This is a genomic window from Bacillus sp. ISL-78, from assembly GCF_018613455.1.
GTDB classification, from domain to species: Bacteria; Bacillota; Bacilli; order Bacillales; family DSM-1321; genus Peribacillus; species Peribacillus frigoritolerans.
The window spans coordinates 288,357-345,595 of record NZ_JAGGQC010000003.1 but is presented as its reverse complement, the minus strand read 5'-3'; the positions used below and the strand labels follow the sequence as shown (position 1 = coordinate 345,595).

At 40.4% G+C, this 57,239-nt stretch carries 62 protein-coding genes (2 of these 62 cut by a window edge); 40 read left to right on the top strand and 22 right to left on the bottom strand.

From position 1 onward, the window contains the following. The 4 genes in view from J7I96_RS04160 to J7I96_RS04145 are tightly spaced (at most 16 nt apart) and all read right to left on the bottom strand, a layout consistent with a single transcriptional unit that may run on beyond the window. Positions 1–560 carry the 5' portion of a YheC/YheD family endospore coat-associated protein gene (locus J7I96_RS04160; RefSeq protein ID WP_214925517.1) on the bottom strand. The gene continues 637 nt to the left of window position 1, outside the view, so the window shows 560 of its 1,197 coding nt (coding positions 1–560); it begins with the start codon at positions 558–560; its stop codon lies off the left edge, out of view. Next, the gene (locus J7I96_RS28585) at positions 557–1,924 is read right to left on the bottom strand and encodes a YheC/YheD family endospore coat-associated protein (protein WP_214769513.1); all 1,368 of its coding nucleotides are present in this window, start codon (positions 1,922–1,924) and stop codon (positions 557–559) included. Before J7I96_RS28585 ends, J7I96_RS04160 begins: the two co-directional genes overlap by 4 nt. A 3-nt stretch (positions 1,925–1,927) precedes the next feature. Then, positions 1,928–2,995 (bottom strand): YheC/YheD family endospore coat-associated protein, encoded by a 1,068-nt coding sequence (locus J7I96_RS04150; RefSeq protein WP_214769509.1) that lies wholly within the window; start codon positions 2,993–2,995, stop codon positions 1,928–1,930. 16 nt (positions 2,996–3,011) lie between these two features. Then, on the bottom strand, positions 3,012–4,025 hold the full coding sequence (locus J7I96_RS04145; RefSeq protein WP_214925519.1) for a YheC/YheD family endospore coat-associated protein: 1,014 nt from the start codon (positions 4,023–4,025) through the stop codon (positions 3,012–3,014). A gap of 37 nt (positions 4,026–4,062) precedes the next feature. Between J7I96_RS04145 and J7I96_RS04140 the strand changes: the two genes are divergently transcribed. The 6 genes from J7I96_RS04140 to J7I96_RS04115 all read left to right on the top strand — a co-directional run bounded on the left by J7I96_RS04140 (position 4,063) and on the right by J7I96_RS04115 (position 7,452). After that, positions 4,063–4,269, top strand: a complete 207-nt coding sequence (locus J7I96_RS04140) for a hypothetical protein (protein WP_214769502.1) — start codon at positions 4,063–4,065, stop codon at positions 4,267–4,269. 373 nt (positions 4,270–4,642) lie between these two features. Next, the gene (locus tag J7I96_RS04135; RefSeq protein ID WP_214769499.1) at positions 4,643–4,834 is read left to right on the top strand and encodes a DUF445 domain-containing protein; all 192 of its coding nucleotides are present in this window, start codon (positions 4,643–4,645) and stop codon (positions 4,832–4,834) included. Positions 4,835–5,121: 287 nt separating this feature from the next. Further along, a complete protein-coding gene (locus tag J7I96_RS04130) occupies positions 5,122–5,568 on the top strand; it encodes a hypothetical protein (RefSeq protein WP_214769496.1) in 447 nt (148 codons plus the stop codon). A 147-nt stretch (positions 5,569–5,715) separates the two neighbouring features. Continuing rightward, a complete protein-coding gene (locus tag J7I96_RS04125) occupies positions 5,716–6,072 on the top strand; it encodes a YlbF/YmcA family competence regulator (protein WP_034314741.1) in 357 nt (118 codons plus the stop codon). A 147-nt stretch (positions 6,073–6,219) separates the two neighbouring features. Then, positions 6,220–7,086: a Cof-type HAD-IIB family hydrolase gene (locus J7I96_RS04120; protein ID WP_214769495.1), complete on the top strand. Its 867-nt coding sequence runs from the start codon at positions 6,220–6,222 to the stop codon at positions 7,084–7,086. Between the two features lie 117 nt (positions 7,087–7,203). Next, entirely contained in the window at positions 7,204–7,452 is a 249-nt protein-coding gene (locus tag J7I96_RS04115; RefSeq protein ID WP_048687464.1) for a transcriptional regulator SplA domain-containing protein, read from the top strand. Positions 7,453–7,698: 246 nt separating this feature from the next. Here the strand turns inward: J7I96_RS04115 and J7I96_RS04110 are convergent, their stop codons facing one another. Further along, positions 7,699–8,148 (bottom strand): DinB family protein, encoded by a 450-nt coding sequence (locus tag J7I96_RS04110; protein WP_214769493.1) that lies wholly within the window; start codon positions 8,146–8,148, stop codon positions 7,699–7,701. A gap of 304 nt (positions 8,149–8,452) precedes the next feature. On the opposite strand from J7I96_RS04110, the gene J7I96_RS04105 reads away from it, so the two are divergent. Beyond that, the gene (locus tag J7I96_RS04105) at positions 8,453–8,848 is read left to right on the top strand and encodes a hypothetical protein (protein WP_214769491.1); all 396 of its coding nucleotides are present in this window, start codon (positions 8,453–8,455) and stop codon (positions 8,846–8,848) included. A gap of 297 nt (positions 8,849–9,145) precedes the next feature. Here J7I96_RS04105 and J7I96_RS04100 read toward each other — a convergent pair whose 3' ends face one another. Next, the gene (locus tag J7I96_RS04100; RefSeq protein ID WP_214769489.1) at positions 9,146–10,021 is read right to left on the bottom strand and encodes a dimethylarginine dimethylaminohydrolase family protein; all 876 of its coding nucleotides are present in this window, start codon (positions 10,019–10,021) and stop codon (positions 9,146–9,148) included. Positions 10,022–10,557: 536 nt separating this feature from the next. Here J7I96_RS04100 and J7I96_RS04095 point away from each other — a divergent pair. Further along, positions 10,558–12,174 carry a long-chain fatty acid--CoA ligase gene (locus tag J7I96_RS04095; protein WP_214769487.1) on the top strand — a complete coding sequence of 539 codons (1,617 nt, stop codon included), beginning with the start codon at positions 10,558–10,560 and terminating at the stop codon, positions 12,172–12,174. 94 nt (positions 12,175–12,268) lie between these two features. Further along, positions 12,269–13,066, top strand: coding sequence for an enoyl-CoA hydratase (locus J7I96_RS04090; protein ID WP_214769485.1), 798 nt, complete (start codon positions 12,269–12,271; stop codon positions 13,064–13,066). A 351-nt stretch (positions 13,067–13,417) separates the two neighbouring features. Here J7I96_RS04090 and J7I96_RS04085 read toward each other — a convergent pair whose 3' ends face one another. Then, entirely contained in the window at positions 13,418–13,606 is a 189-nt protein-coding gene (locus J7I96_RS04085; RefSeq protein ID WP_048677954.1) for a YhzD family protein, read from the bottom strand. A 310-nt stretch (positions 13,607–13,916) separates the two neighbouring features. Here J7I96_RS04085 and cysK point away from each other — a divergent pair, with 310 nt between their 5' ends. From cysK to J7I96_RS04045, 8 genes are all read left to right on the top strand, one after another. After that, a complete protein-coding gene (gene cysK, locus J7I96_RS04080) occupies positions 13,917–14,840 on the top strand; it encodes a cysteine synthase A (protein WP_214769481.1) in 924 nt (307 codons plus the stop codon). Between the two features lie 177 nt (positions 14,841–15,017). Then, positions 15,018–16,220 carry a metallophosphoesterase family protein gene (locus J7I96_RS04075; protein ID WP_311315253.1) on the top strand — a complete coding sequence of 401 codons (1,203 nt, stop codon included), beginning with the start codon at positions 15,018–15,020 and terminating at the stop codon, positions 16,218–16,220. 21 nt (positions 16,221–16,241) lie between these two features. Further along, positions 16,242–19,262 (top strand): ATP-binding protein, encoded by a 3,021-nt coding sequence (locus J7I96_RS04070; RefSeq protein ID WP_214769476.1) that lies wholly within the window; start codon positions 16,242–16,244, stop codon positions 19,260–19,262. A gap of 35 nt (positions 19,263–19,297) precedes the next feature. After that, positions 19,298–19,711, top strand: a complete 414-nt coding sequence (locus J7I96_RS04065; RefSeq protein ID WP_214925522.1) for a hypothetical protein — start codon at positions 19,298–19,300, stop codon at positions 19,709–19,711. A gap of 311 nt (positions 19,712–20,022) precedes the next feature. Then, entirely contained in the window at positions 20,023–20,847 is an 825-nt protein-coding gene (locus J7I96_RS04060) for an ABC transporter ATP-binding protein (RefSeq protein WP_214769469.1), read from the top strand. Then, positions 20,840–21,538 (top strand): (2Fe-2S)-binding protein, encoded by a 699-nt coding sequence (locus J7I96_RS04055; protein WP_214769465.1) that lies wholly within the window; start codon positions 20,840–20,842, stop codon positions 21,536–21,538. The genes J7I96_RS04060 and J7I96_RS04055 overlap by 8 nt, the downstream gene beginning before the upstream one ends. A 178-nt stretch (positions 21,539–21,716) precedes the next feature. Next, entirely contained in the window at positions 21,717–22,655 is a 939-nt protein-coding gene (yhaM, locus tag J7I96_RS04050; RefSeq protein WP_048677961.1) for a 3'-5' exoribonuclease YhaM, read from the top strand. Between the two features lie 99 nt (positions 22,656–22,754). After that, positions 22,755–22,937 carry a sporulation YhaL family protein gene (locus tag J7I96_RS04045; RefSeq protein ID WP_373567449.1) on the top strand — a complete coding sequence of 61 codons (183 nt, stop codon included), beginning with the start codon at positions 22,755–22,757 and terminating at the stop codon, positions 22,935–22,937. Positions 22,938–22,990: 53 nt separating this feature from the next. Here the strand turns inward: J7I96_RS04045 and J7I96_RS04040 are convergent, their stop codons facing one another. Beyond that, positions 22,991–23,857 (bottom strand): peptidylprolyl isomerase, encoded by an 867-nt coding sequence (locus J7I96_RS04040; protein ID WP_214769447.1) that lies wholly within the window; start codon positions 23,855–23,857, stop codon positions 22,991–22,993. Positions 23,858–24,057: 200 nt separating this feature from the next. Between J7I96_RS04040 and J7I96_RS04035 the strand changes: the two genes are divergently transcribed. Together J7I96_RS04035 and J7I96_RS04030 are read left to right on the top strand one after the other, a co-directional pair. After that, a complete protein-coding gene (locus J7I96_RS04035; protein WP_141242671.1) occupies positions 24,058–24,141 on the top strand; it encodes a YjcZ family sporulation protein in 84 nt (27 codons plus the stop codon). A gap of 186 nt (positions 24,142–24,327) precedes the next feature. Then, positions 24,328–24,411: a YjcZ family sporulation protein gene (locus J7I96_RS04030; protein ID WP_076367288.1), complete on the top strand. Its 84-nt coding sequence runs from the start codon at positions 24,328–24,330 to the stop codon at positions 24,409–24,411. Positions 24,412–24,522: 111 nt separating this feature from the next. On the opposite strand, the gene J7I96_RS27870 is transcribed toward J7I96_RS04030, so the two are convergent. Both J7I96_RS27870 and J7I96_RS28740 read right to left on the bottom strand, forming a co-directional pair. After that, positions 24,523–24,732 carry a hypothetical protein gene (locus J7I96_RS27870; RefSeq protein WP_311315254.1) on the bottom strand — a complete coding sequence of 70 codons (210 nt, stop codon included), beginning with the start codon at positions 24,730–24,732 and terminating at the stop codon, positions 24,523–24,525. Positions 24,733–24,813: 81 nt separating this feature from the next. Next, positions 24,814–25,200 (bottom strand): DUF3267 domain-containing protein, encoded by a 387-nt coding sequence (locus tag J7I96_RS28740; protein WP_396020061.1) that lies wholly within the window; start codon positions 25,198–25,200, stop codon positions 24,814–24,816. A 384-nt stretch (positions 25,201–25,584) separates the two neighbouring features. Here J7I96_RS28740 and J7I96_RS04020 point away from each other — a divergent pair, with 384 nt between their 5' ends. Then, positions 25,585–25,911: a DUF1878 family protein gene (locus J7I96_RS04020; protein WP_214769441.1), complete on the top strand. Its 327-nt coding sequence runs from the start codon at positions 25,585–25,587 to the stop codon at positions 25,909–25,911. Between the two features lie 2 nt (positions 25,912–25,913). Here J7I96_RS04020 and J7I96_RS04015 read toward each other — a convergent pair whose 3' ends face one another. After that, positions 25,914–26,492 carry an HTH-type transcriptional regulator Hpr gene (locus tag J7I96_RS04015; protein WP_034314691.1) on the bottom strand — a complete coding sequence of 193 codons (579 nt, stop codon included), beginning with the start codon at positions 26,490–26,492 and terminating at the stop codon, positions 25,914–25,916. A gap of 191 nt (positions 26,493–26,683) precedes the next feature. After that, positions 26,684–27,046 carry a YtxH domain-containing protein gene (locus tag J7I96_RS04010; protein WP_214769438.1) on the bottom strand — a complete coding sequence of 121 codons (363 nt, stop codon included), beginning with the start codon at positions 27,044–27,046 and terminating at the stop codon, positions 26,684–26,686. 286 nt (positions 27,047–27,332) lie between these two features. Here J7I96_RS04010 and yhzF point away from each other — a divergent pair, with 286 nt between their 5' ends. Continuing rightward, complete coding sequence (gene yhzF, locus J7I96_RS28960) at positions 27,333–27,536, top strand: membrane protein YhzF (protein ID WP_483861560.1); 204 nt, start codon at positions 27,333–27,335, stop codon at positions 27,534–27,536. Between the two features lie 98 nt (positions 27,537–27,634). On the opposite strand, the gene J7I96_RS04005 is transcribed toward yhzF, so the two are convergent. The 3 genes from J7I96_RS04005 to J7I96_RS03995 form a co-directional block, all read right to left on the bottom strand. Continuing rightward, on the bottom strand, positions 27,635–28,153 hold the full coding sequence (locus J7I96_RS04005; RefSeq protein WP_034314684.1) for a tryptophan transporter: 519 nt from the start codon (positions 28,151–28,153) through the stop codon (positions 27,635–27,637). Between the two features lie 126 nt (positions 28,154–28,279). Further along, a complete protein-coding gene (gene serC / locus J7I96_RS04000) occupies positions 28,280–29,383 on the bottom strand; it encodes a 3-phosphoserine/phosphohydroxythreonine transaminase (protein ID WP_214769435.1) in 1,104 nt (367 codons plus the stop codon). Positions 29,384–29,599: 216 nt separating this feature from the next. Beyond that, entirely contained in the window at positions 29,600–30,022 is a 423-nt protein-coding gene (locus J7I96_RS03995) for an HIT family protein (RefSeq protein WP_057275801.1), read from the bottom strand. Positions 30,023–30,604: 582 nt separating this feature from the next. Between J7I96_RS03995 and J7I96_RS03990 the strand changes: the two genes are divergently transcribed. The 3 genes from J7I96_RS03990 (at position 30,605) to J7I96_RS03980 (ending at position 33,359) form a co-directional block, all read left to right on the top strand. Continuing rightward, entirely contained in the window at positions 30,605–31,348 is a 744-nt protein-coding gene (locus J7I96_RS03990) for an ABC transporter ATP-binding protein (RefSeq protein ID WP_214769430.1), read from the top strand. Further along, the gene (locus tag J7I96_RS03985) at positions 31,341–32,549 is read left to right on the top strand and encodes an ABC transporter permease (protein WP_214769428.1); all 1,209 of its coding nucleotides are present in this window, start codon (positions 31,341–31,343) and stop codon (positions 32,547–32,549) included. The genes J7I96_RS03990 and J7I96_RS03985 overlap by 8 nt, the downstream gene beginning before the upstream one ends. A 105-nt stretch (positions 32,550–32,654) precedes the next feature. Continuing rightward, a complete protein-coding gene (locus J7I96_RS03980; protein WP_214770143.1) occupies positions 32,655–33,359 on the top strand; it encodes an EcsC family protein in 705 nt (234 codons plus the stop codon). A gap of 29 nt (positions 33,360–33,388) precedes the next feature. Here J7I96_RS03980 and J7I96_RS03975 read toward each other — a convergent pair whose 3' ends face one another. Further along, on the bottom strand, positions 33,389–34,600 hold the full coding sequence (locus J7I96_RS03975; protein WP_214769426.1) for a M20 family metallopeptidase: 1,212 nt from the start codon (positions 34,598–34,600) through the stop codon (positions 33,389–33,391). 512 nt (positions 34,601–35,112) lie between these two features. Between J7I96_RS03975 and J7I96_RS03970 the strand changes: the two genes are divergently transcribed. After that, positions 35,113–35,310 carry a phosphatase PAP2 family protein gene (locus tag J7I96_RS03970; protein WP_214769424.1) on the top strand — a complete coding sequence of 66 codons (198 nt, stop codon included), beginning with the start codon at positions 35,113–35,115 and terminating at the stop codon, positions 35,308–35,310. 160 nt (positions 35,311–35,470) lie between these two features. On the opposite strand, the gene J7I96_RS03965 is transcribed toward J7I96_RS03970, so the two are convergent. Next, positions 35,471–35,986, bottom strand: a complete 516-nt coding sequence (locus J7I96_RS03965; protein WP_214769407.1) for an antibiotic biosynthesis monooxygenase family protein — start codon at positions 35,984–35,986, stop codon at positions 35,471–35,473. 252 nt (positions 35,987–36,238) lie between these two features. Here J7I96_RS03965 and hemE point away from each other — a divergent pair, with 252 nt between their 5' ends. The 3 genes from hemE (at position 36,239) to J7I96_RS03950 (ending at position 39,143) form a co-directional block, all read left to right on the top strand. Then, positions 36,239–37,282: a uroporphyrinogen decarboxylase gene (gene hemE / locus J7I96_RS03960; RefSeq protein WP_214769404.1), complete on the top strand. Its 1,044-nt coding sequence runs from the start codon at positions 36,239–36,241 to the stop codon at positions 37,280–37,282. Between the two features lie 78 nt (positions 37,283–37,360). Next, entirely contained in the window at positions 37,361–38,296 is a 936-nt protein-coding gene (hemH, locus tag J7I96_RS03955; RefSeq protein ID WP_214925525.1) for a ferrochelatase, read from the top strand. A gap of 271 nt (positions 38,297–38,567) precedes the next feature. Continuing rightward, entirely contained in the window at positions 38,568–39,143 is a 576-nt protein-coding gene (locus J7I96_RS03950; RefSeq protein ID WP_214769385.1) for a TetR/AcrR family transcriptional regulator, read from the top strand. Between the two features lie 141 nt (positions 39,144–39,284). On the opposite strand, the gene yhfH is transcribed toward J7I96_RS03950, so the two are convergent. Next, positions 39,285–39,413: a protein YhfH gene (gene yhfH, locus J7I96_RS03945; protein WP_214769382.1), complete on the bottom strand. Its 129-nt coding sequence runs from the start codon at positions 39,411–39,413 to the stop codon at positions 39,285–39,287. A gap of 174 nt (positions 39,414–39,587) precedes the next feature. Between yhfH and J7I96_RS03940 the strand changes: the two genes are divergently transcribed. The 7 genes from J7I96_RS03940 to J7I96_RS03910 all read left to right on the top strand — a co-directional run bounded on the left by J7I96_RS03940 (position 39,588) and on the right by J7I96_RS03910 (position 47,212). Beyond that, a complete protein-coding gene (locus tag J7I96_RS03940; RefSeq protein ID WP_214769368.1) occupies positions 39,588–40,322 on the top strand; it encodes an MBL fold metallo-hydrolase in 735 nt (244 codons plus the stop codon). A 41-nt stretch (positions 40,323–40,363) separates the two neighbouring features. After that, entirely contained in the window at positions 40,364–41,353 is a 990-nt protein-coding gene (gene lplA, locus J7I96_RS03935) for a lipoate--protein ligase (protein WP_214769365.1), read from the top strand. Positions 41,354–41,531: 178 nt separating this feature from the next. After that, a complete protein-coding gene (locus J7I96_RS03930; protein WP_214769357.1) occupies positions 41,532–43,076 on the top strand; it encodes a fatty acid--CoA ligase family protein in 1,545 nt (514 codons plus the stop codon). Positions 43,077–43,252: 176 nt separating this feature from the next. After that, positions 43,253–43,780 carry an HD domain-containing protein gene (locus J7I96_RS03925; protein ID WP_034314654.1) on the top strand — a complete coding sequence of 176 codons (528 nt, stop codon included), beginning with the start codon at positions 43,253–43,255 and terminating at the stop codon, positions 43,778–43,780. Between the two features lie 185 nt (positions 43,781–43,965). Next, positions 43,966–44,655: a LuxR C-terminal-related transcriptional regulator gene (locus J7I96_RS03920; protein WP_214769355.1), complete on the top strand. Its 690-nt coding sequence runs from the start codon at positions 43,966–43,968 to the stop codon at positions 44,653–44,655. A 339-nt stretch (positions 44,656–44,994) separates the two neighbouring features. Beyond that, on the top strand, positions 44,995–46,260 hold the full coding sequence (locus J7I96_RS03915; protein WP_214769352.1) for a M48 family metallopeptidase: 1,266 nt from the start codon (positions 44,995–44,997) through the stop codon (positions 46,258–46,260). 142 nt (positions 46,261–46,402) lie between these two features. Further along, the gene (locus J7I96_RS03910; RefSeq protein WP_048677994.1) at positions 46,403–47,212 is read left to right on the top strand and encodes a YitT family protein; all 810 of its coding nucleotides are present in this window, start codon (positions 46,403–46,405) and stop codon (positions 47,210–47,212) included. A gap of 54 nt (positions 47,213–47,266) precedes the next feature. Here the strand turns inward: J7I96_RS03910 and J7I96_RS03905 are convergent, their stop codons facing one another. Then, entirely contained in the window at positions 47,267–47,503 is a 237-nt protein-coding gene (locus J7I96_RS03905) for an IDEAL domain-containing protein (protein WP_214769350.1), read from the bottom strand. A 315-nt stretch (positions 47,504–47,818) separates the two neighbouring features. Here J7I96_RS03905 and J7I96_RS03900 point away from each other — a divergent pair, with 315 nt between their 5' ends. Further along, positions 47,819–48,382 (top strand): competence protein ComK, encoded by a 564-nt coding sequence (locus tag J7I96_RS03900; protein WP_214769348.1) that lies wholly within the window; start codon positions 47,819–47,821, stop codon positions 48,380–48,382. 89 nt (positions 48,383–48,471) lie between these two features. On the opposite strand, the gene J7I96_RS03895 is transcribed toward J7I96_RS03900, so the two are convergent. The 3 genes from J7I96_RS03895 to J7I96_RS03885 form a co-directional block, all read right to left on the bottom strand. Beyond that, entirely contained in the window at positions 48,472–48,690 is a 219-nt protein-coding gene (locus tag J7I96_RS03895; protein ID WP_053534096.1) for a DUF3006 domain-containing protein, read from the bottom strand. Then, positions 48,691–49,530, bottom strand: coding sequence for a ComEC/Rec2 family competence protein (locus tag J7I96_RS03890; RefSeq protein ID WP_214925528.1), 840 nt, complete (start codon positions 49,528–49,530; stop codon positions 48,691–48,693). A gap of 1,586 nt (positions 49,531–51,116) precedes the next feature. Continuing rightward, on the bottom strand, positions 51,117–51,485 hold the full coding sequence (locus J7I96_RS03885) for a YhjD family protein (RefSeq protein WP_214769344.1): 369 nt from the start codon (positions 51,483–51,485) through the stop codon (positions 51,117–51,119). A gap of 288 nt (positions 51,486–51,773) precedes the next feature. Between J7I96_RS03885 and J7I96_RS03880 the strand changes: the two genes are divergently transcribed. The 4 genes from J7I96_RS03880 to addA all read left to right on the top strand — a co-directional run. After that, complete coding sequence (locus J7I96_RS03880) at positions 51,774–52,388, top strand: TVP38/TMEM64 family protein (RefSeq protein WP_214769342.1); 615 nt, start codon at positions 51,774–51,776, stop codon at positions 52,386–52,388. Positions 52,389–52,421: 33 nt separating this feature from the next. After that, positions 52,422–52,985 (top strand): signal peptidase I, encoded by a 564-nt coding sequence (gene lepB / locus J7I96_RS03875; protein ID WP_214769339.1) that lies wholly within the window; start codon positions 52,422–52,424, stop codon positions 52,983–52,985. A 188-nt stretch (positions 52,986–53,173) separates the two neighbouring features. Beyond that, positions 53,174–56,671, top strand: coding sequence for a helicase-exonuclease AddAB subunit AddB (addB, locus tag J7I96_RS03870; RefSeq protein ID WP_214769336.1), 3,498 nt, complete (start codon positions 53,174–53,176; stop codon positions 56,669–56,671). Beyond that, positions 56,664–57,239, top strand: the start of a protein-coding gene (addA, locus tag J7I96_RS03865; protein ID WP_214925531.1) for a helicase-exonuclease AddAB subunit AddA. Its footprint extends 3,159 nt past the window's final position; 576 of the gene's 3,735 nt are visible here — the first part of the coding sequence; it begins with the start codon at positions 56,664–56,666; its stop codon lies beyond the right edge, outside the window. Before addB ends, addA begins: the two co-directional genes overlap by 8 nt.

Genomic DNA, 57,239 nt, shown 5'->3' with positions numbered 1-57,239 from the left:
CGTAAGACCATGGTGGGCGGAAGGTGATTGGTGAGGGATCCATCTTCAGTTAATGCTTCGAACATCACATATTTATCTATAAAACAGGGGTTGAATAGAGTCATTCGGTAATCTTTAAAATGTCTGATAAGATGTTGGAATTCCTCTGACGCCTCATAGCTCCTCCAGGGGATACGGTTATAGACGATGTCAGGGAAGGGCACTTTACATTCAATCCACTTGTTTGAAATGGAGGAAAAAAGATACCCTTTCATCGACTCGGAATGAAGGGCATTTCCTGTGAATACATACGCCAATATTCCATGTTTCAATAAATATAATGATAAGTCCCGAAAAAGGGTCAGGTTTCCACCCAAACCTGATTCCTTTTTGGGATTGGAAACAGTTAAAATTCCGATGGTAAGCATCCGGTTACCCGGAAATATTGTGATTGGAATTAGAGGTTGATTCGAATGGTCCTTTTTATAGCTGATTTCTTCTTCGGCAGAGCCGGCGAAAAGTTCCGCATTCTCATGAGTGTGGTACCAATTTTCAGTGAGGATATCATAAAAAATGTTCATTGCGGCACTCTGATTGATTTCGTGATCGTCTGTTCCGTAAGATAAATGGCATAATCAAGGCTTAGCTTTCGGGTCAGCAATTCGAAATCCTTGAGTTTTGGATGGGAGAAGATGGAACGTCCAGGCTTGGAATTGGCTTCAAACATCCAAACCTGCCCTTTTTTATCCAATCCAAAATCAAATCCTATTTCTGCGATGATGCCGTCCAAGTTTTTTTCTATACTGTCACTTAAAATCAGTGCGGCTTCCGATAGCTTTCGTTCGACTTCTGTCGCCTCATCGTCATCTCCAAACAGTTCGGCAACCGTTTTGATGACACCCCCGCTTTTAATATGGGTCGTGACACTGCCGGCGCCGGCGATTTTTGCGGCAATCGCGGTCACCTGCCATTTTCCATTACTGTCCTTGTTCGTATGGACCCGGAAATCCACTGGACGTTTTTCAGATCGAATTAAAGGGATGCCCTGCTGCACGATCAGATTCTCGAGCGGGCGGTCGTGAAAAATATGTTTAACGATGGATTCCAATGTCGAAAACCGTTGCAGTTTATTTTCTTTTGCTTCGTTTGTATAGCGGCAATAGTAAACATTTTCATGCTTATCATAAAGAATTTGGTGAATCCCTAGACCAAGGCTGCCGTGAATGGGCTTTATATAAACTTGCCGGTAATGGGAAAGAAGGGTTTCCACAACGGATATGGATTGAAATGGATACGTTTCCGGCAAATAAGGCAGTGCCCGCTCATCTGCGCATAACCTTTCATTTACATCCCATTTATTGAAAAATCCGGGGTTATACCATGGTATGGTATATATTTTTTTGAATTTCTGCTTCACTTCTTTGGGTCCATCACGGTTTTCCGTCAACCGATTTGGTAGCCGGTCATAGATGACATTAGGAAAAGGAAATTCATAAATGTTCCAGTCATCTTTATCAAATACATAGCCCCTGATTGTCTCCTCATCCCAATTGATTACATTCTCTCCAAAAACAAAGGGAATACAGCCTGTGGTCTTGCTAAGCGAAAGGAGCTTTGCGAAAAATTCAGATCTCTCCCCTAAAGGTTTGTTTGAAAGACCCGTGAAGCCTGAGGAAAAGATTCCGACAAGCGGTCCGATATGGATGTTCTTGCCGTATATGAATAAATGAAGGGGGATATCGGCATGATCGAATAATAGAGATTCAGCAAGACTTTCCGATAGCACGATTGTTTGATTGACGGCCGGGTTTTGTTTGACGATGGCAGGACATGAATGTCGTCCGAAATAAATTAATTCAATCTCTGCCAAATCTCCAAGCTCTGAAGGGTAGTAGAGAACATTGCCAGGGATAGTGGCAATTTCGGCAGGATAAGTCTTTCTCACTTCCTATTCACCTGCTTTCTGAAGCTGTTCTGCTAAATACTGGCTATACTTAAACGGTGCACGATGAATATCTTTCATGGTCTCCGGCTGTAGTGCCTGAATGATTTTCCTACCTGGCTTCGAGTTAATGTCCATTATCCATATTTGGCCTTTTTTATCGATGCCTAGATCAATTCCCAACTCAAATAATCTTTCAAAGACAGCTTCGGTTTCAACGGGCAAGGTGCGAAGGATATGCTGAATCTTTTGTTCGACAGCAATCGAAATCGTTTCCGGGTTTCTTTTGTTGAAGGTATCCAATGAAATGGCTTCCCCGCCTGTGGCAAGATTTGAAGTAATTCCGTCTTTTTGTCCCGTACGAATTCCGCGGCCCCGTTCCATCCATTGATTCTTATCGTTTTTTTGAAGTAAAATCCGTAAATCGAACGGCTCATTATTTTGGGTGCAAAGTTCCAAATATGGCTGGCAAAGATAACGGTATCGATTTAATAAATGCTGCAGCCATTTGTTAAGCTGAGATTTGGAGGAGAATGGGCGGTCATATTTGGTGCCCTTTTTCGTCATGGAAACCAAAGTCCCGTCTTCAGTTTTTGAAAGGAGGTAGATTCCTGTACCGCCTGCACCGAATTCAGGTTTGATGATGATTTTATCCAGGCGTTCCAAATGTCCTATAATATCTTCAGGCGTCGTCACTTGTACGGTTTCTGGAAAAAATGCCTGTAGGTGTGGATGTTTTTTTAGGATTTGGTACACTTCCCACTTGCCAGGAAGGCCCAGTCCTAAGAAATTCGAGTTATCTTTTAACCACTCGATTTTGTGTCGTGTTTCCGTTGACTCACGAACTAAACCGTGAAAACAGCGATCATATACAAAATCAGGTAAATCAAAAGATGTGGCGATCCAAGTTTCGTTCCCGGAATCAAAACGCTCGCCCCTCACTTTTTTCAGGTCCATATCAATATTTTCCGGTGAAAATTTGCAAACTTTCATATTAAATGATTTAGCGGTTTTGGCTATTTCGGTGAAGTAGTTGTTTTCATTATCCGACGTGGCCATTAATCCTATTAACACGTGCTAGCAACTCCTTTTATGGATGGTTTTCGCGGTTAAGGGCAAGCATGAAATCTATGATTGATTTTACTGATGGACGAAAGGTTTCATAGTTGCCTTGAAATTTTTTCGAAGGTTTTGAATTCACTTCGATGATCCATGGATGGGTATCGGTATCCAGTGCTAAATCGATCCCTAGCTCACCGAATGAATCGTCAAGGTTCTCGACTAAGGCCTGTGCAGTGTTTTTAGCCAGGCGTACGAGCTTTTGATATATTCGGCTGGCGTCCTGAAGTTCAAATGCTTCTTTTAGAAAATCCGGCCCATTTTTCATCAATCCGCCTTGTGCAAGATTGGAAACAATAGTACCAGGATCCCCAATCCGGGCAACCATTGATGTAACTTTCCATTCAAGCTGTTCGTTCCGGTGAAGTAGTATGCGAAAATCAACTTTTCTCTGATCGGTTTCGAATAGGGAAATCCCTTTTTGAAGAATGAAGGATCGTTTTCTGGAAAATCTTTTTAAGGTTTCAAACAATTTTTCATCCGTATCAGCAAATTGTATATTCTGGAGATGTCCGGATTGCTCGATTTTCCATTTTCCAGCTACTTGCGTTAATCTGCAAATATTCCTGCCTTGGCTGCCTGATGTGGGTTTAAAGTAGATTACCGAATGCTTTTCTATAAATGTCAAGAAAGGTTCCATTTCGTTAAACAGCATCGTCTCTGGCAAATTTGGCAATAGCTCATTTTCTAAGATTAGCAGTTCATGTACATCATGTTTGGATAGGAACCTTCCGTTGAACATTGGAATTGACCGTTCCTCCAGTTCAGTTTTAAACACCTTGAAAGAAGGCGATTGCTCAAGTTTGCGCGAATGTATCCGGTTATAAAATACATCAGGGATGGGGAGAGGCAAGGCTTTCCAGCCACCTTGCCCTGGCAGGTAGCCTTCCACAACCCCATCTTGAAGAGACTGCAGTTTTACTAAATAGAAGGGGATGCCCTGCTGATTACAATATGATTTCATTTCCTGATAAAATTTTTCCATTTCGCCAAATGTCCCGTCTTGCAAGGGAGTCTGGTTCATGAGTGAAGCGAAGAATGGGCCTATTTTTATTGACCTTTCTTCCGCATGGTATGAGACGGAAATTGGATCGGAAAAAGCGGGTAAGGATAAAATTTGGTTCATATCATATGAAAGTTTCATTGTAGGCTGGGATGACGGGAATGGCTGGACAAGTACCGGGACGGAACGGCATCCAGCCATTATCGTTACGGGTTCTCCAAATTGAAGGTCCCATTCCTCAAATAACTTTTCTTCGATAAACAATAGCGCCTTCTTTCTAGTCTCTGCGGGATTTACCGTAATGTAAACTTTCTGTTGGTTAAGGTTCATAATAATTCCCCGTTTGCACTAAGTTTAATATCCTTTAATAATTAAATGATGGGCAAATGTGGATAACACATTCTATGATTTTTTAATTAGAAGGTGTCATCAAGCCTTTATTTCAAGCAATAAAAGGAGAAATTTCATGGGTGAGTTTTGGTAAAAATACTGTTTATGGTTGTCGTTGGTGCTGTAATAGGCGGCTTCACTAATTTATTGGCTATCAGAATGCTATTCAGACCGTATAAGCCAATCCATATTTTGGGGAGCAGCTGCCGTTGACACCAGGGGTGATTCCAAAGCGGCAGGATGAGCTAGCCGAACAATTAGGCAAATTGGTGGTCGATCATATCACACCAGAGAGCATTCACAGTAAAGTCATCAATGATGCCTCTATACAGAATATGAAAATTTTCGTCCAGGCAGAAGTAAAGAAAGCATTGTCCACACAAAAAAGTACTGCTCAATAGCTTGATCAAATGGGGATGAAGAATTCTTCATTTACGCTAGAACAGCGATTACAAACATTCATTCTTGGTAAATATGAAACATGGTCGGGAGAGAGCAGGAGCAAGAGCTTGAAAGATATCGTCCCTCCGCCACCTTCAGCAAAAAGCCCTCGACTCGATTCCTGATTTGTCACGTTTCATCGTGAAAATGGGAAAAGAATACTACGACAGCGGAAGGAAAACTTCGTCTTTAAGACATGTAGGATGATTTTTTCAAGGAACGGGGCAAGCTGATAAATTTAATTCAGATGTTCATTGGAAACGAAAAGTTAATTGATAAGATTCAGCCGGAAATCATTAAATTTTTTGAACAATCGAGAACGATTGATATATTGTCAGTGATGTTGGTGAAAGAGTGGGGAAGTCTCGAGAAATGGGATATAGAGAATATCGAGGGAATGATCGGGAGAGAAACGATAAAACAATGGATTACCGAAAAAACGGCTGAAATGCTGCCTGTCGCTTCGATCCTGAATAAACCGGTTCGAGAATTGACTGCCAATTTCTCGGACATCATCGTGGACAAGGGAGTTCCGATTTTTGTGGAAAAAGGTGCCGAGTACGTAAACAATCATTTCCAGCCGCTATTCCAAAACTGCATTTGGACGATATCGTGGAAGAACAGGTTTCAACCTTTTCGGTGTCCTGACTTGAGGAAATGGTCGTTTCCATCACTTAGAAGGAATTGTCGATGAATCACATACCTTGGGGCCATGCTTGGTGGAATCATCGGTTTATTTCAAGGTTTCGTAACTGTTTTAATAGGATGACGTGTAATTCTCAATCGGATTTGTTATAGTGAAAAGGTGTAGGAATACAATGATTACCGGGAGGGGAAATAAATGAGTAACGTATATGATGCAGCGTATGAAATGGAAAAGGCGATTAGGGCAAGTAATGAATATGCCGATTTGCAACGCTTATATGATCTTGTGAATTCTGATGAAGCAACAAAAGGAATGTTTGAAAACTTCCGTAATCTGCAGATGTCATTGCAGCAAAAGCAAATGATGGGACAGGAGATTGCACCGGAAGAGGTTGAGCAAGCACAAAAGACGGTACAGCTTGTCCAACAAAACCCAACCATTTCACAATTGATGGAAGCTGAACAACGGATGAGCATGGTCATCGCAGACCTCAATAAAATTATCATGAAGCCGCTTGAAGATTTATATGGCTTGCCTGAACAACAGCAATAAGCAGTTGGAGACTCCCTTCTATAATGGTTGGGGGTTTTTTTGTTCCCTGAAAGCACAAGTGCAAGGGGTGTGAACCACTATTTGTTCTATTCTCGAAATTTTAGTCATAAATTTTGAAAGAGGATACTACAGATGGGGGAGATCAGCATGGTATATCGACTACTTGCGGTCAATATCGACGGGACATTGCTCCAGTCGAATGGCCGTTTAAATAAATCGACTAAAGAAGCAATAGATTATGTTCACCAAAAAGGTGTCCATGTTGCACTTGTGACGTCAAGAAACTATCACTCAGCAAAAAAAGTGGCCAAAGCCCTAAAAATAAATCCGATGATCGTTGCTCAGCAAGGAGCCTTTGTCGGAGCTTCCATGGAGAAGCCGATAATGGTAAAAAGAATATCAGAAGAACTGACTGCAGAGCTTGTGCAAATGCTTGAAAAGACCACGTGCCAAATATTGCTCATTCATGAAAAATACTCGCTGGGCAATCGGGTGAACCTCCCGGAGAATTTGCTTGGTAAATCGGTTATGTATTTGAATGACCAAAATATTTATGCTCAAAATTATGTGGATGATATCAGTGAAGAGCTTATTGACCAGCCGATGGCCCCGACAAAGATGGACATTATATTTCCAGAAAAAAATGCTCGAAATGATATGTTGAAATTGATAAAGGAAATGTTCCCTGAGGTAGATGCACTCTTACACCCAGGACATAAACTGACCATCGTTCCGAAGGGTGTATCTAAATGGAGCGGTGTATTGTATTTAGCTGACCATTTAGAGGTGAAAAGAACGGAAATCGTCTCGATTGGCGATGGATTGGATGATATGGAGATGATTGCCGGTTCTGGTCTGGGAGTTGCCATGGGCAATGCGGATGAGGAAGTACGGAAAGTGGCAAAATGGGTGACGCGCTCCAATGATCAAGATGGTGTTGCCTATATGCTTAGGGAATTTTTCCGGAAACAGCATCCGATCGAATTTTTACAAAAAATGAATATGCTTAAGTGAATGGCGGGGCTCCTTCATATAGAAGGGGCCCCATTCGGATAATGCCGCTCTTTATAAATAATTATAAGCTTCTTTCCATAAACTAAAGGAAAATCAGTAATGGAAAGGAAGAATTCTATGGGTGTAATCAATGCAAAAGAAGTGCAGGTCGGTGACGAGGTGTTTGTGATTTATAATAATCCCCATGTCCCTACCGTTTCGAATATCAGGGCAGCGGAAATTGTTCCGCACCCCAAAGATCCCAATGCAGTTGCCTTGTTCCTGAACGATACATTTCATACGATCGAGGATGATGATGCTTTGTTCACTTCGGAAGCCTCAGCAGAAAAAGCATACAGTGATTATATGGATAACCAAATGACGTAAAGAGACGTTCACTTCGAATGAACTGATGGAGGCCCTCGCTAAAAAGAGCGGGGGCTCTTATTGATTATATTTACGAGTAAAAGCATAAAATTCACGAGTATTTGCACTAAACTCACGAGTAAAAGCTTAAAACTCACGAGTATTTGCTCCAAACGTACGTGCAAACGCCAAAACTGTAATTTTTCGTCCTAATGAAAAAAACTGCCACTCCCATTTCAAGAAAAACAGGGTGACAGTTTCTTAATCTCAGTTGTTGGATTGTATGAATAGTTTCATTGCGTGAATTTGGCCTATATGATTGGTTTCGTGCAAGACCACAAAATTAATGAATTCTCCCACTGTTTCCATTCCGTTAAAAGGCTGTGCCGTTTTTTCTGTCAATCGTTCTTCCGGAATTTCAAGCAGTCGATCAAGTTGTTCATGCAACTGTTGCTTTAATACTTCAACGGAAGGTACATCTCCGGTCCAGTTGGCTGGTTTTGAACCGTATCCGAATAGCTGGCTGTAACTCTCTGGCAAATTACTATTGGAGTTCAATAAAAACTTTTCCGCTGCAGTAAGGACATGTCCAATGTGCCAATGGATTGTATTATTAAAACCTTTAGGCTGCACATCCATGAACTCTGGATTGATTCCTTCAATTTCTTTCAAAAGATTGCTGCGCATGGCTGTCAGTTGATTTTTAACATAATTCATTTTATATTCCCCTTTCAATCTTGTATTACTTATCGCTACTCATGAAAATTATAGCAAGGATATTTCAATATTATCAAATTTTAGATAAGCCTTTCCAAAAGGGGAAGGCTTTTTAATTTACAATTTATTTCATTTTAAGGGGTGTAATTGTTGAATAATAATCGGAATACATGCATTGAAGGACATATGCCCAAGGGATAAAGGTTAAAAAATAGACAAACAATCCTATTACTCTTTTGCGTGGACTAGTATAATGAAAAATATTGGATAATTAATCCATTGGGGTATAAGGGGATGACATGTAATGAAAAGGAAACCGCTCCTGGTTGGCCTTTGCTTATTATCAATAACGTTGGCTTCAGGTTGTACAACAAAGCAAGAACATATTTCCGTTCAAAAATATGAAGGTAAACACTACAAATTCGAAGCATATAAAAAAAAGATAGAAATGGGGAAAACAGAAAAAACAAAAGAAATAGTAAAGAATGCCGATTGGGAAGAATTCGCGCTGGAGAAGGATCATCCTAAGGCGGACTTCATCTTTTATTTTAATGATGAGAAAAACGAAAGTGGAATTTCCGTATATTATGTTTGGGTAAATCCTGATGAAAATATTGTAGAATTGACAAAGGATGAACATAGCCAGTATGTACAGCTAAATAGAAAGGATTCTGAAATAATATTAAGATTGCTGAATTGATGTATAGAGGAGATCCTTGATTTCAAAAAAATCTATACAAGCATTTTTTGAACTCTCATGTGCCCGACTATCAGAGTTATATAATGCAGCCAGCCTTTTTAAGGGTGGTCGCAAATTCCTTAAATCCAGAAAGAAGTCATAAAAGGGTAAAAAAAACATGAAGAATTTCCCGGTATTAATCGTGGTTCCTGTTGAGACTATTCCGAATGAAAAACTGTAACATTAAAAATTGATGATTGACAACAAAAAGGTGAAAGAAACCGGGCTTCCATAAAAGTCCGGTTTCTTTCATTCTGCTCAGGCAGAATCAGTCTTCTTCGTTGTCCTCAATAGTGGCATGGTGCAACAACGGAAAGAGCCACCGGACTTGATGATTTCGCTTATATCTACTTCAATGACTTCATATCCGCGTGCACGAAGCTGACTATTTACCTGTTTATTACATGGTAGACTGAACAATTTTTTATTCCCAATCGATAGCACGTTGGTTCCTAAAGTGAATTGTTCTTCTTTCGTCACTTCAATCATGTCATAACGTGAAGCTAATAAATCCATCTCTTTTTTTGTAAAGGACTCTGGAAAAATAAGCGCCTCTGTCGGTGAGATGATATTGAAAACACAATCTAAATGAAGGAATGTTTCAATGAAAGGAACCGCTATGACCTCGTATTCCGGTAATAAGGATTGAAGATGCTTGACGGATGTTTCATCCGTTCTTTCACTGATTCCAATATAGATGGTTTTTCCGTCAATAAGGACATCCCCGCCCTCAATATGATTTTTGAGGAGGTTGAAATATGAAATACCATTCGTTTCGAGCCAGGATTTCAATATTTGTTCTTCACCCTGCCTGATACCTGTTGCCAACTCAGCTACGTAAACGGTTTCGCCAAGAGTGAAACCGATATCTCTCGTAAAGACTTGTTCCGGATATGTAAATTGAGGCGGAAGTTTAATGACTTCAATCCCTTCATGTTCTAGAGCCTTTGTAAATTGTGCGTGCTGCTCCAAGGCAAGTGCTTGATCGATATTTTCTTCTTGAAACTCTTTTTGCGTTTCGTTAATAATCTCCCGGATCTCCATATAACGAGGTTCACAAACAATTACCCGTGATAGCTTTGAATATTCACTCGCACAATATGCTTCTAGTTCTTCGTTTATTTTATTTACCATAAATGAGCTCCCTCTAAATATAATTGTATCCTTACTATTTCCTCTTTTTTCTAGAAAGAAACATAAAAAATTGTCATGGAACAGCACCACTAAATTTAGATGGTTTAAAAAAACTTTTCAGATTCCGCTCTTAATAAATGTTTCTGCTTGATTTCAGAAATCCGCTCCCTTTTCGCCGACTGTCTGCCAATCCTCCTCGGGGCAAGCGTTGTGGGGTCTCGGCTAGCTAGTTATTCGGCAGGCGTGTGGAAAATTTAATCCATCCAATAAGGATTACAGAAAATACATGGAGAATAACCTCATCCGAAATTTTTTCGTGATGAGTCCAGCCTACGTTTTTTCTTGAATTACATTTCAGTTGATTCAGAAATCCGCTCCCTTTCAGAATCCGTTTTTTGCAGTCAATTTGATTTGAAAATATCATCAAAATAAAGTCAGATCCTAAATAATCATAAAAGGTACCTAGGGAAAAAGGATTATTTTTTTTCTGGTCGAATATATAATGAGCATGCTTTTAATATAAGGGGGAGTTTGTAATGATGGATACTCCATTGATCATGACTCAAATCATTGAGAGAGCAGAAAAATATTTTCCGAAGAAAGAGGTAGTTTCGCGTACGGATGGTGGCATTCACACATTTACATATGCTGAGATTGCTGAGCGTACAAGAAGGCTGACCAGTAATTTTGAAAAATTCGGTATTCAAACAGGTGACCGTATTGGAACGCTTGCCTGGAACCATCACCGGCATTTAGAAGCTTATTTTGCGATTCCTTGTCATGGTGCTGTCTTACATACAATCAATATGCGTTTGTCCCCTCAACATGTTTCTTATATCGTCAATAGTGCGGAGGATCGATTATTATTGATAGATCCGGATGTCATCCCCCTTTTGGAAGCAATTAAAGATGAGTTAACGACAGTGGAAGGGTATATCATTATGACGGATAAAGATGAGCTGCCTGAAACGACCCTTTCACCTATTTATCATTATGAAAAATTATTAGCCGAAGGAAATCCGAAACAGCCATTCATCCAAACCTTGGATGAAAATGCACCTGCCGGCATATGTTATACGTCCGCCACGACCGGGAACCCCAAAGGTGTGGTTTATTCGCATCGCGGCATTTTACTGCATGCGATTGCACTGGGGCTTGCCGATTCTACTGCAATAAGCGAACGTGATGTGGCCCTTCCTGTCGTACCGATGTTTCATGTGAATGCATGGGGCATGCCTTTTGCCAGTGTTTGGTTTGGAACGAAGATGGTTTTGCCAGGACCCTATTTCACCCCAAAGATTTTGGCGGAGCTTATAGAGACGGAGAAGGTTACTATCGCAGCGGGGGTACCGACGATATGGCTGGGCTTATTGAAGGAGCTGGAAGAAGGCAGCCATGATACGAGCAGCATTCGTGCTGTTTTATGCGGAGGGTCGGCTGCTCCGAAAAGCATGATTAAAACTTTTGAACAAAAGTATGGGATACCATTCCTGCATGCATATGGAATGACTGAAACAAGCCCGCTCGTATTTATATCGAAACCAAAAAGCTATCAGGTAGACCTCCCTGAAGAAGAACTTTATGAGTTGAAGGCCAAGCAGGGCCTTGTTTCGCCAATGATAGAAATTAAAGTGATCGGTAAGGATGGCGAAGTGAAGCCTGATGGAAAGGAAATGGGAGAATTGCTGATTAGGGGTCCTTGGATTGCCAATGAGTATTTTAAGGATGAGCGGTCAGGGGATACGTTTAAAGATGGCTGGCTTTATACGGGGGATGTTGTCACGATTGATGAAGAAGGATTCGTGAAAATCGTCGACCGGACAAAAGATTTGATTAAAAGCGGCGGTGAATGGATTTCATCCGTGGATATAGAGAATGCCTTAATGGCCCATGAAGGAATCTTTGAGGCGGCGGTAATTGCGGTGCCTCACGAAAAGTGGCAGGAACGGCCGATCGCTTGTGTTGTCTTGAAGGAGGCTTACAAGGGGCAAGTGTCCGAGGAAGACATCATCGAATTTTTAAAACCGCAGTTTGCAAAATGGTGGCTGCCGGATGAAGTGGTCTTTTTGGATGAAATCCCGAAAACCGGCGTTGGGAAGTTTTTGAAAAGGGCATTGCGTGATCAGCTTCAGGATAAATATATCAATAAATAACGGCATTATTTGTTTAATTATAACTTTTCACCCTATTCTGAAAACGATTGATGAATATATAATAGATTCATAGAACGAAAGAGGAGGAAATAAATTGAGTATTGAATCGACATCACCTGCAGGCACGGTTTTAGTCACATATTCGGACAGGACAGCCATTGTTGCAATGAACCGTCCAGAGGCAATGAATTCTCTAAATCCGAAAATGCTGCATGATTTCATTAATGCCCTGAAGGAAGTAAGCGAGAAGGATGAAGTGGACGTCGTCATTTTAAAAGGGAATGGGAAAGCGTTTTCCGCTGGTGGTGACATTAAGATGATGCTCTCGCCTGGAAAAGAAAACGCTTTCGATGAGCTGATGGATGGAATCAGTGAATTGGTGACCACCCTATACTTCATGCCAAAATTGACCATCAGTGCCATTCATGGTGCAGCTGCAGGGCTAGGGTTGAGTATAGCTCTTGCAACGGATCATCTTATTGCCGATTCGGAAAGTAAGGTTGCGATGAATTTCATCGGGATTGGATTAATCCCTGATGGCGGCGGACACTTCTTCCTTGAACGCCGTCTTGGTGAAGTGGGTGCGAAAGAATTGATTTGGGAAGGTAAAGTGCTTACAGCGCTGGAAGCAAAAGAAAAGGGCCTCATTCATGAAGTGGCAGACGGAACCTTGGAACATGCGGTAGAGAAAAAAGTGCAATCTTGGCTGCAAAGTCCGGTGCAGGCCATGATTAAAACGAAAAAGATCCTTAGTGAAAAAAATCGCCCACTATTAATAAAGATGCTTGAGATTGAAAAAGCTGCTCAGATGAAAATGCGCCAAACAGCGGACCACCAAGAGGGAATAAAAGCGTTCGTGGAAAAAAGGAAACCGAACTTCATTGGAAAATGAATGAAACGGTCATCGTTTTTTAGTGGCGGTCACAGTTGTAGGGGTTCGGAAAACGTATATGTCATCAAATGACGTTCCCGAATCAACTGACCCATAGCAACACCTTCAATTCCTCAGGTAAGGTTTATAACAAAGTTGATTGGAGCGTAAGGTGCGAGACTCCCGCAGGCGCTAGCCGAGGAGGCTCTCCGGACCGCCCGCGGAAAGCGAGTGCCTGTAGCGGAAATCAACGGCCAAATTGTACAAGACATTAAAAATTGTAGGCCGTCACATCATTGTGACGGCCTTTCTATATAGATTAGAAGCGGGAAACTTGATCATATTTTTTAGTGATTGCGCTTCCATTTTCAATCAGCGATGAAAAAGCAATAAAGCGCCTGAAGGCGATGTACAGCGATGAGTTTGATCTTGATAGTTTTTTTCCTTCAATAGATTTTGTCCCAATTCTTTTGCTTGTTCATCGTTCTCGGCTGTAAATGATTCATCCAATAGTTTTTCCCCTGACGGTTCAAAAACGGTTAATTTGTATATTCTGCTCATTTTAAAAAACTCCCTTATCAAAAATGTTATCAACTGTTATAAAAATTTTATCATTATCTGTCAATTTTGACTATTGTTATGTGAGTGAATCTATTAAGACAAGGAATATTGATATATAGCTGAATATCTTGAAAAAGTAACTATATCGAACTAACTTCATCGTTTTTTTCCTTTAAGATTGGAAAGAATGAAAACAAAACCTATTTATACTAGAGGAATTCTCTCTTTAAAATGAAAAATCATAAATGATATAATAAACTTGAGTAAAAGTGCATGTTGGAAGTGTATGGATCGAAGGGGGTTTTTTTGAATGACGGTAAAAATCGTTAATAATATCACTGAATTGATAGGAGATACACCTGTTGTTAGGATTAATCATTTAACAGCGGAGGGTGATGCTGAGGTATTCGTGAAACTTGAGTATTTCAATCCGAGCCGCAGTGTAAAAGATCGGGCTGCCTTCAACTTAATTAGGCAGGCAGAATTGGATGGTATCATTCAAGCCGGGGCTACGATCATAGAACCAACATCAGGGAATACAGGTATTGGGCTTGCCATGAATGCCGCGGCTAAGGGGTATCGGGCGATTATGGTCATGCCGGATAATATGTCGAAAGAAAGAATCAATATCTTAAAGGCATACGGAGCGGAAGTTGTCCTCACCCCTGCATCAGAGCGGATGCCGGGAGCCATTCGTAAAGCCGAGGAGCTCGCAGCAGAGATTCCTAATAGCTTTATTCCGCAGCAATTCGAAAACCAAGCCAATCCTGATATTCACAGAGTGACGACAGCAGTCGAGATTCTGGATCAGATGGATGGAGACCTGGATGTTTTTGTCGCTACTGCTGGAACTGGAGGAACGATAACGGGTACAGGTGAAGCCTTAAAAGAACATCTGCCGGATTTAAGGGTTGTCGTTGTCGAGCCTAAGGGTTCCCCAGTCCTTTCCGGCGGAAAGCCTGGTCCCCACAAGTTAGTGGGTACGAGCCCTGGTTTCATCCCTAGCATCTTAAATACAGAGGTATTTGATGAAATCGTTCAAGCGGCTGATGAAGATGCGATTTCCACCATGAAGGATATGGCTTCGAAGGAAGGGATATTGATTGGGCCTTCAGGAGGTGCCTCTGTCTGGACTGCCCTGCAGGAAGCCCGGCGTCTTGGAAGTGGAAAACGAGTATTATGCATTGCACCGGATAATGGTGAACGCTATTTAAGTATGGATATCTTTAATTGATGAAAAAGACCGAATGCCGTGAATGAAACAATGTTCGCCATTCGGTCTTTTTCCTGTTGAATTTGCCCATACTGCATGGTGACGTAATAAAATAATAATGTATGGGAAAGTATGTTCTGTTCATGTTAAAATTGAATTGAAATGTTGAAAGAAATCGAGGTGACACTTTTGAGCGGTGTGAAGTTCATTCATGCGGCGGATCTCCATCTGGATAGTCCCTTTTCAGGGTTGAAGGACATGCCGTCAGCTATATTAAAGGAATTAAGGGAAAGTCCGTTTAAAGCTTTTCAAACAATCATTAATGAAGCAATTTCCCGTCAGGTTGACTTTATCGTGTTATCGGGGGATCTATTTGATGGGGAAAATCGGAGTCTCCGGACACAGGTCCGCTTTCGGACCGAAATGGAAAAGCTCCAGCAGCATCAAATCCCTGCCTATATCATTCATGGTAACCATGATCACCTAAGCGGCTCATGGATTACTGTGGGGCTGCCGGATAATGTCCACGTATTTTCAGGGCAAACCGAAGTGAAACGGTTTGAAAAAATCGATGGGACGACTGTCCATCTTTATGGATTCAGTTATCCGCGCCGTCAGGTAAGGGAGAGGATGATCGAAACCTACATAAAAGCTGAAGGGGCCGATTATCATATAGGTTTGCTTCATGGGAACTTGGAAGGCAACTCCGAACATAGCCCGTACGCCCCTTTTTCATTGAAGGAACTTGCTGCCAAAGATTTCGATTACTGGGCATTAGGCCATATTCATAAACATCAGGTTGTTTCGGAAGTCCCGCTTGTGATATATCCAGGAAATATTCAAGGCAGGAACAGAAAAGAGTCAGGCGTTAAAGGGTGCATGCTTATAGAATTCGATGGGGACATGAAGCGCCATTCTTTTATTGAAACCTCTGAGGTGATATGGGAAAGCGAAACAATTGAACGATCCGAAGAAGGTGGATTTGATGCCCTGCTCAAGCAATGCAAGGAAGTAATTGAACGGAAGGGTTTCGATGGGAGAAGCTTTCTTTTGGAGTTGAAGCTGGATGCAGGTGATGCAGCAGGAGCTTCCGGGGAATATCTTGAAGAATTGACCCGGATTTTGCAGGAAGAGGACCAAGGGGAATCATTTGTCTGGGTGTATAAAATCAAACTCATCCAGTCCATTCCTATGAATAGGTCAAATGAAAGTATATCGCCATTTCTGGATGAGGTATCCAGGCTTGCTTCTGAATTTGATGATACGGAGGCTGCACTTGCCCCGCTATACATTCATCCGGGAGCAAGAAGGTTTCTTGATTCAATAGAGCCGGAAGAGCATAGGGAACTGTTGGATGATGCGGAAAGATGGCTTTTGCACGTTTTTGAAGCGAATAAATGAGTGTAGGGAGGAGCAACGGATTTGATTATTAAAGACCTCCATGTTTATGGTTACGGCAAACTGGAAAATCGGCGCTTTCCTGAATTGGGACAGCTGCAGATTTTCTTTGGGGAAAATGAATCGGGTAAGTCAACCCTCATGTCTTTCATTCATAGTATGCTGTTTGGTTTTCCGACAAAGGTTCAAATCGAACCGCGTTACGAGCCCAAAATGCATGCCAAATATGGAGGAAGGCTCAGCCTCATAACAAAAAAAGACGGGGAAATCGTTATTGAACGTGTGAAGGGAAAAGCTACTGGTGATGTGAAATTGACCTTCGAGGATGGAAGGGTCGGCGGCGAAGAAGAATTGAATGAGATTCTTCATGGCGTTGATAAAAACTATTACCAAGCCATTTTTTCTTTCGACCTTCAAGGTCTACAGGGATTACATACACTAAGTGAAGGCACGATGAGTAAATATCTGCTTTCAGCCGGGCTGATCGGGAATGATAAACTTCTAGAAGCCGAAACGAAATTGCAAAAAGAGCTCGATTCAAGGTTTAAACCATCAGGCCAAAAACCCATACTGAATGTGAAAATGAAAGAACTTATGGAATTGCAGAAAAAGGTGAAAGCATCTGAAGAAGAACAGCAGTCATATACGGCATTACTTCAGGAAGAAGCAAAACTTAAGGAGGAGCTCTCCAGAGTCACGGTGGATATTCAAGAGATTGAAGAAAATCTTGTTAACGTAAGTGCCTTTTTGCGGATTAAACCCTTGGTTGAAGAACAGGGGGAACTAGAGGCTGAAATAAGTAAAATTCCGGATGTGAATTTTCCTGTTGATGGCTTAAAAAGACTTGAACAGCTACAGGCAGTTGGAATCCCCATGAAAGCCCAACTTGCTGCATTGACTGAGAAAATGAACAAACTTGAGGGGAAACTCACGGAAATCGAAATCAATCCATTCATCAAGGAGCATAAAGAGCAAATTGAACATGCAATCGATCAAGGAACATTGTTGGAGAAGCTCGAGCTGGATATTAGGAAAGCGGAACACGAAAGACTGTTGGAAGAAAAGAATATCGAAAAGGTGAAGCAGGAATTATTCTTGGATGTTTCTGATGAGGAAATAAGAAAACTGGATATCAGTACATTCATGAAGGAAAAGGTGAAAAGGGCCGAAAGGGAAAAGCATCAGCTCCAAAATGATAAAAAACAGCTCGATGAGAAATATGAGCTGCAAAAGGGAAGTCTGGAAACGACAGAAGCCCGCTTGAAGGAGATTAAGGCCCAGTTACTGCCAGGTGAAAAAAGAATCGAGCTGGAGTCCTTATGCAACAAGCAGAATAACATCGAATTTGAAGCAGCACAATCCCTTATTCTTGATGAACAAATACTTGAACTTGAAAAGCAATTGGGAATACAGAGGAAGAAGGAAGCGGATAATCACAAACGTTCACATATCATGAATGGCAGTTTAATAGCGCTACTATGTTTAGGTGCAATCGGAAGTTATTTCAGTGAACAGATTTTGTTGGGGGTGATACTTCTAGCCGTAGCTGTTCTGTTTGCGGTTTCCAGGTATCTCTTTAAAGGTGATGATATATCGTCCGGGTATATCAGGCAATTGGATGAGATGAAAAGGAAAAGGGCTGCAATTGGGAGTGAAACCAATAAAGGGAGTGAAGGAGAGTCGATGGGGAGGCTGCTTGAACTGGACCAACGTCTCCAAAGGCGCTTTGAAAGTGAAAGTTTCAAATATGAAGAAAGGGAGGAAGCGTTTGAATCAACGATTCAGGAGTATGCCGATTGGGAAGCTAGCAGGGACCGGTTGGATAAAGAATTGAGGAACATCTTAAACGGTTGGGGTCTGTCTTATCCTGGAATGGAAATCAATCTTGAATCTGTATTTGAACTTCTTGAGAAATGGAAGGAAGCCGTTGATAGGAAATATGAAATAATCAAGAGGCATGATTTTCTCCAGGCAGAATTTGAGGGTAAATCAAAGGTTTTATTTCATTTTGCACAAAGCCTTGGTTTTGAACCATCCACATGGCGGGAAGCGATTGGCCAACTGAAACGGGAGTTGAATAAAGCGGTTGAATTCTCCGTTCAGTTAACGCAATGGAGGCAGGAAAGAAGCCGTTTGACGAACGAAATCGAGCAGCTGACAATGGAAAATGGTTATCTTGATGCAGAAATGGAAATGCTTTTTAAGTTAGCTAAGGTCAAGGACGAGGAAGAATTCAGGCATGTCGCTGCATTGTCCGAAAAGAAAATCACTTTACAAAAGCAGCTTGATTTGATTACCATTCAAATTGGGCAATCCAGAATGCTGCCTGATCAAATCCGATCTTATTTAAAACAGGGGATCAATACTTATACATTTGAGAATTTAGAACAGAAACGGAAGGATTCTGTAAAGGTGAAATCCCTTTTATTAGAGAAGCGGGCGGATGCGAAGCATAAAATAAAACAGCTTGAAGTTTCAGGGATTTATGATGATTTTCTTCATCGTTTTCATGAAGAAAAAGCTGCTTTTAACGAAGAGGCGAAGGAATGGGCGAAATTGGCAATAGCCAAAAGCTTATTGAATAAAACATTGGACAGATATAAAAGGGAGCGCCTGCCGAAGGTGATCGCTGATGCCGAGCGCCATTTTTCCTTTTTAACGAATGGAGGCTATCGTAAAATCATCCTTGATCAGTCGGGAGAAGGGATTTTGGTACAGCGAAGTGATGGTTTGAGTTTCAGTGTTGAAGAGGTCAGCCGCGGGACAGCTGAGCAAATATATGTTTCCTTAAGGCTTGCACTTGCTGATCATACTTTTGAAAATGATTCATTCCCTCTCATCATTGATGATAGTTTTGTCAATTTTGATGCGGAAAGGACAAAACGGATGCTTGAGTTATTGAAAAAGATTTCGGAAAAGCGGCAAATCTTATTTTTCACATGCCACCGATATATAGTGGAGCACTTTAGTGAAAATCAAGTGATTCGTCTATCCAGCCCCGTATTGCGCCAAAATATGAATGATTTGATCATCCCCGAAATATAATGGGTCTTAAACTATAGATAAAGAGAGTGAAGTCATTGAATAGGAATGAGTTTGTAAGCCGCCATGATTCTTCTTTGGAGTTAATCATCGAAAAGGAGTTTCCTGGTAAACGATGTGTTGGGGGAAAATATTCTGCCATAGGTCATAGCATCACTTTATATGAGAGAGATATTGAGATTCAGTGTGAACGCTCCCTAGGCTCGCTTGCAAGGCTTGAGGAATATACATGGGTGATTCTCACACATGAGATGGGGCACGCATTAGACCCCGATCTTGCTGTGCTTAGTGAGGAGCTGCACCGTACAGGGAAATCAGAAATCCTTTATCAAATAGAGGTCAATGCATGGAATATTGCAGAAGGATTAATTCCTTTTATCGATCACGATTTATTTTCCTTCATTAGGATTGAGCCCTTGAAACATTGTACAAATCGCCTGCTTGTGGGTTAAAAGGCTCTCCATATGGAGGGCTTTTTTTATTTTCCGCTAAATGGAGTTTGGTAATTCCGATAGTAATTCGGAGATGGGAGAATGGACTATCGTTCGGAAGCTGCAGGCAGTGATGAATGAAAGTATAATGTGCTGGTGTTTTTAGATTAATGTTTCCAAAGGAAGCTTCATATCTTTAAAGGAGCATTCACTTTAATGAATCATTTAAGAGGAATGGGACATGGAGTTATGGTTTATATTCCTTTTTAAGATTGACAGTGAGAATCATTTTCATTAAAATGGTATTATTAGACTAAAAGGGGAGTATTTTAATGCGACCAGCTATTAACACTCAGTCTTTATCGCTCGGTTATGGTGATAAATTAATAATAAATGATATGAATATAGAAATACCCAAAGGGGAGATCACCGTATTCATCGGTGCTAATGGATGTGGAAAATCAACACTTCTAAGGTCTGTAGCCCGATTGTTAAAACCTCAATCCGGCTCGGTCTTGCTCGAAGGCAAAGCGATCTCAACCATGTCATCGAAGGATGTAGCGAGAAAGATGGCGATTCTTCCGCAATCCCCGGTTGCTCCTGAAGGGCTTACCGTCTATCAACTTGTTAAACAAGGAAGATATCCTTATCAAAGTTGGTTGAAACAGTGGAGTTCCGTGGATGAAGAAAAAGTTCAAAAGGCGATTGAAGCAACGAATCTGACCGATTTAAAGGATCAGGCAGTCGATGAATTATCGGGAGGGCAGAAGCAACGGGCATGGATAGCCATGACGCTTGCTCAGGATACGGATGTCATTTTGTTGGATGAACCGACTACATATCTTGATATGACCCATCAAATCGAGATTTTGGACTTATTGTTCGACTTGAATGAGCTTGAGAACCGAACGATCGTGATGGTGCTTCATGATTTGAATTTAGCTTGCCGTTATGCGGATAATCTGGTGGCACTTAAAAATGGGGCGATACATGCTCAAGGCCGGCCAGAGGATATCATCACGCCTGAGTTGGTACAGCATGTATTCAGCATGGAATGTCAAATATCCTTTGATCCAATTTTCGGCAGTCCCATGTGCGTCCCGTTTGGTAAAGGGCGCTACGCACAAACTCAGATAAAAGCGCTGGCCAATGCATAACCTTACACCATCCATTGAAAAAGAACTTCAGGGATACCGGATATCCTTTCGAGATGAAGCCAAAGTTTCCAAGACCTTCAATCATGCTGATGAGCTTATTCAGTATGCACAAGCCCGGTCTGGGGCGGAAACGTCAAGGATAGCCATTTCAATGTGGTTCAGACGCTATGCTTTTTTTGTCACGGCACAATTGTACATGTTAAGCAAACATCGGCTTATTTGGGAAGGCACACTTCAGGACTTTGGTGTGTTGGATGATCCGGAAGATGAGCATTGGCTCCCGGATTTTTTGCTGAAAACCAACAGGTGGAGCAATGTCACGGAAAAGGAAAGCCCTTCTGCCCTCCATTCCATATTGAAAAGCTTTGGTGCCGATGCCATTCGCTTCTTTTCCGGAACTGCTAAAATATCGAAACTAGTACTCTGGGAAAATATTTGGAGCTATACGGTATGGATGTATAGTGAGTTATTGAAGCAAACTGATATAAAGACGCGAGTTGAAAAGGACATTGAAATGCTTCTTGAAGATGAAGTATGGCTGAATATTGAAACGCGTTCCCCCTTTAAACGATTCATTGGGGAAAAAAGTGTTCCGGAGTCAATGAACCCTTACAAACGGGTGACATGCTGTTTATATTACCGAATTGATGGCCAGGAGAAGTGCGCGTATTGTCCGAACATAAACTGTTGAAATAGATTTGATTGGAGAGCCAGGCTTGGGGTCAAGCCTGGTTTTCTTGTGGAGTGATAAGAGAATGCAAAGCATTAGCTTTTCATGTCCAATGTCTATCACTTATTAACGAAAACTAAACGCACTAACGAGATTGGTATGTTATAATGTTGATATTTAATTGAACGGAGGCAGTCGCATGGGAAATGGGATCATACACTACGGAATTGGTGAAGTAGTAGATATATATATGTACATTAAAACGAGTACAAAAGCGGTGGCAAGTAATGGAAAGCCGTTTTTGACATTGATTTTGTGCGATAAAACCGGGGAGATAGAGGCAAAGCTATGGGATGTTTCCGAGGCTGATGAGAAAACATACAGTGCGGAAGCAACAGTGAAGGTCCAAGGGGAAGTCCAGAATTATCGAGGACGCAGCCAATTGAAAATCCGTAATATTAGAATTACTTCAGATACTGACGGGGTCACGAAAGCTGATTTAATTCAAACGGCGCCTTTAAGTCAGGAAGAAATGATGGAAACCATCACTCAATACATTTTTGAAATGAGGAATCCGAATATCCAAAGAGTGACTAGGCATCTCATTAAAAAATATCAGAATGAATTCCTGACGTTCCCGGCTGCCACCAAGAACCATCATGAGTATATGTCGGGACTGGCCTATCACGTTGTATCGATGCTAGGGCTGGCTAAGGCCATTTCAACCCTATATCCTTCCCTCAATAAGGATCTTTTGTATGCAGGGGTCATTCTGCATGACCTTGGAAAGGTGCATGAGTTATCTGGACCTGTTTCGACTGTTTATACAGTGGAAGGGAACTTGTTGGGACATATCACCATCATGGTGAATGAAGTCGGTAAAGCTGCAGAGGAATTGGGCATTGAAGCGGAAGAAATCATGATTCTCAAGCACTTGATATTAAGCCACCATGGTAAAGCTGAGTGGGGCAGTCCCAAGCCGCCAATGGTTAGGGAAGCGGAAGTGCTGCATTATATTGATAATATGGATGCCAAGATAAATATGATGGATCGCGCCTTGGAAAAAGTGAAGCCGGGTGAATTTACGGAAAGAGTCTTCGCGCTCGATAATCGTTCATTCTATAAACCGACATTTTAATGAAATATGCTTCTTTCTCGATGGAGAAAGAAGCATATTTTTTTTGTTCGTGCATATTCTCTAGTAAATGAATAGTAGATTTTTTGGGAGGGAATGGACATGCCAATTTGGATCTGGTTCGTGTTTATCGGAATAATTGTCAGTGCAGTCATGTCAATTTGGACAGCCAGGCAGGAACGCCTCATAGATGATGCTTGGATTGAAAAGGAAGGTCAGAAATACATTGACCGCATGGAAGAAGAGCGTGAGAGGCGTAAAAAGGATATAAATCAGGGAGCATAGCCCGAATGATGAAAAAAAGCGACAGGTAAAGTCCTGTCGCTTTTTACTTTCAATTATTTTTCAGCTTGGGCTGCGTCACCAGAAGTGATGGCATCTTTTAAATCTTTGTCTTTAATCTTCACGTCCGCTTTTTTGACTTCTGAATTCAGAATGTCCTGAACTTTAGTTTGGTCAATTTGAGCGACTTTCAAATCATATTCAAGATCTTTTTTCATATCTTTGTATGGCTTTTTTTCTTTAGTATCAAGAAGTTGGATGATGTGGTAGCCATAATCGGATTTAATCGGCTTGCTGATTTCATCTTTCTTCATTTTGTAAGCTTGCTCTTCAAATGCGGGAACCATTTCACCTTGTCCGAACCAGCCTAGCTCCCCGCCTTTTTCAGCTGTGCCTGTGTCCGTTGAATATTCTTTGGCAAGTTTGGCGAAGTCTTCACCTTTGTCCAATTTAGCTTTAACTTCATTTGCCGTTTTTTCGTCTTTCACGAGAATATGTCTCGCTTTGATTTGTGGTTTATAGTTTTCATAAGCTTTTTTCACATCAGCTTCTTTAACTTTTATATCGGCAACGGCTGCTTTTTCTTGAAGCATGCCGATTCTAAGTGCACGTTTAAGATCAGCTTCGCTCTTATATCCGGAAGAAGCCAGGGCCGTTTCGAAATTTTCACCCATTTGCGCTTTAAGTTCGTCCGTTTTAGCTTTAACTTCTTTATCCGTTACTGTATATTTTTCAGAAAGAACTTTTTCATAAACAAGTTCTTGAAGAACGGTTTCACCATAACGGTCTTTCATTACATTGTAAAATTCTTCTTTGGTTATATCCCCCGCTTTAGTTTCCACGACTGCTTCCTTGTCGCTGTTGCATGCTGTAAGTCCGATCAGCCCTGCAGTAACAGCAATCGATAATGCCCACTTCTTCATAAAAACAACTCCTAGTTATAAGTTTCTGGTTTGCTACTTTTTCATATTTCCACAAAATTAACTATAACATATTCTGGTTACTTTACAAAAAATAATATATTGGTGCATGAATAAGATTTTTTTTAAAAATGGGTGTACGCCTACCCGGATATTAATCCATTACATATGATAAATCGAGGACAACAAAAGGGGGGAGCATAATGGGTAATGGATTTAACGGAGGCTTCGCTTTGTTAGTGGTGTTATTCATTTTATTAATAATTGTAGGATCAGCCTGTTTCTAATCGGCTGCAAAATTACTAATGGAAAGAGCCCACTCCTTTTGCCATGGAGTTGAATAGGATAGGGTAGCCGCTCAACAAAAAAAGATTTAAGTGATTTTCAAGCCATGAAAGGAATGGATTCCTTTAGGCGGATATAAGAGTGTGCATGAAATTACAATTACTTAAGAATGGAAAGGAGGAAGATCAATGTCTGGAGGAATAGGTGGAGGCTTTGCTCTAATTGTCGTTCTTTTCATCCTGTTAATCATCATTGGAGCTTCTTGGTGCTAAGCTCATAAACAAAAGGCGAAGCTATTGCTTCGCCCTTTTTCTTTATGTGGATAATGCTCCGGGTATCACCAATGTATGTAACAAATGATGGTCATCATTTGTTGCTCATCTCTACGTATACAAAATTTCAATATAAGAGGATAATAACATAATAGTAATTAATACATTAATGGTCCTGAATACTTTAGGCTGCCGGTCTTCAGCAATTTCCTTTTGAATGCATAAAGAGTTTGTCATTCTATTAATATTATAAAGGATCAAAATAGCAAAAATAATAAACCAGAACGAGATCAAAACCGAAAATCCCTCCTTGCAAAACATCATGTATAAATACGATACCAAATTATAATGAAAAAAGATACCTAAAAATCTTAGCAGCCATCATTATGAATGAATAAGAAATCACTTTTGAATAAGTATATCGTATCCTTCGAGATGTTCCTCGATAAAAGAATGCCTTGGGGAACCAACAAGGTTTTTTATATAAATAAAATCCGATACGCATAAGCCGGTGTGCATGGATAATAAAATAGTGAAATAATGGATGTAATGCGGAAAACTAAGGGCACAACCAATCAATATGACAGACATTATGACGAAAGGCAACGCAAGGGTCAAGAGATAAAGATGCTTTCGAATCGGATCATGCACATTGACTCTGCATGTTAGCACAAGGTTCCACTTCAAGGACCATGAAGTTTTTACTTTTTTACATAATAATCGTAAAGGTAAATAGTGTAATAGTTTGTGAACAGGATATAATAAGAGCAATAGGCTAAAAAATACCATTGTTTGATCGCCATACAAAATAACATGGGTTGAAAAGACACTTAATAATGTATAGATCAGAACAAAAGACATCAATATAGTAAAAACTGAAAAAAAGAGCAGACGGCAATTCCCATATTGTTTTGCCACGTCTATTGTTTTCCACGAATTCATTTCGAAATCAGCCCTCCAAAGCTGTTGAATATACTTACATACATTACGATGAATGGGTGGAAAAAGCAATGGTATTCTTTGATTATGTTTAAGATGAAATCACTTTGGTGAGTAAGCATGCAATGGGCAGGTTTTGAGATGGGGATCAGGCGGATTACCGAGTGTGAAATTCAAAAATTGGTTATAAGTCTTTTATGTTAAATTGAATGATTGAATGGGGATTAGTGATGTATGAAAAATATAAATGAAGAAATAGAAATACTCCGTTTTCATCAACGGCTTTTATTAAACCTTATACGCAATCCGGAGGCCAAGTTGGACTATCTTTTTGTGGAAAAAAATTTCACGAAGAAGGAAGCGGAAGAGTTATTAGAAACATGTGATATCTTGAGCAAACGCTATGAAATAGAAAAAGCGGAAGGGTATATGAACTTTCGACCGCTTTTTAATCAATTTGAAAGAAAGGTTAATCCAAAAATAACCACAAAGGAATGCATTGATGCATGCATCTCACAAGGTTTGTATGTATCATTCATGAAGGAAATGGATAGAGTATGAGATTAAACTGGCTCAGTTTCTTTCTCTATCTTTTTTTTTGTGATTTTACCCTCCACGTCCGTAAACTCCTGATCGATGTTATCGAAGGATCGTTCAAAGATTTGCATGAAGTCTTCACCGTATATATTTCGGATGATGGCCATCATTTCAATCATATCCGGAAACTTGCCATAAAGTTCACGCAATGGAAGTGCACCCGAGAAAGCGGAGTTCTTACTTGGGTCGTAGGTCTCCATTAAATCAAGTAGAATTTTTTCACCTTCCGCTGTGATCTCTATATACGTATTCCTTTTGTCATTTTCCTTTTTTGAAAATGTTAAGTATCCGCGTTCCTCTAATTTTTTTGAAAAGTTAAATGCGGTAGAAACATGCATGACCCCAAATTTTGCAACATCCGAAATGGAAGAGCCATTAAGATGGTAGGCAATCCAAAGGATATGGTGCTCATTGATGTTTAAATCATAGGGCTTGATCCATTGCTGCCAATCTTTTTCAATCGATTTCCATAATGCTTTGCTTAATTGTGCAATTCGTTGACTAAAAATCATTGCTTCTTTCATAGAATAATTTTTATTCTGCATATTATGGGCTCACCTACTTATAAGATTCTATATATTTATTATGACAATAAAATAAAAATTAATAAAGATAAATATTTGCAAAATTTTTAGAAAATTTTAGTTTTTTTAATGAATTCTCCATTCTTCTCCAATAAACCATGTAATTTATTGGGAAAAATGGAGAATCAAGCTTGTGTGACTAGTGTCAGCTATTAATTTTTAGAAGTAGGGGCGGCCGCTTCCAATTCTTTCAATGAATTTTCAATTTCCTGAACGTTCTTCAATAATTCATTCTTATTGGGTTCGATTTCCCGCTTCCAGTTCTCGATGACGACCTGAACATCCGAAATGAATGTTTTCACCGTTTCTTTGCTGATTTGTGAAGCTTCCATCGTATCATCTCTAATATTCTGCATTTTTACCTTTAATTCATCAATTGTAGTCTTAATTTCGTCGGTATTCGTCTTGATGCGGGTCCGTAGGTCTTTACCTGAACTTGGTGTCGAAAGTAAGGTTGCCGCACCAGCTACTACTGTTCCGGTCAAAAAGCCAATTAGTAATGATTTTGCTTTCATTAGGATCACCTCATTTTATAATATGTTTTCGCTTTCCATGGTCTGAATCCCTGCTGCATCAATTGGAAATTATGATAAATAGGGAGAGAAATACTATTGATATCAAAATACCATAATTTTCATCCTTATGGAAGAGAATCGACCATTTTATCTTTATATCACAAAAATATTTTTTTAAACTTAGAGAGTCAATATATAATATTTAAAAATAACTTGAAGCTTTAATAATAATGCTTCATATAAAGGGAAGAGCGGCATATAGATAATAAAAACAAGCTGTCGGAACATGGATGGCACTGGTGGGTTAATAATGAAAATCATTTTTTTATTAGGCCTGGTATGCCTGTGCGGGATGGGGTATTTTCTAAGGCAAGCAAAAAATCCTGGCATCTATCCGCCTAGGAGGGTGCTCCAGGCTAGAGCCTTCGCTATGGGTCTCCCCGGGGTTTTACTGCTTTTCATTTGGTTTATGTGGATGTTGATTCATTGACCATTGGAGGGTGATTCTGACTAGAATTCCAGATTCATATGATTGGAAAAAAAGCACCGGACATTCCGGTGCTTTTTTAGGTATGATGGTCCTGCTGCTTAAGCATTAATGGGTATATTTGATTTTCTTACGATGCCGTTCACAATTGGATATATGATGACCATCGCAACTGTATTTAACAATACGGCAGGAAGCACAACAGCTCCGAAAAGTGCAACGAAAGGCCCTGGAAGGGAAACGATATAATAAGCCGAACCAAGGAAGACAGCGCCGGAAATCAATGTTCCAACGGCAGTCAAGATACTGACGGTGACAACGGATGTTGAAAACTTCTTTAGACTGATGAATAAAAGGTAAAACAGAAAGGCTGTTGCCAATTTGTCTATGATATTTGGGATCTGTCCTGCAGGAAATGTAGTTGTCATGGCAGAGATGGCTCCTGCTGCCAAGGCGACAATGAATACATTCTTCTTAGCGGGAAAAAGGGTTATCGCCAAAAACATCATTAACAGCATCATATCCGGTTTCATTCCAAGGAAGAATCCAGGTACGATAAAATGCAGGGCAGCCCCAATCCCGATTAATAGGGACAGTGACACAAGGGTTTTCGTTTTCATTTACTCATCTCTCCTATTCTCATCTCAACTAACAGCTTTTCTTCAACAATGCACTATTGCCTGTTGCAAGAAGTTTAAAATAGTATATCATAAGACCTATTTTTTTAGAAGTTATATTTGTTTGAATTAAAGAGTTTGAGCTTCCTTCGCGTTATACGATTCCTGGAACTTCTTCATGAAATCAGCAAGGTCCTGGCAATGGGATAGAGGGACCGCATTATAGATGGATGCCCGGCAGCCGCCGATGGAACGGTGACCGTTCAGTCCTACGAATCCGGCTTCCTTCACTTCTTTAAGGAATTGCACTTCAGCTTCTTCAGACGGAAGCGTGAACGTTACGTTCATTAATGAACGGCTGTCCGGTAGGGCATGGCCTTTATAAAAACCATCACTGCCGTCGATGGCATCGTAAATGACTTTTGCTTTTTCTTCGTTGATTTCAGCAATCTTTTCCACTCCGCCCTGATCTTTTGCCCAATCCAACACAAGGGACAATAAGTAAATGGCCAATGTCGGAGGAGTGTTGTATAAAGAATTATTTTTCGAATGGATCGAATAGTTCATCATGGATGGGATCTTGTCATTATCCGTTATTAAATCTTTACGGATGATAACGACTGTGATTCCCGACGGACCTAGATTCTTTTGTGCACCAGCATAGATGATGCCGAATTTATTAATATCAATCTTTTTGCTGAGAATATCACTTGACATATCGGCTACTAGAGGAATGTTGCCTGTTTCCGGGAAATCCTTCCACTGTGTTCCGTAAATCGTATTATTGCTTGTGATATGAAGATAGGCAGCATCGTCATTCAATTTGATATCTTCCACTTTAGGGATGAACGTATATTTTTCATCTTTGGATGAAGCGACTACGGCCGTTTCACCAACCTTTTTGGCTTCTTTTAATGCTTTTTCCGACCAAGAACCAGTGAGTACATAATCTGCCCTTTTTCCATCTTTCAAAATGTTCATGGGAATCATGGAAAATTGTAGACTTGCCCCTCCTTGAAGCAGGAGAACTTCATAATTTTCAGGAATTTCCATAAGATCTTTTAATGATTGAATGGCATGGTTATGAATTTTTTCGAATTCGGAACTTCTATGGCTTAATTCCATGACAGACATACCGGAATCCTCAATATTCAACCATTCGTTTTGGGCTCTTTGTAAAACTTCTAAAGGAAGGGCGGCTGGCCCAGCGTTAAAATTACGTGCACGTTTCAATTTTTTTCCTCCTATGCGACAATGTGATAAAGTATTTTAGACTATTCATATATCCTACCAGAAAACTAAATTCAATTGGAGGAAAATTTAGAATTTTAAATCCGTTTTTTAATGATAGACCAAAGTAAAAAGGTCCTGCACTTTAAAGTGAGGACCAACTCGGGATCATTTTTTCAAGCGACGAAAGGAGAAGGAAACCTTCTTCAGGTTGCAGTCTCATTGTATATGCTGTGCAATGGAGTCAGCGATTTGTTTCAGGTCATCCGGTGTATAGTCGCTGGTATTTGTTTTCCAAACTGCACCAAAGCCGTCACCTTCCCCATGCCGAGGAATTAAATGCATATGAAAATGGAAAACGGACTGCCCTGCAGCTTCACCGTTATTATTTAAAAGGTTCAGGCCTACAGGTTGGAATTCCTGCTTCATGGCGCGGGCAATTTCCGGCACCACTTCAAAAAGGTTCTTGGCAATCTCAGGTGTCAACTCATAAAGATTTTCCTTATGTACTTTAGGTATTACCAGCGTATGGCCTTTCGTTACTTGACTGATATCGAGAAAGGCCAAAACATGTTCATTTTCGAAAACTTTACTACTTGGAATTTCCCCATCGATTATTTTGCAAAAAATGCAATCACTCATTTATAACGCTCCTTTAAAAGTTAATGTATTTGGTTAATCGTACCATAGCTTGAATCCTTGAGAAAAGGAAAAATATAAAAACAGGATGCAACATTAAGTTGCACCCTGCCTGTTGAAAAAGGGGGTTTTGCTTCAAAATTCGCATTAGCATAAATTCTCTGCGACAAACACCTCATCTACATTGTAGTAAAATATGGTTATTATCTAAATAGAGATTTTCCATTCAAAGCAACCATCTCCTATATCTTTAAAGTTTCATCAACTTTTAAAGCATAATTGATAATTATTGAATGACTTTTCTGCTTTTACGTGCAAGAGAACCATCTCCTTGCTCGAAACGATTTTTGTTATGAAGCTTCTGGTTTAATTCAGTTTATACGTCTTTAACTGACACCTCATTTACAATATGATGTGAATCACACGTAATGACTAACCCCTTCTTCCTTATTTATGATGACCATCAAGCAGGAAAAATATAATTAGTTATTTATGGAAATCGAGCTCCGGAACACTCGACTATATAAAAGCAGGAGAATTTGATAAAATGGAAATAAGAACCTCTAAATAGAAAGGATCGTTTATATGTCCTTATTGGAAATAAAGCAGTTAGTGGGCGGATACACGAAAACGCCCGTTTTAAAAGGAATAAGTTTTGACATTCAGCCTAATGAGCTGGTTGGGTTAATTGGGCTTAACGGGGCCGGGAAAAGTACGACGATTAAACATATCATCGGACTCATGGAGCCGAAAGGCGGAAGCGTGTCGATTCATGGTAAAACACTAGCTCAGGACCCGGATACATATCGAAAACAATTCACTTATGTTCCAGAAACGCCCATTTTGTATGATGAGCTTACACTTGAGGAGCATTTAAAGCTTACAGCCATGGCACATGGTTTGGCCGAAGCCACATTTAAAGAAAGGATGGAAGTTCTGTTAAAGGAATTCCATATGGAGAAAAGGCTTAAATGGTTCCCGGCCCATTTTTCAAAGGGAATGAAGCAAAAGGTCATGATAATGTGCGCCTTTTTAGTACAGCCGTCTTTATATATCGTCGATGAACCCTTCGTAGGTCTTGATCCACTAGGCATTCAATCCCTGCTTGATTTGATGAGGAAGATGAAAGAGAGCGGAGCGGGAATTTTAATGTCTACACACATTCTGGCGACAGCCGAGAGGTATTGTGATTCTTTCATCATACTGCATAATGGAGAAATTCGGGCGAAAGGCAATCTTGAGCAGCTTCGTGAACAATTTTCCATGCCAGGGGCAACTCTGGACGATTTATATATCCAATTGACGAAAGAAGAATTCGGTCATGAATAGTCAAAATCTCTGGAAGGAAAGATATATAGGCTTTATAAATGAAACGCAAAAATATCTTCGTTATATTTTTAATGGCCATCTTGTTTTTGTCATGGTATTGGTTCTTGGTGGTTTGGCTTATTATTACAGTGATTGGGTGAAGACGTTAAACAGTGATTTCCCTGCTGAATTGATCATGGCCTTAGTTTTATCGATCATTGTAACCAGAAGTCCGATAAACACTTTCTTGAAAGAACCAGATACGGTATTCCTGCTTCCCCTTGAAACGAAGTTGAGAAGCTATTTCAAGAATTCACTGATATTAAGCTGGGTCATGCAAGGCTTTATTCTTCTGGTTGTCCTGATTGCTTCGATACCGATGTATTCGAAGGTTACGGGTGCAGGAGGTAAGGACATTGGAATCATCCTGGTCGTTTTGCTTATTTTGAAGCTTTTGAATTTAACCATGCGCTGGCTGGTATTGAAATATCAGGATACATCAGTGAGCCATTGGGACTCACTCATCCGCTTTTTACTTAATGGAGTGATTCTTTATTTCATCTGTTCAAGGGCAAATATACTGTTTGCACTTATAACCTTCTTATTATTGTTAGGACTTTACATGTATTACCGAAGCGCAACTAAAGGTTTTGTGCTGAAGTGGGAACGGCTGGTGGAACTGGAGAACAAACGGATGAATTCTTTCTATCGAATAGCGAACATGTTTACTGATGTACCTCATTTGAAAGGCAAGGTAGCGAGGAGGAAATGGATGGACTGGCCATTATCACTCATTCCCTATGGTGATAAATCAACTTATACCTATCTTTACGCCCGTACCCTGCTGCGATCCAATGATTATGTGGGACTTTGTTTTCGTTTAACGATCATGGGATCGGTGATTTTAAGTGTATTCACTAACATATTTGCACATTTGATTGTTGCGTTCATGTTCTTATTCATGACAGCTTTGCAACTGCTGCCGGTTTGGAAGGCACATGAATGGAAAGTATGGGTCTCATTGTACCCATTGCCAGCAAAAATGAGAGAATCTGCAGTCATAAAACTAATTTCCTATTTCCTATTATTTGAGGACCTTGTCTTCAGTTTGGTCCTGCTAGTGAAAGGGGAATGGATGTCCGCTTTAGCCGCCTTGGCAATGGGACTTGTTTTCATATTCGGTTTTAAAATTTATGCAACAAAGAAAATAAAAAACTTTTAAGCAGAAGCTGATTTTTCATAAAATCAGCTTTTTCTTTTAAGAAATGAAAATTGAAACTAAAAGCCTCATAGGGGGTATATACATATTTAACGGAGGTGTTAAATGATGGATGAATATGAGCAACAGGCATTATCGGAACTAATATCATGGAAAAAGAAAGTAGCCAAGAAATCCGGCAGGCTTGAGCGGATGTCCAAAAAGGCGCAAATCAAATTGAATAGTTATATTCCAGACCGAGTGCACAAAGTGATTACTGATAGTATTAAAGGGATGATAGAGGCTGTATTAGCAGGTTCTAAATATATGTCTAAAGAAAAAAATGTAGTGCTATTATCCTTGCAGCAAAAAGAAGAGTGGGTTGCGGAAACTGTAACCGCATATCGGAAAACGGCCGTTATAGAAGGTGTGGGAACCGGAGCGGCAGGGCTTTTAATTGGATTGGCTGATTTTCCATTACTGCTCAGCATCAAGATGAAATTATTATTCGAACTATCCCGTATATACGGTTTCGATCCAAATAAATATGAGGAACGTTTATTCATTCTCCATATCTTCCAGATGGCATTTTCTAGCGAGGAGAAGAAATTGGAAACATTACAGGTAATAGAGGAATGGGATTCAGGGAAATGGCCGGAAATAGACTGGCAAGAATTTCAGCAGGAATATCGCGATCACATCGATGTCATTAAAATGTTCCAGCTCGTTCCAGGTATTGGGGCAGCTGTCGGTGGATATGCCAACCATCATTTGTTGGAACATCTTGGGGAAACGGCTGTCCATTGTTACCGAATCAGACTTCTTAAACAGTAAGGGACGGGGAAAATCCGTCCCTTTTACCATTACCGCAATAAAGATTCATTCACCTTTTGGGATGAGTGTTTCTTATTGTGATAGGTCACCGCTGCAGTGCCTAATATTTTGGCAGCGATGAGCATCGCTTTTTCATCAATGTCAAACAAAGGATGATGATGTGGATATGTATGTTCATTTTTTGGCTTGGCCCCTGTAAAGAAGAATGTACCTTTTACATTTTGTAAATAATAAGAAAAATCTTCACCTGTCATATCCGGGTCAATTTCCTCTGTAATCAAAACTTCCTTGACGGACTCAGTGCTCTCGATGAGGAACTTAGTTTCCTCAACATGCGGAATAACAGCTGGATAACCTTGAAAGTATTGATATTCATAGGTGCAGTTCGCAGCTAGGCAGGTGCCTTTAATAATCCGCTCCATTTCTTTGCTAATGAATGAACGGATATCTTCCTTGAATGTACGGACGGTCCCAATTATTTTAGCCTTATCTGCAATGACGTTAAAGGCATTATCTGCAACAAAGGAACCGACGGTAATGACTGCAGAATCTATTGGGTTTAGGCGGCGGCTTACGATTTGCTGCAGGGCCATGACGAGCTGAGAGCCGACTACGATTGCATCACGGGTTTTATGCGGCTGGGCTCCATGTCCGCCCTGCCCTTGAATTGTGATTTCAAAACGGTCAGCAGCGGCCATAAGGGGTCCATAAGTGTATTGCACTGTTCCGGTTGGGGCAGTTGCCCATAAATGGGTGCCGAAAATTACATCCACCCCATCAAGGCAGCCAGCTTCAATCATTGGTTTGGCACCCCCTGGAGCATATTCTTCAGCATGCTGGTGGATAAATATATATTCACCCTCGAGCTCATCCTTCAGATCATTCAGGTTTTTAGCAAGGACAAGGAGTGTCGCTGTATGGCCATCGTGTCCACACGCATGCATGACCCCGGGTACGGAAGATTTATAGGGAACTTCTTTTTCATCTTGAATGGGTAAGGCGTCGAAGTCAGCGCGCAATGCTACGGTTTTACCAGGCTTACTGCCTTTGACCTTGGCAATAACACCATTACCGCCTACATTCGTCCGGTGTTCGATTCCATGTTTTTCATAATATTCAGCGATGAAGGCTGCCGTTTGGGCTTCTTGAAAAGAAAGCTCGGGATGTTGATGAAGGTAACGCCTGATCGAAACCATTTCTTCATATGAGCCATCCAGAAGATTGTGTAATCGCTGTATCATTTTGCACCTCCCAATGATTGGATTAATTGTAAATAGTATATCATATTCTGGAAGATCCAAAGTGAATTAAATACCTTGAGGAGAGAGATATATAATGAATAAATATCCTGGATTGCTATGGTTTCACTTGCTTGTTGCTATTCTTTTTTTTGATGAATGAAATTCAGAGTGAGAAATCTTTAGCATTCGATACATATATTGCGGAATTCTTTTCCGTAGGTAAAAATACATTTTCGTCACTTTCTTCAAGTCCATCCTATCTTGGAAAATCCATGTTTATTGGTTTTGGTAGCTTACTATGTGTTCTATATTTGTGAATAATATAGAAGGATTATTAGACCATGGTCGTCTCTTCTATCGGGATTGATGGGGGGATGTATTAAACGGGTGGATAAAAAATCATGTTAAAAGAGTGCGCCCTGAAAATCATTTGATGGAGACCACCGGCTTCAGTTTTCCAAGTGCCCACGAATTGGCGGGCCTTATTTTCTCATATGGTTGCTTATTTAATCATGAATGAAATTAAAGGAAACTCATTGAAATGGGCAGTGGGAATCGGTTTCGTTTTTCTCATCCTGCTGATCGGTGTCAGCAGGATCGCCATGAAAGTTCACTTTCCAACTGATATCTTGCGAGGTTTTGCATTATGGGCGGCATATAGTTTAACTCTGTTTAAATTGTATAAATTCCTGGGGTCTAGCGTACATTGAATAAAATATATGTAAATATCGGTTGCATTTCCCCGGAAATAAAGAAGGAATTTGTCGGATTGTTATAGGTTTATATGACTTTTAGCGTCCAAATAACGTTCTGCATTACTATGAAGGGGCCCATCCTTTAGGATGGGCCCCTTATTAAGCAGTAAATAGTCTATTCCTCAGAATCTTTCACCAATGTATACTGCGTTACAAAGGCTTCACCTGAAAACATCTTCTGGCTGGAATTCGTAACAGGAGGTTTGGAGTCACTGTTATGCGCCTGCTGGAATGAACTGGATTTCTTCCAGTTCATAAAGTCCGATTGTTTTTCCCAAATCGTTAAGATTACATATGTTTCAGAGTTGATTGGACGCAGGATACGAAGGGCAACGAAGCCTGGTTCATTTTCAATGAATCCGGCCCTGTTTTTAAAACGGTGTTCAAATACCGGCCGTCCTTCCTCACTGACAGGGATATTGTTCATGACCACATATCCATGATCTTGAAGAGTTCCCTTCCCATCGACTACCTCATATTTTCGTGGCGAGTTGAAGAGCGTTTTACCTGTAGTTTCATGTAAAAGTACTGTGTTTTGAGCATTCTGCATAAGTAATATTTTTTCATTGGGGTGTTTATCTTTTTTGATTTTCAAAAAATCATAAGTACCTGATGTGATGAATACATTCATAAATTCCCCTCCAATTTCTATATAGTGCCTGTATACCCATTTTACCCAATGAATAGTACTTTTACCATTTCCAAACTAACCATTAAGCTGGTAAACCGGTAAGATACATATATAAAAGTCGATTTTTTGACAAATATATTATAGAAAAAGCTATAGTTTAAGGAGATTCGATTTGAAATTCAACATCCTTCTGATATTCTATGTAGGTAATGAATAAAAATAGAAACGTGATTGCTTGAAAGGTGGATATTAATGTCTAAGGAAATTACGAATGATACATTTTTAAAAGCTGCAAGAGGAGAGAAAACGGATCATGTGCCTGTTTGGTATATGCGTCAGGCTGGCCGTTCACAGCCGGAATACCGTAAATTGAAAGAGAAGTACTCACTTTTTGAAATTACTCATCAGCCGGAATTATGCGCTTATGTAACTAGATTGCCAGTGGAGCAATATGATGTAGACGCTGCGATTTTATATAAAGATATAATGACACCGCTACCAGCCATTGGTGTCGATGTTGAGATTAAGTCCGGAATCGGTCCAGTCATAGCCAATCCGATCCAATCGGTGACAGATGTTGAAAAATTAGGTGAATTGAACCCAGAGAAAGACATCCCATATGTGTTGGACACTATTAAATTATTGACCAGGGAGCAATTGTCCGTGCCTTTGATCGGTTTCTCCGGGGCTCCGTTCACCATTGCTTCATACATGATTGAAGGCGGCCCCTCCAAAAACTACAATAAGACGAAAGCTTTCATGTATTCCGAGCCAAAGGCCTGGTTTGCATTAATGGATAAGCTAGCGGATATGATCATCATCTATGTCAAGTCGCAAATCAAAGCCGGCGTTAAAGCCATCCAAATCTTTGATTCATGGGTGGGTGCTTTGAATGTTGAAGATTACCGCGTATTCATCAAGCCGATCATGACTCGTATCTTTTCATCATTGCGTGAAGAAAATGTACCGCTAATCATGTTCGGGGTCGGCGCAAGTCACTTGGCACTTGAGTGGAATGATCTTCCGATTGATGTAGTCGGGCTTGATTGGAGACTGCCAATTACAGAAGCAAGACAAATGGGAATCCAGAAAACGGTACAAGGTAATCTAGATCCTGCCCTACTATTATCATCATGGGATGTTATAGAAGAACGGACGAAAAGGATCCTCGATCAGGGCATGGAGCAGGACGGCTACATCTTTAACCTTGGTCATGGCGTTTTCCCTTCCGTAAATCCGGAAACACTGAAGAGGCTGACCGCTTTCATTCATGAATATTCATCAAAAATGAAGTAAGGTGAGCGAACCATTTGCTAAAACTCCTTAATTGGATGCACAATAAAAGAACGAAATCTTTAAAAGAGGTGTAACTTCATGTCAAGAAAAAAAATGGGCCTTTTAGTCATGGCTTATGGTACTCCATACACTGAAGAGGATATTGAAAGGTATTATACACATATTCGTCATGGGAGACGGCCAAGCGACGAATTGATTGCCGACCTAAAAGGCAGATATGAAGCGATCGGTGGATTATCCCCGCTTGCAAAAATAACGGCAGGACAAGCTGAAGCGCTTGAAAAGAAATTGAATTCCGTTCAGGAGGAAGTTGAATTCAAGGCATATCTTGGCCTGAAGCATATTGAACCTTTTGTTGAAGACGCAGTGAAACAAATGCATGAAGATGGAATCAAAGAAGCGGTCAGTATCGTATTGGCACCGCATTTTTCAACATTCAGCGTGAAGTCTTATAATGGACGTGCCCAGGATGAAGCCGCTAAATTGGGGGATCTGACCATCACTTCCGTTGAAAGCTGGTATGATGAGCCAAAATTCATCCAATATTGGGTAGACCAGGTAAGAGAAGTGATTGGGAGAATGACCTCGGAAGAACGCGATAATTTCGCTTTGATTGTGTCGGCACATAGCCTCCCGGAAAAAATCTTGCAATCCGGAGATCCGTATCCAAATCAACTGAAAGAAACCGCAGACATGATCGCTGAAGGCGCAGGGGTTACCAATTATGCAGTAGGCTGGCAAAGCGCTGGACAAACTCCTGAACCATGGTTGGGACCCGATGTACAGGATTTAACCCGAGATCTTCATCAAGCTAAAGGTTATAAAGCTTTCATTTATATTCCTGTTGGCTTTGTTGCCGAGCACCTTGAAGTCCTTTATGATAACGATTATGAATGTAAGGTTGTGACGGAAGAGATTGGCGCAGGCTACTACAGGCCGGATATGCCCAATGTTAAACCTGAATTCATCGATGCTTTGGCCTCTATCATTTTAAACAGATTACAGGAAAAGTGATCAGTCAATAGGGGAAAATTAGTTTAACCATGCTTGCCATGTGCTCTGCATTTTTCATTTGAAGTTATGTTATTCACTGGAAAAGCGACGCTATCTTTGGCTTTGCAGATTTAAATAAATAAGTATTTTCGAAAAGTGGCTGTCCAGTAACGGGGATGGCCATTGTTTCTCTTGGGAATTGAAAATATAATTGAAAAAACTGAAAATTTTTGGTATGATATCGTTGAACATAATGACTGTTTTGTCCGTCTGGTCAGAATTGAGGTGGGAAATGTCTGTTGATCGTAAAAAATTAATTTTGGAAGCTGCGACCAAGTCGTTTTCACTTTTTGGCTATAAGGCAACGACGATGGATCAAGTCGCTAAAATTGCCAATGTGGGAAAAGGGACCATTTATACCTTTTATAAAAATAAAGAAGAGCTGTTTAAAGAAATCGTTCAGCGGATGATAGAGGAAATGAAATATGAGGCGGAACAATCTTTGGATGACAAACTCTCCTTTTTTGAAAACCTGCATCGGGCCGTTTATCGAATTCTGGAGTTCAGGCAGGAACATCAATTATCATTAAAACTTCTTCAGGAAGAGCGGGAAATTGGCACGCCGGCCGTTCAGGAAATGGTTAATGAAATGGAAGAAGCCATTGTATCCTACATTAAGGAAAAACTAAAAATAGCGATTGATAAGGGCTATATACAACCTTGCGATCCGGAGATAACAGCTTTCCTGATGCTAAAGATGTACCTTGCCCTGATCTTTGATTGGGAAAGGAACCATGCCCCATTAGAGAAAGCGGAAATTGCTGAACTATTTAAAATATATTTGTTTAAAGGATTATCCGTTACGTGATCATTCTATTTTGCTGAAAGGCAATGACCTAATAAAAGAAGAGATACCGATCATCGGTATCTCTTCTTTTATTGGTTTTGTTTCAGCTGCGAAACTGAAACATCTATGATTTGGGAAGAGAATGGTGAAGCCCAAAGACTACTACTCTCCAGAAAGGCAATGATCACAGTGGTTTCCATAACATTCGTGCTGTTCTTCAATTTTTTTTCCGCATTCCGTGCATTGTTTTGATGGCAGATTTTTAAAGAACTCAATGCTACTTTGAATCATGAACATCATCTCCTGAATTTTTTTATTATTCGCTTTTCTATGGTTTTATTGTATTATAACAGATTTGAGATGTCAATTAATGTTTTATAACATAAGTGAAAAAGGTGAAATAAGGGCAAGAATAGTTTATATTAATGGGGTAGTCATTTAGAGAAGAAAAAGGAGTGCCTAAACATGAAAATCACCGTAATTGGCTGCTGGGGCGGTTATCCAGCTAAAAATGAGGCAAGTTCCGGCTATTTGCTTGAATATGAAGATTTTCGCATTCTGCTTGATTGTGGCAGCGGTGTTCTATCACAGCTTCAAAATCATATGAAGCCGGAGGATCTTGGTGCAGTTGTGTTATCCCACTATCATCCTGATCATGTAGCGGATATTGGTGTCCTGCAGCACGCGGCGTTCATACAGCAGATATTGGGCAGCGAAAAAAGGACGATTCCTATATATGGTCATGATTTGGACGAAGTCGAATTTGGTAAGTTAACTTATAAAGACGTGACAAAGGGGATAGCCATCTCTGCTGAATACCCCTTAACCATTGGACCGTGTAAATTTACGTTCATGAAAACAAAACACCCAGTCCCTTGTTTTGCAATGAGGATTGAAGCTGAAAATCATTCGATAGTTTACACAGGTGACAGTTCATATATGGATGAGCTTGCAGATTTCGCTAAAGACGCAAATGTTTTATTATGTGAAAGTAACTTTTACAGTGATATGGATGGTTCAAAGGCGGGGCATATGACGGCAAGGGAAGCGGGCCTGCTGGCAGAAAAGGCTGACGTCCAGCTTTTGCTGTTAACTCACCTCCCTCATTATGGGAATCTCGATCAACTGAAAAAAGAAGCATCCGAGGTATTCAAAAGGGAAATAGCTGTAGCCAAAACCAATCTCGAGTTCCAACTATAAATGAAACATCAGTGATATGAAGTCTACAAGGAGGTACAACTGTGCTTTTTATTGATAATAAGGGAATTACAGATCCAAGAATTAACCTGGCCATCGAAGAATATGCGCTTAAATATTTAAACATAGATGAAACCTATCTTTTATTTTACATTAATCGACCTTCAATCATCATAGGCAGAAATCAAAATACGATTGAAGAAATCAATTCCGATTATGTAGATGAAAAGGGCATTACAGTTGTTCGCCGCCTTTCCGGGGGTGGAGCGGTTTATCATGACCTAGGGAATCTCAATTTCAGTTTCATTACGAAAGACGATGGGGATAGTTTCCATAACTTCAAGAAATTCACCCAGCCTGTCGTGGAAACGCTCGAGAAATTAGGAATACATGCTGAATTGAGCGGTCGTAACGATATTCTGGCTGAAGGAAAGAAAATTTCGGGAAACGCGATGTTTTCAACGAAGGGCAGAATGTTCAGTCATGGGACATTGCTGTTTCAATCAGAAATGGATCACATTGTATCCGCTTTAAAAGTGAAAAAAGATAAAATCGAGTCCAAAGGGATTAAATCGATAAGAAGCCGTGTCGGTAATATCGCCGATTTCCTAAAAGAACCGATGTCTGTCGAAGAATTCCGTTCATTCCTTCTGCAAAATATTTTCAAAGATACCGGAAAGGTTACAGAGTATGTTTTAACAGAAACGGATTGGAAGAAAATTCACGAAATCTCGGAAGATAGGTATCAAAATTGGGAGTGGAATTACGGAAAATCACCTAAATTCAACTTGCAAAGCTCACATAGATTTCCCGTGGGATCTGTTGATATCCGCCTTGAAGTGAACAGGGGAATCATTGAAAACTGCAAGATCTACGGTGATTTCTTCGGGGTCGGAGAGGTTACGGATATTGAACGAAAGCTTACTGGAACTCGCTATGAAAAGGAAGCAATCAGCAGAGTACTGGATGAGATCGATGTTCGTCATTATTTTGGCAATGTAACAAAAGAAGAAATATTGGCTTTAATATATTAAGCCTGAAAGCCGTCCCGACTTAATAGGACGGCTTTTGTGACTAATAATGACAGTAATTGCTTGAATATGGATAAAATGGTTGCTGTGATCGCATTCTTTTAATATAATAAAAATGTATTTAGTTCACCATAAAAATGAATGATCATTCATTCATGCTATTTGCAGGGGAGGGAGAAAGATGAATTTATCTGAACAGCTTCATCAAATGGCTTTAAAAAAGGCGGATAAGCCAGCATATTACTTTTTGGATCAATCCACTTCATATGGGGAATTGGATAAAGCAGTTACCAAGTTCGCAGACGAATTACATAGGCTTGGTGTTTCAAAAGGTGATAACATTGCGCTGTTATTAGGCAACTCTCCACATTTCATCATTTCATTGTATGGAGCTATGCGAGCAGGGGCGACCGTAATTCCCGTCAATCCAATATACACACCTGACGAGATTGGTTATATCCTGAATAATGGCGATGTAAAGGTTGTTGTGGCATTAGATAAGCTTTTACCCTTACTGGAGAAAATGAACCCTATCCTTTCAAGTGTAGAACAATATGTAATTTGTGAAACGCAGCCGGATAATGGGGATAGTAGCGAATTTAATATCTGCAATAAAATGAAATCGTTTACAAAAATGGTCGAATCGGGGGATGAAGGCTTTAAAGGTCCAGAATTGGATCCGGAAGATACGGCAATCATACTTTATACTTCCGGGACAACGGGAAAACCAAAGGGGGCCATGCTCACACATACCAATATCTACTCCAATGCACATGATATTGGTGAATATTTAAATATCACGGAAAGTGACCGTGTCATTACGACATTGCCAATGTTCCATGTTTTCAGTTTAACGGTAGTTGTGAATGCCCCGTTGATAAGCGGAGGTACGCTTTTAATTGTCCCGCAATTCAGTCCAAAGGAAATATTCAGGCAAATCAAAAAATATGATGCAACCGTTTTTGCTGGCGTGCCAACGATGTATAACTTTCTTTTCCAATATCCAGATGCTAAAGAGGATGCTTTGAAGTCTTTACGGATATGCATATCGGGCGGATCCGCCATGCCAGTGTCCCTGCTTGAATCATTCGAGCGGAAATTTAATGTTAGGGTATCAGAAGGATATGGCTTATCCGAAGCTTCGCCTGTTACCTGCTTCAATCCTTTGGACCGTCCAAGGAAGGCGGGTTCCATTGGAACCTCCATCCTTAGGGTGGAAAACAAAGTGGTCAATGAGCTTGGAGAAGAAGTGCCGATCAATGGTGTAGGAGAATTGATTGTCAGAGGTCCGAATGTAATGAAGGGTTATTATAAAATGCCTGAAGAATCAGCCGCTGTCTTGAAAAATGGCTGGTTATATACTGGCGATTTAGCCAGGATGGATGATGAAGGCTACTTTTTCATTGTAGATCGTAAAAAGGAGCTTATCATCGTCGGTGGCTATAATGTCTATCCACGTGAAGTGGAGGAGGTTCTGTATGACCATCCTGAAGTAGTTGAGGCAGCAGCCATTGGCGTTCCCGATCCCAATCAGGGGGAAGTGGTTAAATGCTTTGTGGTAAAGAAAAACAATGCATTGACTGAGGAAGAGTTGCTTGCCCATTGCATGGAACATTTGGCCAAATATAAGGTGCCGGCAAAAATTGAGTTTTTGGATGAACTTCCAAAAAACGCGACTGGTAAAATTTTAAGGCGTTCCTTGAAAAACCAAGTACTGCAAAACTAAATTACATTGATCATGAGGAGATCATTGCCTATAACCGGCAATGGTCCTTTTTTTGTACAACCAAAGTGTATGAGGCTGCATAAAATATATTGAAAAATCTTAAAACCTTGATTCTTGTTTCGAAAAGAGTTATGATTGTCATTAAAAATTTCCACAAAATTGTAAGGAGGGGTTAGATGAGAGATGTAAAGCTTTTGGATATTTTTACACATCCCATTGCTCAAAAATACTTGAACCGTTCAGGTCTGGCACATGCGATTGCGGTAGCATACCATGCGTTTCACTTAGCAAATGAATATAATGTCGACCCTGATATTGCCGCTAAAGCCGGGCTATTGCATGATATGGGTCATTTCACCTGGTATCGCAATGGTAAATGGGATTATGATCTTTATAAACAAAATGATATTCACCCCATCAAAGGTGCCGAACGAGCACATAAACTGTTAATCCGCTTGGGAGAAAACCCGATCAAGGCAAAGACCATTTCCCTCGCCATTTTATTTCATACTGATTCGTTCTTACCTTCGAATGATATTATTCGTACACCGCTTCAGCAAGTCGTCAAATGGGCCGACGAAAAAGATGAAGAAGAAGGCGGAAAACACCATTATCGGAAAATTGATTTTCCACGGGCAAAGGAAAGCATCATGAAACTTGATACGCTCATAGATGAGGAACAAAGAAAAAGGCTATCATCCTGAAGTCAATCGGGTTGATAGCCTTTTTATTGTCAGGAGGAAAGCATTTATTAAAAGTATTTTTTACAGTTTAAATTTGTTAACAAGTGAATTAATGATGTAAAATATAGACCATTAGAACTATTTTGCGGCGGACAATTATAAAAAATCGGATTAAATAACAAATAAAGAAAGTAACAGGTGAGGTTATGAAGTCGATTAAGCTAATGATTTATGGTGGTCAGGGAGGAATTGAGGGAATCATCGAAAAAGAAGGTGACATTAAGGTCATGGGGATGACTGGAAATGAAATGGACCTTCTTGATTCTGATCATACATCAGTCATGCCAGATGTCATTCTTATTGATGCACGCTCATCAGGGAAGTATGGACAGGAAGTCATGCAAGTCCTTAAGGAAAAACACCCATCCACTCCTTTCGTCATTTTTACAGCCTATTCAGAAAATCATTATCTTATCGAAGCAATAGGCCATGGTGCAGCAGGTTATGTGTTACAGGATGGCGGAATGAAACAAGTGTTGTCGGCAATCCGTCAATGTGCCAACGGTCAGATCGTTTATCCTGCCTCATTCAAATCAATTTTAATGGAAAAGCTGGAGCGGGATGTTGAAAAATCACCAGTAACTTTGGAAAAGGCAATCGAAAAATTGGGGGCTTTTTCGAAACGCGAGCATGAACTGCTTATCCTGCTAACCCAAGGCGAAACGAATCAGCAAATTTCAAAAAAACTTTTTCTATCGATCGGCACGGTAAAAAACTATATAAGCCGTATTTACAGAAAACTGAATGTTAATAATCGACCGGAGCTTATGGCACTTTTGTATGGTTTTCAAAATAGTGGGATGAGGGAGGACCAATCATGCCCGCCGTTCCGTTAATCGGTCTCATTCATTACAAATCAAACTCACACTTGAAGCCCTTTGATGAAACGGTTATCATCTTAGCAATTAGGCAAAGGAGTAAATCCGTCGTTGCCTTAAAACTCCCATCCCTCCATATTTTTAGTGTCTCTGCATAAAACATATTTCGCCTCCCATCCCGGAAGTGCATGTTTTGCTGATGGAGTATACTGTGAAATCTAAAGGTTGATAATGAAGAATGAAAAATTAACAGAATGATGGGAATTGTAAGGAATGAATAATAAGGGAAATCCGGTTCTAACCTGTCCATTTTGGATTAAACTATTAAGAGGGAGATTCGTTTTAAGGAGGGGCATCATGGTTAGAAAATGGGCTGGAAGAGCGATTATATTATATATCCTTTATGCAGCAGCGATGTATTGGTATATTTTTTATGGAGCGGATACGACCATTCCCGAAGCTTTGCGTGGAACGGCAGCAGATCCTGCAACATTCCTGAATGCAAGGGAACTAAAGCTTAGTGAAGAGTATTCAGGACTGCGGAATTTTATTTTTTTCGTATCGACGCCATATGAATGGCTTCTGTATTTCTTCATATTATTATTCGGTTTTTCTAAGGCATTTGAAAAATCGTCAATGGCAGTCTCGAGACGGAAAACGATCAGAACGGGCATTTACTTATTCTGGCTTTCCGTTATTTCATACCTGGCACTATTTCCAATCAGTTTCATTGGATATCGGATGAGCAAGAGTTACCACATAAGTACACAAAGTTTCACCTCATGGATGAAGGATGGAGTCATCGAATTCTGGGTGAATTTTGGGATGATGTTCATCATCGTTTCCGTTTTATATTGGTTAATGAAGAAAAGTGTGAAGAAGTGGTGGCTCTATGCCTGGATGTTGTCCATTCCTTTTTCCTTGTTCCTGATGTTCGTTCAGCCTGTATTGATTGATCCGCTGTACAATGAATTCTATCCTCTCAAAAATAAAGAGCTGGAAACGGAAATATTGGCACTAGCCTCACAGGCTGAGATCCCGGCTGAACATGTGTATGAAGTAAATATGGCGGAAAAGACAAATGCCTTGAATGCATATGTGACCGGCATAGGTTCCAACTCAAGAATAGTTCTTTGGGATACGACCCTGAACAAACTGAAGGAAGATGAAATCCTTTTTATCATGGCACATGAAATGGCCCATTATGTGGAAAAGCACATTTATATAGGGATTGCAGGGTATTTAGGACTGACGTTAATCGGTTTGTGGCTGACATCGAAAATCATGAATTTTATCATTGGTCGCTGGGGCCGTCAGTTAAAGGTCCGTTCGGTTGACAGCATATCATCTCTTCCGTTATTTCTCTTGATAACGTCCGTGCTGCTCTTTGCTTCGAGTCCGCTGTCCAATTATGTTTCCAGATATCAAGAAACAAGGGCTGACCGTTATGCCATTGAAATGACCGGGGACAAAGAATCAGCCATCACGACTTTCCAGGAACTCACGAGGTCGGGTTTGAGCCAGGTCAACCCTCCATTCCTGGTTAAATGGCTGCGGTATTCCCATCCGACCATGCTCGAACGGATTTCAACGGTTGAAAATGCAGATACAAAGGGTGAGTGAAAGCCAGCTGAAAACCAGCTGGCTTTTTTTCTTCGGAAAGTGGAGGTTTGTAGTCGTTTTCAGAAAAAACTATTATTTTTAAAAATCTTAGGTTCTCTACTATAATAAATTAAATTCACTGTTCGTTTTAAGGAGATCGGATATGTATAATGTACTTTTCATCACTGTAGGCTCAGTGCTTGTGGCAGTAGCCTACAACTTATTTTTGATACCACATTTAATTTTAAGCAGCGGACTTAGTGGACTTGCGATCATGTTCGGAATCATCACCCCAGTCAACACAGGGATATTGAATTTTCTGATGAACCTGCCATTGCTGATTCTTGGGTACCTGAAATTAGGGAGACGCTTTATCACCTATACGATATTATCAGTTGTCGTGATTTCCATCAGTTTATACCTCATTCCAGTTCACGGAATTTCCACTGAACCGATTTTGTCTTCTTTATTTGGCGGAATCATATCGGGAATTGGTATAGGCATCGTCTTTCGCGCTTCGGGGTCTTCGGGCGGCTTTGATATCATTGCCATGCTATTGGCTAAGAAGAGCGACTTTCCGCTTGGTACATTGCTTTCGGTGATGAATGCAGTTGTGGTGGTAATCTCAGGCTTCATCTTCGGTTGGGATGCCGCATTATATACACTGATTTCCATTTATGCAGCAGGAAAGGTGATCGATACGATCCATTCCAATCACATTAAATTAACATTGATGATCGTTACCAAAAAGAGTGACGAAATGAAAACGAAGCTCCTGACCAACCTATATCGTGGAATTACCGTCATGGATGGTGAAGGTGCATATTCAGGAGAAAAGAGCAAAGTAATGATGACAGTCATTACACGTTATCAGTTAACGGATGTAAAAACAATGATAAAAGAAGTGGATCCGAATGCTTTTGTTAATATAACCGAAACTGCCGAGGTCATGGGTATGTTTCATAAAGAGTGATGATAATGAGAAAAGCCTCCCGACATTGCGGGAGGCTTTTTTTGATCATGAATGTTAATTTCCAAATTGTTTTAGTAAAACGTTCATTTCAGAACTTAGTTTTAAGAATAAAGGTTTGTTTTTCATATCCAAGGCTTCATCGATCTGTTTTGCAAGGATATGCTTTTTGGTAGTAAGGACGGCTTCCTGAATAATCATATCAATTAACATTTCCTGAACCACGGCATCGTTTTTCATTTCGCTCATTGATAAGGACTTCACTGACTCTGAATAAGATTTTTCATTTTTCAAAGTTACCACCCCTGACCCTTTTTATTATTATATGGATTTGAGCGGATAAAATCAACTGAAAATTTAAAAAATTTAAATTATGATAGAGAATGTGTCGTTTGGATGACGAAAAAGCCACTATATAAAAGAATTTTAAATTTTTTGTGAACTTACTTTTTATGTTTAAGGGTTATGCTATTATAGTGAGTAATTTAACATACATTTACTATCTCCCTTCACTCTTCTTGGACAGGAATTGAAGGGTACAAGCAATTAAGAATATAACATTTGGAAAGTGATAGCGATGTTTAGCAATGAGGAAGAGGTGGATTAAAAATGAAGGAACACAATCAGGGAATCATCGAGGAATATGAAATCACGCCACATACACTAATGGTTGCTCCAATTAATTACGGCAGTAAAATATATGCCCGTATCGTTGAAATCGAGGACGAGTTCATCTCCCCGTTTAAACCTATGGAAATCATAAAGAAAAGCTGCGAGTTCTTCGGATCAAGTTATGAAGGACGCAAGCAAGGCACGAAACAGCTCATAAACATCACACATAAAGCACCGATCGCGATTGACCCGACCAGTTCGATATTCTTCTTTCCAACTACATCTCCGTTACGTCCTCAATGCATCTGGTTATCACATGAGCATGTGGTATCCTATGATCGCCTGGATTCCAAACATACAACCATCACATTCAGGAATAGACAAACCATCGATATAGCTGTGTCATGCAGCTCTTTCGAAAACCAGCTGCATCGGACCTCATTTTTAAAAACGAAATTGATCCAGAGGATTGAGGAAACAAAGAGGAAATCTTTTTATCTGTTCACTGATGCTAATGGAGTCAAGGCTTCAGAGGTAATCTCAAAGTATATACCGCGATAAGAGGGGGGCAGGGGAAAAAATCAGAGTAGAATGCAAACGGGAATATTCAAATTTAAAGCAGCCCTTCTTATTAAAGAAGGGCCCTGGAATCAATCTTCAAATAATTCATCCATTAAATCGTCAATTTCTTTTCTTAATCTTTCAGTTCCTTCTTTGGAAATGGTGATGGTATCACCATCGATAATCAGCATATCTCCTACTTTTGCTCCCTTGGGAAGAGCACTTTTAGGAAAATCCTTCATGTCACCACCATCGATTTCGACGACAGCGATCTTTCCTTCGAAGCGATCAATAATTCCTTGTACCAATTATTTCACCGTCTTTACAGTAATTTTCTGACCTGTAGAAGTAAAAATAATGTTACCTGATTTATCTGTGAGATAAGTTTTGGCTTTCACTGAATTCAACCGTTTTATAACAGTGGAAGTAGGGTGCCCATAGCCATTTGTCCCTACACTGATTACAGCATATTTCGGTTTTGTTTTGTTAATGAAAGCTGAACTTGTCGATGTTTTTGCACCATGATGGGCTACCTTAAGTACATCCACACTTGGAACCAGTTTTTTAGCCAGCATATCCTTCTCTGCTTTTTCTTCGGCATCACCTGTAAACAAGAATGTTTTTTTGCCGTGTTTAAGCAACAGGACAGCACTCCAATTATTTAAGTCAGACTTAGCATAGTCTTTAACAGGTGCAATGAATTTAAGGGAATTATCCTTTGCTTTAGTGTTGATTTCCACGCCCGTCTTCGCTTTTTTTATTGTAAGCTTCTTCTTCTTGACAGCCGTTAAAAAGTCTTTGTATGCCTGGGTAGTATGTGAAACTTTTGGGGCATACACAGATTTTACACTAAGCGATTTGATCACATGTGCAAGACCGCCAACATGATCCGCATCTGGGTGAGTGGAGACTAATGCAGTAAGTGTTTTTACCTTTTGTTTTTTTAGGTAGGCAACAACCTCGTCACCCTTTCCTTTACCGCCGCCATCGATTAAAACGTTTTCATTACCGGTTTGTATCAGGATTGAATCTCCTTGTCCAACGTTGATGAAATGTACCTTTACACTTGAGGCTGCCTCAGTTGTTTTAAGTCCAGTGAATAAAGACAAAACAAGAACAGCCACCAGTAGAATATTTATTTTCTTCATTTTTCCCCTCCAGTTAATAATTTACCATGTGTAACCGGAAAAATGGGAATATGGACACGGTTTTTATTTGTAGTAAAAAAAGGATGATGTCGTCTGAATCTATGGGTAGAGAAAATGATCGTGGGTATTTATGATTAATTTCTTGATTTAAAGAATCAATAAAAAATCTATTTCTTTCAGAAAAGAGTGTGAAGTTGGCATATATTAAAGGAGCAGACTCCCGGAGAAAGTTAGGATTACCAACAAAATATTTGTTAAAGAGATTGTTTACTATTTTTTAGGATTTGTTCAATTTAAACGTTGATACCCCCTCAGGCACTCGCTTTCCGCGGTCGGTCCGTGAGCCTCCGCACCTTTCGTTCCAACCAACTTTGTTTTAAAATTTAGATAGAAACCCTTTTGGCTACAAATTAAACCATGCAAATAAAACATTGCATGGATCATTAGGGATGAGTAAAAGTTTCCTTATGTTTGACTCCTTAGTACATAATATAATAAACACCGATGATGTATCTTTTGTTCAGTGTTTCACAAATGGTTTTGTTTTTCTGGAAGTTCTTTTTGCTTTATACATTTAATATAAAGAGGTTGTTATTAGTAGATAATACTATGCATGGATATGCAATTAACATCTTTCTCAATAAGGTTGTACTGACACTAAAATGATAGTTTAGACGTATAGTTATAATATATGAATGGAAATTAAATGTCGCTTAATAATGAACAAACGGGCCAGACCTTATAAACGTTAAGGACATTTTCGTCGAAACTGTTGTCTTAATTCAGTATGCAGTAATTGTGTAAACGGCTTGTGTAACAAGAAGTGGAGAAGCGGCTATTGCAGTCCTCGGTTCCTTTAATAGGGAAGAGGATAATATACCAGAAGGATGCAGTTTCGACATTCTGCCGTTTAATCACCTAGAACAAAGGCGATGCTATGCATACAGCAAACTTTTAATGAAGGATGCTCAAGGGAACTTGAAGTAACGCAGTTAAATATAAAAGGTATTTTAATCTGAAAACTATGGCAGACGTTTCATCCGACATGCGAGAGTTTGATCCAAAAAAGGATAGCATGGGCTTTTTAAGCGGCCCATCGTCCTAAAGGAATTTCCATTCTTTCGATGCAGGGAATGGTTGACGGCAATCGATCAGGGAAAATCATGGGATACGTGTTACATTCTGCGGCGGATCATGATATTGGTTACTTTTACATCGATTTGTCGAAGCTGGCTGTTTTCCTATCCTTCTCTCCAATAAGATGAGTCGATCATAACGGGTGCCACTCCAACCTTTGTCATGGAGCATGTAATTAACTTTCATTTAAGAGACTTAAAACTTAAATGTTAAAAGGATATTCAGTATGCACTGAATTACATAGGTTATGCCTTGGTTTGAACTAGCCAATTAAATTATGATGTTATGGAATACTCAAACAGGGGGAATGGAGGTAAGCGAGTCTAATCGATCTTGATCATGAAAGACTCCCTTACCTTTATGTCAGGAAAGATGCGATGCTTTTTTATGGTCAACCTTTTTACATCCAAGGGAATTTGTATCCTTCCGGAAGGCTCCCTTTTAACCCGTTAATCCCTTGAGGTTTTTTTTTCTAAAAAGTAATGACATAACAAGTCTTCGGTTTTGTTGCGAAGGCGGGGATTGAAATAATTATGATGTTCCTCGTATCCTTTATATAAAAAACAATACATCGTGAAGGATTCATCGCGTTTGATTTCACTAACTTTAATATTCTCTTTGCGCAAATAGCGCCGTACCTCGGCAAGTTCGTCTTGAACCACTTTTAAAGTATGTTCGACCAGCTCCGAATAGGGCCTTTTTAATTTAAACGGACTAATTTCGATGACCTTGAGATCCCGGTTTAAGATTGTAATAACCATAGGGAGGTAGATGGCTTTTTCAATCATATTGCGGTCACCTTCTGGAATGCGGGTCATCATGACCGCCCCTTTCTAAATAGCGCGTTTTTAATACTAATATGTATATCCTGCAAAAATAAGAACGTTTGTTCCGTTTTTATCCTAATGTATTTTCAGTGGTTATGCAAGCAGTTTTGATAAATCTAGAAATATTCGTTAACAAGATTATGTTTTCCGGAGATAGGGAAAGTATGAAGATATATGGATAATAATTCTTGCAATTTCGGGGGAAAGTGATATATCTAAAATAAACGGTTTATAATAAGTTTATGCTGCTTTGATGGCAGCATGTCGAGGGAGATAATTATGGATTTGGATACTATACGTGAGTGGTTTACACTTGATCATATATCGGCACTTATTCAGCAATATCGCTCATTCGGTCCAATTCCCGGGATCTTACTGCCGATGCTGGAAGCTTTTTTGCCTTTTTTGCCCTTAGTGGTGTTCGTGCTTGCCAATGCAACGGCATTTGGTCTCTGGTGGGGGTTTTTATTTTCTTGGATTGGTGCGGTAGCGGGTTCTTTTTTGATCTTTTGGATTATTAGAAGATATGGTCAAATGAGGTTTTTCCGATTTTTGCAAAGGCATAAACAGGTGCAGAGGTTGATGGTTTGGGTTGAGAGCCATGGATTCGGTCCTTTGTTCATATTGCTCTGCTTCCCTTTTACACCTTCGGCTGTCGTTAATATCGTGGCAGGACTATCGAAAGTCAGTACCCTGCAATATGGACTTGCGGTAGTTGGAGGGAAGGCGGTGATGATTTTTACGATCAGTTTCGTAGGTTACGATTTAGTATCATTGATTCATAAACCTGTGCGAACGATCATTATCGGAATCGTCATCTTTATCCTATGGTATGTGGGGAAAAGACTGGAAGTCCGGTTAAATAAAAGCATGAAGAGAGAAGAAGGGCAATAAATTAATATATAAATGCAGTAGGGGTTGAACTAGATGGAAAAAACAAACAAGAATTCTTTATCCGATTGGATAAAACCAGCGATGATAGCTTTTGTTATTTACATCTTAATCCGTACATTTCTCTTTTCAAGCTATGATGTTGAAGGAAAGTCGATGCAGCCGACCCTTGAAGATGGGAATAAACTTGTCGTGAATAAAATCAATTACCAGATTCATGATATCAACCGTTTTGACATTATTGTTTTTCATGCGAATTCACAAGAAGATTATGTTAAGCGGGTTATAGGGGTTGCAGGTGACCGTATTCGTTATAAAGATGATTGGCTTTACGTAAATGGTGAGAAAGTGGATGAGCCTTATCTTGAGAAATTCAAGGAAGGTTTCCCAGGACAGGATTTTACAGGTGATTTTACATTAAAAGAATTGACGGATATGACCAAAGTTCCGGAGGGCAAGCTTTTTGTCATGGGTGATAATCGTCTTGAAAGTGCTGACAGCCGTCACTTTGGTTATATACCGGTAGAAAATGTTGTCGGTAAAGTGGATGTTCGATATTGGCCGGTCAATGAGTTCAATTTTAAGTTTACAGGTGAGTGATCGTGGAAGCCCGGTATGATGCGGGCTTTTTCTTTTGGGGAAAACGCGAACGTACGATTGGTGTTTTTTTTAGGGAAACGGTAAAATAATAGAAAGTAAATCTAATTGGAAACAGAAACCTAGTCATAAAGACGAAAGTATTTCTGGTATGATGGGTCTAGATATTATGTTGTAAGGGGGAAAAAGAGATGTCACTCCGTTTTTTACTGGGAAGATCGGGTACAGGGAAAACTTCGAATATATTGGACGAAATCCGCTCTAAATTGGCAGAAGATCCCGAAGGAAATCCAATTATCTACCTCGTTCCTGATCAGATGACGTTTCTATCTGAATATAAATTAATTAAAACACCAGGCCTTGCCGGAATGATCCGGACACAGGTTTTCAGTTTTAGCAGGCTTGCTTGGCGCGTTCTTCAGGAAACCGGAGGGATGAGCCGGCTGCATCTGGATAGTGTTGGCGTTAATATGCTGATACGGAAGATCATGGATGATAAAAAGGAAGAGTTAAAGATGTTCAGTCGATCTGCTGATAAGCAGGGGTTCATTGCACAAATGGAGCTGATGCTGGCTGAGTTCAAGCAGTATTGCATCCAACCTGATGACATTCAAAACTATTTGGCTGAAACCTCACAGGCCGGCAGCGGCATTCAGGATAAACTGCATGATCTTGAATTGGTCTATCAGGCTTTTGAGGATGAAATGGTCAATAAATATTTAGACTCCGAAGATTATTTCACTTTGCTGATCGAAAAAATGTCAGGGTCTTCATATATAAGGAATGCGGATATATATATCGATGGTTTTTATAGTTTGACTCCACAGGAATTATTGATTGTTGAAGAAATGATGAAGCTGTGCAGGAGTGTAACGATCTCGCTGACTTTAGATCAGCCCTACAGGAAATATGCTCCGGATGATTTGCAATTGTTCAGGCAAACGGGAAACCTTTATCATCACCTATATCAGGCTGGATTGAGGAATGGCATACCGATTTCAGAAGATCGAATCTTAAAAAGATCGGAAAGGTTTCGAAAGAGTCCGGGGCTGAATCATCTGGAAACTTATTTTTCCATTCGTCCTGCACGAACGTTAGAGCAGTCACCTGATGTAACGATCGCCCAGGCAGTTAACCGCAGAGCTGAGATTGAAGGAGTTGCCCGGGATATCTTGTCGCTGGTCAGACAGAAACAGCACCGTTTCCGTGATATTGCGATTTTAGTCCGTAACGGGGAAGCATACGCAGATATTTTACAAACCGTTTTTCGGGATTATCAAATTCCCTTGTTCGTCGATTCCAAGCGGACGATGCTGAATCATCCTCTGATTGAACTGATTCGTTCGACTTTGGAGATCATAAATGGCTATTGGCGTTATGAACCGGTATTTCGTGCAATCAAGACGGAGCTTCTATTTCCGCTGCAAAAAAACCACGACCGGATGCGTGAACAGGTAGATAAGCTGGAAAACTATGTGCTGGCCCGCGGCATTAAAGGAAGCGGGTGGACGTCCAAAGATCGTTGGACCTACCGGCGCTTCCGCGGTCTGGAACTCGAGGACCGGAACCAAACGGATAAGGAAATGATGCTTGAGCAAGAGTTGAATGAAATGAAGCAATTATTTACCGAGCCCATCTTGAGGCTCTCAAAACGGGCTAAAAAGGCTGCTAATGGCAGGGAATTGTGTGAAGCCCTTTATCTATATCTTGAAGAATTGCATATACCGGAAAAATTGGAAAAGCTGAAACTGGAGGCAGAAGAAGCAGGTGATTTGGTATCGGCAAGAGAGCATGAGCAAACATGGAATGCGGTTGTCGACCTATTGGACCAATTCGTTGAACTGCTGAGCGGGGAAGAGCTTTCCATGAAACAGTTTGCGGTAATCATTGAAGCTGGTCTGGAGTCTCTTGAATATTCTCTGGTACCGCCGGCAATTGACCAAGTATTAGTCGCTAATCTAGATTTATCCCGCCTGGATGATGTGAAGACAGCTTTTGTTATCGGATTGAACGAAGGGGTTCTGCCGGGAAAAGCAGTATCTGACGGGATATTTTCAGATAGTGATCGTGATGTGCTGCTGGCTGGTGGACTTGATGTTGCCCCAAGTTCGAAAGTGCGCCTGCTGGATGAGGAGTTCACAGCATACAAAGCATTCACTACGCCTGCCGAGACCCTTTATTTATCATATCCGCTTGCCGATGAGGAAGGGAAGGCGCTTTTACCTTCATCCTATTTGAAACGGGTAAGGGACGTATTGCCTAACGTTTCCGATGTGTATTATATGAACGATCCGTCCGATCTGTCTGCGGAGGAACAGGTGAAATATGCAGCGAATCATGATGTGGCCCTTTCGTACCTGGCTGCCCAATTGCAGCTGAAGAAAAGGAACTATCCAATCCATTCACTATGGTGGGATGTATATAATGCCATTATTGATGATGAAATGGCCGGTCCTTCAGCAACTAAGGTTTTATCGAGCCTTTTTTATCAAAATAGGACTAAGAAATTAACTGAGGAAACAAGTAAGCAATTATACGGTGAGAGCATTCTTACGAGTGTATCCAGGATGGAAATGTTCAATAGCTGCCCGTTTTCCCATTATGCGGCTCATGGCTTGAAGTTGAGGGAACGGCAGATTTTCCGTTTGGATGCTCCGGATATAGGCGAGATGTTCCATGGAGCGTTGAAAATGATTTCCGATTACTTGAAGGAACATGATATTCCTTGGTCTACATTGACCCCGGAACAATGCTTGGAGCTGGCCAGAATTGCTGTGGAGAGACTTGCTCCTAAACTCCAAAATCAGATTTTGTTAAGTACGAACCGCCATCACTATTTACGCAGGAAACTCGAACACGTGATCGGACGTGCCTCGATCGTATTAAGTGCACATGCAAAGGCGAGCGGTTTTGCTCCGATCGGATTAGAACTTGGATTTGGAAAAAATGGCGAGCTGCCGCCACTTTCTTTCACATTGAAAAACGGTACGAAGATGGAATTGATCGGGCGGATCGACCGCGTGGATAAAGCGGAAGAAGATGAGGGTGTCTATTTGCGTGTGCTCGATTATAAGTCGAGTGAAAAGGAACTGAACATGAGTGAAGTATATTATGGACTAGCGCTGCAAATGTTGACATACCTTGATATCGTCGTCACCCATTCCAAGTCGCTGATTGGAAAAGAAGCGATTCCAGCCGGAGTTTTGTATTTTCATGTGCATAATCCCGTTGTCAAATCAAAGGGAATGCTCAGTTTGGATAAAATTGAAGAAGAAATTTATAAAAGCTTTAAAATGAATGGACTTGTACTGGACCATTCAAATGTCATTCAATTGATGGATACATCGCTTGATATTGAAAATTCGGGTAAATCGGATATCATTCCAGCTGGATTTAAAAAGGACGGATCGCTCCTGGCGGCTTCCAAAGTTGCCAGCAGGGAAGAGTTTTCGCTTCTGAATCATCATGTGCGCCGTATTTATCAGGAGGCTGGTGATCGAATGGTCGATGGTGATGTGGATATTACTCCATACAAATTAAAGGAAAAAACGCCGTGTACCTTCTGTTCCTTTAAATCTGTATGCCAATTCGACCAGTCACTGGAGGAGAACCAATTCAGGAATTTGGCACAGAAGAAACAAAATGACGTTCTTGAGCTATTAAGGGGAGAGGGGGAGAGCGATGAGTAAAACGAAAATTCCTGCTCTGCCAGGAGACGTGACTTGGACGGAAGATCAATGGAAGGCAATCTGGGCTAAAGATCAGGACATCCTGGTTGCAGCCGCTGCGGGTTCAGGGAAAACAGCGGTACTGGTCAATCGGATCATTCAAAAAGTCATTTCAGAAGAAGATCCAATCGATGTTGATGAACTGCTCGTGGTTACATTCACCAATGCCTCGGCTGCCGAGATGCGCCATCGGGTAAGTGAGGCATTAGAAAAAGCGATCGATGATAATCCGCATTCACAGCATTTACGTAAGCAGTTGAGCTTGATTAATCGTGCTTCGATTTCCACACTCCATTCCTTTTGTCTAGAGGTGATCAGGAAGTATTATTATCTTACGGATATCGACCCGGGCTTCCGAATTGCAGATTCAACGGAAATCCAGCTGCTCCGTGATGAAGTGATGGAAGAGCTTTTCGAGGAGCAGTATGGCCAAAGTGATAACGATGAGTTCTTTAATTTGGTCGATGCTTTCACAAGCGATCGAAATGATGATGCACTTCAGAATATCGTTCGGTCGCTGCATGATTTT

What these genes read in the sequence shown, in the direction of transcription:
- J7I96_RS04115 (WP_048687464.1), top strand. Translation starts at nt 7,204, where the DNA reads ATGGGTGTAATCAATGCAAAAGAAGTGCAGGTCGGTGACGAGGTGTTT.
- J7I96_RS03920 (WP_214769355.1), top strand. Translation starts at nt 43,966, where the DNA reads ATGAAGTCGATTAAGCTAATGATTTATGGTGGTCAGGGAGGAATTGAG.
- yhaM (WP_048677961.1), top strand. Translation starts at nt 21,717, where the DNA reads ATGGGAAATGGGATCATACACTACGGAATTGGTGAAGTAGTAGATATA.
- J7I96_RS27870 (WP_311315254.1), bottom strand. Translation starts at nt 24,732, where the DNA reads ATGTTTTGCAAGGAGGGATTTTCGGTTTTGATCTCGTTCTGGTTTATT.
- J7I96_RS04005 (WP_034314684.1), bottom strand. Translation starts at nt 28,153, where the DNA reads ATGAAAACGAAAACCCTTGTGTCACTGTCCCTATTAATCGGGATTGGG.
- J7I96_RS03965 (WP_214769407.1), bottom strand. Translation starts at nt 35,986, where the DNA reads ATGAATGTATTCATCACATCAGGTACTTATGATTTTTTGAAAATCAAA.
- J7I96_RS04030 (WP_076367288.1), top strand. Translation starts at nt 24,328, where the DNA reads ATGTCTGGAGGAATAGGTGGAGGCTTTGCTCTAATTGTCGTTCTTTTC.
- yhzF (WP_483861560.1), top strand. Translation starts at nt 27,333, where the DNA reads ATGGATGGCACTGGTGGGTTAATAATGAAAATCATTTTTTTATTAGGC.
- J7I96_RS04130 (WP_214769496.1), top strand. Translation starts at nt 5,122, where the DNA reads ATGTTCATTGGAAACGAAAAGTTAATTGATAAGATTCAGCCGGAAATC.
- J7I96_RS03925 (WP_034314654.1), top strand. Translation starts at nt 43,253, where the DNA reads ATGAGAGATGTAAAGCTTTTGGATATTTTTACACATCCCATTGCTCAA.
- J7I96_RS04120 (WP_214769495.1), top strand. Translation starts at nt 6,220, where the DNA reads ATGGTATATCGACTACTTGCGGTCAATATCGACGGGACATTGCTCCAG.
- J7I96_RS03915 (WP_214769352.1), top strand. Translation starts at nt 44,995, where the DNA reads ATGGTTAGAAAATGGGCTGGAAGAGCGATTATATTATATATCCTTTAT.
- J7I96_RS04105 (WP_214769491.1), top strand. Translation starts at nt 8,453, where the DNA reads ATGAAAAGGAAACCGCTCCTGGTTGGCCTTTGCTTATTATCAATAACG.
- J7I96_RS03980 (WP_214770143.1), top strand. Translation starts at nt 32,655, where the DNA reads ATGGATGAATATGAGCAACAGGCATTATCGGAACTAATATCATGGAAA.
- addB (WP_214769336.1), top strand. Translation starts at nt 53,174, where the DNA reads ATGTCACTCCGTTTTTTACTGGGAAGATCGGGTACAGGGAAAACTTCG.
- J7I96_RS03950 (WP_214769385.1), top strand. Translation starts at nt 38,568, where the DNA reads ATGTCTGTTGATCGTAAAAAATTAATTTTGGAAGCTGCGACCAAGTCG.
- J7I96_RS04095 (WP_214769487.1), top strand. Translation starts at nt 10,558, where the DNA reads ATGATGGATACTCCATTGATCATGACTCAAATCATTGAGAGAGCAGAA.
- yhfH (WP_214769382.1), bottom strand. Translation starts at nt 39,413, where the DNA reads ATGATTCAAAGTAGCATTGAGTTCTTTAAAAATCTGCCATCAAAACAA.
- J7I96_RS03900 (WP_214769348.1), top strand. Translation starts at nt 47,819, where the DNA reads ATGAAGGAACACAATCAGGGAATCATCGAGGAATATGAAATCACGCCA.
- J7I96_RS03990 (WP_214769430.1), top strand. Translation starts at nt 30,605, where the DNA reads ATGTCCTTATTGGAAATAAAGCAGTTAGTGGGCGGATACACGAAAACG.
- hemE (WP_214769404.1), top strand. Translation starts at nt 36,239, where the DNA reads ATGTCTAAGGAAATTACGAATGATACATTTTTAAAAGCTGCAAGAGGA.
- J7I96_RS03910 (WP_048677994.1), top strand. Translation starts at nt 46,403, where the DNA reads ATGTATAATGTACTTTTCATCACTGTAGGCTCAGTGCTTGTGGCAGTA.
- J7I96_RS03970 (WP_214769424.1), top strand. Translation starts at nt 35,113, where the DNA reads ATGAATGAAATTAAAGGAAACTCATTGAAATGGGCAGTGGGAATCGGT.
- cysK (WP_214769481.1), top strand. Translation starts at nt 13,917, where the DNA reads ATGACGGTAAAAATCGTTAATAATATCACTGAATTGATAGGAGATACA.
- J7I96_RS04035 (WP_141242671.1), top strand. Translation starts at nt 24,058, where the DNA reads ATGGGTAATGGATTTAACGGAGGCTTCGCTTTGTTAGTGGTGTTATTC.
- J7I96_RS04125 (WP_034314741.1), top strand. Translation starts at nt 5,716, where the DNA reads ATGAGTAACGTATATGATGCAGCGTATGAAATGGAAAAGGCGATTAGG.
- J7I96_RS03975 (WP_214769426.1), bottom strand. Translation starts at nt 34,600, where the DNA reads ATGATACAGCGATTACACAATCTTCTGGATGGCTCATATGAAGAAATG.
- J7I96_RS03940 (WP_214769368.1), top strand. Translation starts at nt 39,588, where the DNA reads ATGAAAATCACCGTAATTGGCTGCTGGGGCGGTTATCCAGCTAAAAAT.
- J7I96_RS03890 (WP_214925528.1), bottom strand. Translation starts at nt 49,530, where the DNA reads ATGAAGAAAATAAATATTCTACTGGTGGCTGTTCTTGTTTTGTCTTTA.
- J7I96_RS03995 (WP_057275801.1), bottom strand. Translation starts at nt 30,022, where the DNA reads ATGAGTGATTGCATTTTTTGCAAAATAATCGATGGGGAAATTCCAAGT.
- J7I96_RS03985 (WP_214769428.1), top strand. Translation starts at nt 31,341, where the DNA reads ATGAATAGTCAAAATCTCTGGAAGGAAAGATATATAGGCTTTATAAAT.
- J7I96_RS04140 (WP_214769502.1), top strand. Translation starts at nt 4,063, where the DNA reads ATGAGTGAAGCGAAGAATGGGCCTATTTTTATTGACCTTTCTTCCGCA.
- J7I96_RS04085 (WP_048677954.1), bottom strand. Translation starts at nt 13,606, where the DNA reads ATGAGCAGAATATACAAATTAACCGTTTTTGAACCGTCAGGGGAAAAA.
- J7I96_RS04060 (WP_214769469.1), top strand. Translation starts at nt 20,023, where the DNA reads ATGCGACCAGCTATTAACACTCAGTCTTTATCGCTCGGTTATGGTGAT.
- J7I96_RS04110 (WP_214769493.1), bottom strand. Translation starts at nt 8,148, where the DNA reads ATGAATTATGTTAAAAATCAACTGACAGCCATGCGCAGCAATCTTTTG.
- J7I96_RS04045 (WP_373567449.1), top strand. Translation starts at nt 22,755, where the DNA reads ATGCCAATTTGGATCTGGTTCGTGTTTATCGGAATAATTGTCAGTGCA.
- hemH (WP_214925525.1), top strand. Translation starts at nt 37,361, where the DNA reads ATGTCAAGAAAAAAAATGGGCCTTTTAGTCATGGCTTATGGTACTCCA.
- J7I96_RS03885 (WP_214769344.1), bottom strand. Translation starts at nt 51,485, where the DNA reads ATGACCCGCATTCCAGAAGGTGACCGCAATATGATTGAAAAAGCCATC.
- J7I96_RS04015 (WP_034314691.1), bottom strand. Translation starts at nt 26,492, where the DNA reads ATGCAGAATAAAAATTATTCTATGAAAGAAGCAATGATTTTTAGTCAA.
- J7I96_RS04100 (WP_214769489.1), bottom strand. Translation starts at nt 10,021, where the DNA reads ATGGTAAATAAAATAAACGAAGAACTAGAAGCATATTGTGCGAGTGAA.
- J7I96_RS04145 (WP_214925519.1), bottom strand. Translation starts at nt 4,025, where the DNA reads ATGGAAAAATTTTATCAGGAAATGAAATCATATTGTAATCAGCAGGGC.
- J7I96_RS04010 (WP_214769438.1), bottom strand. Translation starts at nt 27,046, where the DNA reads ATGAAAGCAAAATCATTACTAATTGGCTTTTTGACCGGAACAGTAGTA.
- J7I96_RS03880 (WP_214769342.1), top strand. Translation starts at nt 51,774, where the DNA reads ATGGATTTGGATACTATACGTGAGTGGTTTACACTTGATCATATATCG.
- J7I96_RS04040 (WP_214769447.1), bottom strand. Translation starts at nt 23,857, where the DNA reads ATGAAGAAGTGGGCATTATCGATTGCTGTTACTGCAGGGCTGATCGGA.
- J7I96_RS04020 (WP_214769441.1), top strand. Translation starts at nt 25,585, where the DNA reads ATGAAAAATATAAATGAAGAAATAGAAATACTCCGTTTTCATCAACGG.
- lepB (WP_214769339.1), top strand. Translation starts at nt 52,422, where the DNA reads ATGGAAAAAACAAACAAGAATTCTTTATCCGATTGGATAAAACCAGCG.
- J7I96_RS03930 (WP_214769357.1), top strand. Translation starts at nt 41,532, where the DNA reads ATGAATTTATCTGAACAGCTTCATCAAATGGCTTTAAAAAAGGCGGAT.
- J7I96_RS04055 (WP_214769465.1), top strand. Translation starts at nt 20,840, where the DNA reads ATGCATAACCTTACACCATCCATTGAAAAAGAACTTCAGGGATACCGG.
- J7I96_RS28740 (WP_396020061.1), bottom strand. Translation starts at nt 25,200, where the DNA reads ATGGTATTTTTTAGCCTATTGCTCTTATTATATCCTGTTCACAAACTA.